We start from the raw sequence: 55,127 nt of genomic DNA, 5'->3' as shown, positions 1-55,127 counted from the left end.
GCCTTCCTGGAGGCCGTCCGCGGCAAGGGCGACCGCGAGTCGCTGCGGCTGAAGACGGTGAACTGGAACCGGGCCGTCGAGGTGATCACGCTGAAACTGGACAAGCAGTACTGGCCGGCCTACGAGATCCGGCGCACGGGTGATGGCTGGGAGCGCCGCCCGCTGGGCTGAGCGCGCGGGGCTGGCGGCTCTCGCGGCGCTCGCTCTCGCGTTGCCGCCGGCGGCCGCCGCCTCCGACACCCTGTACAAGTATCGCGGCGAGGACGGCGAGTGGGTGTATACCGACCGCCGGCCCGCCGCCGCCGACGAAGTGGAGGTGCGACCCCTCGCGTCGGCGGCCGACGAGGGCGTGGTGATCCATCGCCGGGAGACGGAAACCGGCTTCGAGGTGGTCGCCGAGAACCGCCGCTGGGTGGCGGTGGAGCTCGTGCTGGCGGCGATGGACCTCGAGAATCTCGCGGCCGCAGACGAGCGCGGTGTGCGCACCGTGGTCCCGGCGCGCACCGGCGCCGTGGTGCTCGGCCTCGAGCGGCTCGACCCGACGCTGCCGGGCCGCTTCCGCTTCCGCTACCAGACCCTGCCGGGCGACCCCGGCGCCAGCCACGACCCGGCCTTCGTCTACCGGTTCCCGTTCGCGCCGGCGACGCGTCACCGGGTCACCCAGGCCTGGCCGGACGTCAGCACCCACGACTCGCTGGCCAGCCGCCACGCGGTCGACGTCGCGGTACCGGTGGGCACCGGCGTGTACGCGGCCCGCGCCGGCACCGTGTTCGAGGTGGCGGCGCGTCACTTCCGCGGCGGCACCGACCGCGAGCGCGACCTGCCCCGGGCCAACCTCGTGCGCATCGTGCACGACGACGGCACCATGGCGGTGTACGCGCACCTCAACTGGGACTCGATCCGGGTACGGCCGGGCGAGACCGTCGCCCGCGGCCAGTACATCGCCGACTCCGGCAATACCGGTTACACCACCGGCCCGCACCTGCACTTCGCCGTGCAGCGCAACGCCGGGCTGCGCCTCGAGTCCGTGCCCGTGCGCTTCGCCGCGCCCGACGGCGCCGTGACGCCCCGGACGGGCATGGAGATCACCGCTTTTTGACCCGGTTCCTGTTGCCGCCGGCCGGCGTCGCCGTATGATGGCCGGATGAAGAAGCGGCAGATCAGGATCGTCTCCGGCGGGCAGACCGGCGTGGACCGGGGCGCGCTCGTCGCGGCGCTCGACCGCGGCGTGCCCTGCGGCGGCTGGTGTCCCGCCGGCCGCAAGGCCGAGGACGGCGCGATCCCGCCCTGCTTCCCGATGCGCGAACTGCCGGACGAAGACTATCCCGCACGCACCCTCAAGAACGTGCAGGACAGCGACGGCACCGCGGTGATCTTCTTCTCCGACCTGGAGGGCGGCACCGAGCTCACCGTGGCCTACTGCCGCCGGGAGCGGAAGCCCTACCTGCTGCTCGACGCGCACGAAATGGACACGGCCGAAGCCGCCCGCCGCCTCGGCGAGTTCGTGGCCGAGCACGGCATCGGCACGCTGAACGTGGCGGGCCCCCGCGCCAGCCGCCACCCGGCCGGGCAGGCCTGGGCCCGCGCCGCAGTGCGCGAGTTCCTGGAAAGCCTGCCGCGCTGACCCTGACCCTCCTTCTTTTGTGGCCGCCCTGCGGGGGGTATCCGTCTTGCTCCTGCGACCAAAGTCGCGGCGACGGATACCCCCCACATGACGGCCACGCTTTCAGCGGCATCAAGGTAGCGCCAGTCAGCAGCGCTTGCTGACGGGTGCCAGACCAATCGGCTACGGGCCCGTCAGCGGGTGGGCATGGGTTGCGGGGTCGTCCGGGCCGACTGGAGCCATGACGGCGGGAAGGAGGCCTGGCCGAAGCGAAGGAGGACAGGACGTCCGACTGAGCGTCCCCGTGACCCATGCCCACCCGATGGCGGGCCTACGCCAACAGAAAGCCGGGTCGGGCCTGAAGGCCCTCCTGCCTGTTGGTTAGCCGCTGCGTCTGTGGCCGAGGAGGGCCGCCAGCGCCGGCCAGGTGGTGACCGGCAGGGAGCAGCGGGTGCCCTCGCAGACGTAGGCCACGGGTCCTTCCTCCGCCGGTTTGCGCAGCGCCAGGTGTCCGGGCAGGCCGTCGTCCGTCGCGGGGATGGCGAACACCAGTCGCCGGGGTGCGTAGATGGCGGCGGCGTTGCGCGCCCAGTGGCCGATCTCGTCCGGCTCGCCGCGCAGGATCACGAGTTCGGGCGGCTGCAGGTATTCTTCGAGTGCGGTGATGAGGCTGACATGGCCGTGGGGATATTCGATCATGGCCTGCCAGGCGGCGCGCAGGGTGCGTTCGGCGGCCGCGACGTAGCGCTCCTCGCCCAGCAGGAAGCCGAGCCTGAGTAGCGCACGCGCGGCGATGCCGTTGCCGGAGGGCATCGCCTCGTCGGCGAAGGTCTTCGAGCGGTGCAGCAGCGCCTCGTGGTCGTCGGCGGTGAAGAAAAAGCCGCCGTTCTCCGCGTCCTCGAAGTGCTCCAGCAGCAGGTCGGCGAGGGCGATGGCGAAGCGCAGGTGTGCGGCGTCCCAGCGCGCCTGCGCGAGCTCCAGCAGGGCGTCGATCAGGAGCGCGTGGTCGTCGAGATAGGCCGGAAACCGGGCCCGGCCGTCCTTGTACGTGGCCAGCAGCCGGCCGTCCCGCCAGAGCTCCCGGCGCAGGAAGGCGGCGGCATCGGCAGCCGCATCGATCAGGTCCTCGCGGCCGAGGGCCCGGCCCGCGACGGCAAGGCCGCGGATGGCCAGCGCGTTCCAGCTCGTCAGAATCTTCTCGTCCCGCCCCGGGGGCACGCGGCGTTCACGCGCGCGCAGCAGGGCCGTGCGTGCCCGGTCGATGCGCCGGCGCAGCGCCTCCGGGTCTTCGCCGCGCTCCTCGGCCAGGCGCTCGACCGGCCGCCGCACGTACAGGTGCCAGCGGCCCTCGAAGTTGGGTTCGTCGTCCAGGCCGAAGTGCGCGGCGACCAGCGGGTAGTCCTCCTCGCCCACTGCCTCGCGCACCGCCTCCGGCGTCCAGACGTAGTAGCGGCCTTCCTCGCCCTCGGAGTCGGCATCCAGCGACGAGAAGAAGGCGCCGCCGGGAGCGCGCATCTCGCGCAGCATCCATTCCGCCGTCTCTCCCGCCACGCGGCTCATCTCCGCGTCGCCGCCGGCGAGGCCCAGTTCGGCGTACAGGGCGAGCAGCGGGCCGTTGTCGTAGAGCATCTTCTCGAAGTGGGGGATCAGCCACTGCGCATCCACGGAGTAGCGGCAGAAGCCGCCGCCGACCTGGTCGAACAGGCCGCCTTCGGCCATGCGCGCGAGCGTGAGCGCCGCCATGTACAGCGCCTGGACGTCGGGCTCGTCGTCGCCGGCGCTCGCGCGCCAGTGGCGCAGCAGGCGCTCGATGGTGGCGGGATGCGGGAACTTCGGCGCGTCGCCGAAGCCGCCGTGGCGTTCGTCGAAACGCCCGGCTAGGCTCTCCCGTGCCTTCGCGATCGGCGTGTCGTCCAGCACGATCCCGTCCGCCGCGGGTTCCGGGTCCAGCCGCGGGAATACGTCGGCGAGCTGACGGCCCTGGCGCCGCACCTCGTCCGGGTTCTGGCGGAAGTACTCCGCCACCCGCCGCAGGATGTCGCGGAACGCCGGCATACCGAAGCGCGCCTCCTTCGGGAAGTAGGTGCCGCCAAAGAACGGCAGCTGCTCTTCCGGCGTGAGGAACATGGTCAGCGGCCAGCCGCCCGGGCGCTGGGCGATGAGCTGATGGGCGATCTGGTAGATGCGGTCGATGTCCGGCCGCTCCTCCCGGTCGACCTTCACGTTGACGAACAGCTCGTTCATCAGCGCCGCGGTCTCCTCGTCCTCGAACGACTCGTGCGCCATGACATGGCACCAGTGGCACGCGGAATAGCCCACCGAAAGGAGTATCGGCTTGCCCGCCTTCCGGGCCGTCTCCAGGGCCTCGGGGCCCCACGGGTACCACTGCACGGGGTTGTCCGCGTGCTGCTGCAGGTAGGGGCTGGTCTCGTCGGCCAGGCGGTTGGTCTCCCGGCGGCCTTCGGGCGTGGCCATGGCATGCACCTCGCTTCGCGTGGCCGGCCACTATAACGCACGCACCCGCAGGGTGAGGATGCCCCGGGCCGGTGCTAGACTACGCCGCCATGCTCGACTACCCGCGCATCGACCCCGTCATCTTCTCCGTCGGCCCCCTCGGGGTGCGCTGGTACGGGCTGATGTACCTGGTGGGTTTCGTCGCCGCCTGGCTGCTGGCGCGGCGGCTGGCGCAGCGCGCCGACGCCCCCATCAGCCCGCAGCAGGTGGACGACCTGATCTTCTACGGCGCGCTGGGCGTGATGATCGGCGGGCGCATCGGTTACGTCCTGTTCTACGGCCTCGGCGAGTGGGCGCGCGACCCGCTGTATCCGGTCAAGATCTGGGAGGGCGGCATGTCCTTCCACGGCGGGCTCCTCGGCGTGCTGGTGGCCATGTGGCTGCTCGGCCGGCGGGTGGGACGCGGCTTCTGGCAGATGACGGATTTCGTGGCGCCGCTGGTGCCCATCGGCCTCGGCGCCGGGCGCATCGGCAACTTCATCAACGGCGAGCTGTGGGGCAAGCCCACGGACCTGCCCTGGGGTTTCCGGGTGCCGGACGACGTCTTCCAGGGCTTCCGGCCGGGGCCCGAGGTGCTGCATCCCTCCCAGCTGTACGAGGCGCTGCTGGAGGGGCTGGTGCTGTTCGTCATCCTGTGGGTGTATTCGGCACGACCGCGCCCGACCATGGCGGTCTCCGGCCTGTTCCTGCTGGGCTACGGCGTCTTCCGCACGGCGGTGGAGTTCGTACGCCTGCCGGACGACGGCGAGTACGTGGCCTTCGGCTGGCTCACCCGGGGCCAGGTGCTGAGCGTGCCGATGATCGTCGCCGGCATCGTCCTGCTGGCGCTGGCGTATCGCAATGCAGAAAGCAGCGGTGCATCCGGCGGACGCAGGAAGGAGACCTGACGCATGCGGCAGTACCTCGAGATGATGCGGCGGGTGCGCGAGGAGGGCGTGCGCAAGGACGACCGCACGGGCACCGGCACGCTGAGCGTGTTCGGCCACCAGATGCGTTTCGACCTCGCCGAAGGCTTCCCGATGGTGACCACCAAGAAGCTGCACACGCGTTCCATCATCCACGAGCTGCTGTGGTTCCTGCAGGGCGACACCAACACCGCCTACCTGCGCGAGAACGGCGTGACCATCTGGGACGAGTGGGCGGACGAGAACGGCGAACTCGGGCCCATCTACGGCGCGCAGTGGCGCTCCTGGCCGATGCCGGACGGCGGCCACATCGACCAGCTGTCCCGCGTCCTGGAGCAGCTCGCGAGCGACCCCGACTCGCGCCGCATCATCGTCAGCGCCTGGAACGTGAGCGAGCTCGACCGCATGGCGCTCGCCCCCTGCCACGCCTTCTTCCAGTTCTACGTGGCGGAGGGGCGGCTGTCGTGCCAGCTGTACCAGAGGAGCGCCGACATCTTTCTGGGTGTGCCGTTCAATATCGCCTCCTACGCGCTGCTGACGCACATGGTGGCCCAGCAGGCGGATCTCGGCGTGGGCGACTTCATCTGGACCGGCGGCGATTGCCACCTGTATCTCAATCACCTGGACCAGGCGGACGAGCAGCTCACGCGCGAGCCGCTGCCGCTGCCGACGCTGGCGCTGAAGCGCCGGCCGCCGACGCTGTTCGATTACCGCTACGAGGATTTCGAGATCCGCGGCTACCGCCACCATCCGCACATCAAGGCGCCGGTGGCCGTCTGACGTGCCCGGGGTGTCCGCTACGCCCGTCGTCTCTCTCGTCGTGGCCGCTGCCGCCAACGACGTGATCGGCGTCGACAACCGCCTGCCCTGGCACCTGCCGGAGGACCTGCGCCGCTTCCGCGACGTCACCATGGGCAAGCCGATCGTGATGGGCCGCCGCACCCACGAGTCCATCGGCCGGGCGTTGCCCGGCAGGCGCAACATCGTGCTGAGCGGAAGGCCCGGCTATTCCGCCGAGGGCTGCGAGGTAGCGGACGGGCTGGACGCCGCGCTCGCGCTGGCGCGGGACGCTGACGAGGTAATGGTGATCGGCGGCGCGGCGCTCTATCGCGAGGCGCTGCCGCTGGCACGGCGCATCTACCTCACCCGCCTGCACCGCCGGTTCGAGGGCGACACCCGTTTCCCGTCCCTCGACAATGCGGACTGGCGCGCGGTGGAGCGGCAGGACTTCCCCGCCGGCGAGGAACGCGAACTCGGCTACAGCTATCTCACGCTGGAGCGGACGGCAGCGGCGCCAGCCGCTCGCTGACGAGGCGTTCGGCCAGCGCCAGGTCCACGTCGGCCAGCGAATCCGCCTCGGCCGTCAGCTCCTCGAGCAGCCGGGCCTGCACTTCGCCACGGGCCAGCGCTTCGGCGTAGGGGATCTCCGCGTGGAACATCACCATGGAGTAGCGGGGCACGAAACGGTCCGGGCAGCGACGCTCGAGCTCGAAGGCGAGGGCCTTCTTCAGATGGAAGCGGGGGTCGCGCACCGTGTCGCGCATCTCCACGTAATTCTCCAGCGCCATGTCGGCGATGGCCTCCGCGTTCGGGCGGCGCAGCCGGCTGAACTCGCCGAACAGCCGTTCGCGGCCGTCGCAGCCGCCGTCCAGCAGCCGGCAGAACTCGGCGCAGTCCTCGAAGCCCGCGTTCATGCCCTGGCCGTGGAACGGCACGATCGCGTGGGCCGCGTCGCCGACCAGCAGTACGTCGCCGCCCAGGTTCCACGGTTCGCATCGCACCGTGCCGAGGATGCCGACCGGGTTGGCGGCGAACTGGTCCGCGAGATCGGGGATGAGCGCCGGCGTGTCCGGGAAGTGGCGCTCGAAGAACTCCTGCACGGACGCCTCGTCGTCGAGCGAGGGGAAACTCTCCGGGCCCTCGTTGGGCAGGAACAGGGTCACGGTGAAGTCGCCGCCCGGGTTCGGTAGCGCGATGAGCATGAAGCCGCCCCGGGGCCAGATGTGCAGCGCGCCGGGGTCGATGCGGAAGCCGCCATCGTCCGCCGGCGGGATGGTGAGTTCTTTATAGCCGTGGGCCAGCAGGGACTCGGTGGCGCTGATGTGGCCGGCCTCGGCCAGCGCGCGCCGCACGACCGAGCCGGCCCCGTCGGCGGCGATCAGCGGTGCCATGGCGATCTGCCGCTCGGCACTGCTCTGCTCATGGCGGAGCGTGGCCCGCCGCGCATCGAGATCTATGCCGCTGCAGGCTTCGCCGAAGTGCAGCCGGGCGCCGGCTGCCTCGGCGGCGTCCAGCAGCACCCGGTTGAGGTCGGCGCGGGAGACCGAATAGTTCTCCTCGCCTTCGTGCTGACCGTAGGGCTGGAAGTCGAGGCCGCCGTCCTCCTGGTGCAGCAGGCGCCCGGACATGGGCATCAGCAGCGGCTCCACCGCCTCGGTCAGGCCGGCCAGGGCCAGCCCCCGCAGACCGCGGGCAGCCAGGGCGAGGTTGATCGAACGGCCGCCCTGGGCACTGTGGGTGCGCAGGTCCGGCTGGCGTTCGTACAGGTCCACGGCATGGCCGCGGCGGGCGAGCAGGACGGCCAGCAACGAGCCGGTCAGTCCCGCGCCCAGGATGGCGACGGGGTTGTCGTCGGTGCCGTGCAGGGCCGAATCGCTCATGCCAGTCCGCTCATGCCAGTCCGCTCATGCCAGCGTCTGGGTCATGGCGGCCGCCTCGGCGAGGCGCTCGAGGAAGGCCTCGACGTCCGCGTAGGAGTTGTACAGCGGCACGGGAGCCACGCGGATGACGTCCGGCTCGCGCCAGTCGGCGATCACGTTCAGACGCTCCAGGTTCTCGAACAGGTCCCGGCCCGTGAGACCCATGCCACGCACCACCAGCGAGAGCTGGGCGCCGTGATCGGGCGGATCCTCCGGTGTGAGGACGCCGAAGCCGCCCGGGAAACGCTCCCCGATCCTGCGGCGCAGATAACCAGTCAACGCCAGGGACTTCTCGCGCAGCGCGCCGATGCCGGCGGCGGCGAACAGGTCCAGCGAGGCGATCACGGGAGCCAGCGCGAACACGGGCGGGTTGCTGAGCTGCCAGATGTCCGCCCCCGGCGCAGGCGTGAAATCCTTCGTCATGCGGAAACGGGTGCTCTCCTCGTGGCCCCACCAGCCCAGCAGCCGCGGCAGGCTGCGGTCGCGGCAGTGCCGTTCGTGGACCCAGGCGCCGGCGATCGCGCCCGGGCCGCCGTTCAGGTATTTGTAGCTGCACCACACGGCGAAGTCCGCGCCCCAGTCGTGCAGGGACAGCGGCACGTTGCCGATGGCATGCGCGAGGTCGAGCCCGACCGTGACGCCGTAGCGCCTTGCCAGGCGGCAGATCTCCGCCATGTCCAGGCACTGGCCGGTGTAATACTGCACGCCCGGCAGCAGCAGCAGCGCAATCTCGTGTCCGCGGCGTTCCAGCAGCGCGGCCAGGTCATCCGTGCGCAGGCTGTGCTCTCCGTCCGGCGGTTGCCATTCCAGCAGGTCCCGCTCCGGATCGTGGCCGTGCCAGGCGATCTGGGAGACGGCCGCATAGCGGTCGGAAGGGAAGGCGTCCGACTCGATCACGATGCAGCGGCGCTCGCCCTCGGGGCGGTAGAAGCTCGCCATCAGCAGGTGCAGGTTGACCGTGAGCGTGTTCATCGCCACGGTCTCGGCGGCTGTGCCGCCCACCAGCGCGGCCAGCGGTTCGGCCGCCCGCCGGTGCGCCGGCAGCCAGGGGTGCTCGCCCTCGACGTGGCCGCGCACGGCGAGGCGGCCCCAGGCATCCAGCTCCGCGCGCACCGCGTCGGCCGCGCGGCGCGGCATCAGGCCGAGGGAGTTGCCGCAGAGATAGACGGGCGAGCGGCCGTCGATGCGTTCCGGGAAGACGAACTCCTCCCGGAAGCCGGCCAGCGCATCGGCCGCGTCCAGCCGCCGGGCCTCTTCGGAGGCCGCGCTCACAGGAAACGGCTCCGATCCACGTCGAGCCATTCCAGCGCCGTGCCGGCGAGGAGCCGCTCCTGCACTTCGGCGCCGAGGCCCATGGATTCGATCAGGGCGCCCGGATGGTGTTCGCCGAGCGGGAAGGGGTAGTCGCTGCCGAGGGCGATGGCGTCGGCGCCGAACAGCTCGATCATGTACTCGAGCATGCGCCGGTCGTGCACCAGCGAGTCCACGTAGAAGCGGCCTAGATACTCCGAGGGCGGCACCGTGTTCTTGACCGCGACGATGTCGGGCCGCACGGCGAAGCCGTGCTCCAGACGCCCGATCAGCCCCGGGAAGGCGCCGCCGCCGTGGGCGAAGGCCACGCGCAGGTCGGGCAGCTTCTCGAACACGCCGCCGAAGATGAGCGAGCAGACCGACAGCGCCGTCTCGGCCGGCATGCCCACCAGCCAGGGCAGCCAGTACAGGTTCATGCGCTCGCGGCCGAGCATCTCCCAGGGATGCACGAACACGGCCGCGCCGAGCTCGGCGGCGGCCTCGAGCACCGGGAACACCCGTTCGTCGTCCAGGTTCCAGCCGTTCACGTGGGTGCCGATCTCCACGCCGTGGAGGCCGAGCGCGAGACAGCGTTCCAGTTCGCGGACGGACAGGTCCGCGTCCTGCATCGGCAGCGTGCCGAGGCCGAGGAAACGCCGGGGGTACTCTTCCACCAGCGCGGCGATGTGGTCGTTCAGCAGCGCGGCCAGGTCGGCGGTATCCCGGGGTTTGGCCCAGTAGCTGAACATGACGGGCACGGTGGAGAGCACCTGCACGTCCACGCCCGTGGCGTCGCAGTCGTCGATGCGTACACCGGGGTCCCAGCAGTTGGACTGCACCTCGCGGAAGTTCTTGCCGTCCAGCAGCATGCGCGCGCAGCCGGGCCCGTGATGCTCGAGCTGCACGAAGCCGCCGTAGCCGTAGCGTTCCTTCAGGTCCGGCCAGTCCGGTGGCAACACGTGGGTGTGAATATCGATCTTCACGGGCTCAGCGCGGCGGCATCACGGCTCCGCAGTTCGGGCAGCTGCGGTTCTCCTCGCTGCCGTAGAAGCGCTCGAAGACCGGCGGCAGCTGTTTCACGATGTCGTCGACGTGCAGGAATTCCTCGTACAGTTTGGTATCGCACTCGTTGCAGAACCACATGAAGCCGTCCAGTTCCTCGGGCGTGCGTTTGCGCTCGACCACCAGGCCCACCGTGTCGGCATAGCGCTGGGGCGAGTGGGGCACCCGTGGCGGCAGCAGCAGGATATCGCCCTCGCGGATGGGGATGTCCACCCGCTCGCCGTCCTGCATGGTACGGAGCAGCATGTCGCCCTCGAGCTGATAGAAGAACTCCTCGCCTTCGTCCCAGTGGTAGTCGTCCCGAGAGTTCGGGCCGCCCACCACCATGATGATGAACTCGCCGTCCTCGAAGACCTGCTTGTTGCACACCGGCGGTCGCAGCGCCTCCCGGTTGGCGTCTATCCAATCGCGGAAATTGAAGGCGGTGAGGGGTTTCATGTCTCTCTCCCGGTGCGGCTTCTCGCCCGTCGCCTCGGGCGCTTCACAGAGTCGCGATGCATTTCAGCTCGATGGCGATGGGCGTCGGCAGCCGATTCACCTCGACGGTGGTCCGGCAGGGTCCCTCGCCCGGAAAATAGTCCCGGTAGATCCGGTTGAAGGTCTCGAAGTCCCGCTCGATGTCGGTAAGGAAGACGGTGACGTCCACGAGCCGGTCCCAGCCGGAGCCGGCCGCCTCGAGCACGCTCCTCACGTTGCGGAATACGGCGTGGCACTGCGCCTCGATGTCGTAGTCCACCACGCGCCCTTCGTCGTCCCGGCGGACGCCGGGTATGTCGCTGCCGGCCGGATCCCGCGGGCCCAGTCCGGACAGGAACAACAGTCCGCCGGCGCGCCGGGCGTGAGGATAGGCACCGACCGGCGGCGGTGCCGCGCTGGTGCTGATGGGCTTCTCGTCGGATTCCACGTGGGGATTCTAGCGCGCCTGGTCCCGGCATTTTACCTTCACCGGCTTCGCGTCCCGGTCCAGGCGCAGCGCCGTGAGGGCGCGGCCCCACACGCAGCCCGTGTCCAGGCAGACCAGATCCGGCTCGTTCAGCAGTCCCAGCGCCGACCAGTGGCCGAACACGATGCGCCGGCCGGCCAGCGCCCGGTCGCGCGCCCGGTACCAGGGCGTGAGCTTCGGCGGTGCGTCTTCCGGCGGGCCCGTGTAGTCGAAGTCGAGCCTGCCCTTGCGCGTGAGCATGCGCATGCGGGTCAGGACATTGACGATGAAACGCCACCGCGGCACCCCGTGCAGGTCGTTGCGCCAGCGGTCGGGCTCGTCGCCGTACAGATGCGCCAGCAGCTTGGAGGGACGCGGACCTCTCAGTACCGCCTCCACCTCGCCGGCCAGGGCGAGGACGGTTTCCAGGTCCCAGCCAGGCAGCACGCCCGCGTGGACGAGCACCGTGTCCAGACCCTCGTCATAGTGCACCAGCGGGCGGTTCTGCAGCCAGTCGATGAGCTCGTCGCAGTCGTGGGCGCGGAGGATGGGCTTCATGGCGAGAGAGGCCGAGCGCTTGGCGGCCGTGCGCTCGTGGGCGATCACCAGCAGGTGCAGGTCGTGGTTGCCCAGCACGGTCACCACGGCGTCGCCCAGGGAACGGACGAAACGCAGGGTCTTCAGCGACTTCGGGCCGCGGTTGACCAGATCGCCGGCGAGCCAGAGCGTGTCGCGGCCCGGGTCGAAGTCCAGCTTATCCAGCAGGCGCCGGAAGGGGTCATAGCAGCCCTGCAGGTCGCCGATGGCATAGACCGCCATGGTACCGGCCTCCGCTGTCGCGGCCGCGGGTCCGCCTAGTGCAGCAGACCCGGCACGGCCAGGGTGAATGGTGCGATGGGAGCGTCGAAGCGCACGCCGTCGTCGGCCAGCATCTGGTAGCTGCCCTCCATGCTGCCCACGGGCGTCTCGAGCACCGTGCCGCTGGAGTAGCGGAACTGCTCTCCCGGATTGAGATGAGGCTGCTCGCCCACGACACCGTCGCCGCGTACCTCCTGTACCTTGCCGTTGGCATCGGTGATGATCCAGTGCCGGCTGAGCAGGGCGGCGGCCACATCGCCCTGATTGGCGATGGTGATCGTGTAGGAGAAGACGTAGCGGTCCAGCTCCGGTTCCGATTGCTCGTCCAGGAAGTGGGTGCTGACGTCTACGCTGATGCGGTGATTCGGCTTGTCGCTCATGGCCTCTCGGCTGGCTTCTCGCTGCGGAAAGTCGGGGCGGCTTCGCGTTCCGGGCGTCATTCTAGCGCATCGTCCCGCTCGCGCAGCGCCCGGTTTGCGAGCCGGGCGAATTCCTCGGGCGCGAGCCGTTCCGGTCGCAGCGTCGGGTCGATGCCTTCACCGGCGATGGCCTCGGCGGTGAGCCATGCCGCCAGTGCGTTGCGCAGCGTCTTGCGCCGGCGCGAGAACGCGCCGGTCACGAGTGCGGCGAACAGACTCTCGTCGCCGATCTCGAGCCGCCGGGCGCGGGGCACGAGCCGGACCACGCTGGACTGTACGCGGGGCGGCGGACGGAAGGCCTCCGGCGGCACGTCGAACAGGCGCTCGACATCCATGGAGCAGGCGAGCATCACCGTGAGGCGTCCGTATTGCTTGCCGCCCGGGGAGGCCGCCATGCGGTCCACCACCTCCTTCTGCAGCATGAAGTGCATGTCGCGTATCGCCCGGCGCTGCTCGACGAGATGGAACAGCAGCGGGGTCGAGATGTTATAGGGCAGATTGCCGACGACGCGCAGACCGTCGCCCAGTGCGCAGAAGTCGAACTTCAGGGCGTCGGCTTCGTGCAGGGTGACGTTCGCGGCACCGGCGTAGCGCGAGCGCAGCGCCGCCGTCAGGTCGCGGTCGATCTCGACCGCATCCAGCCTGACCGGCAGTGCGGCCAGCGGGGCGGTGAGGATGCCTTCGCCGGGGCCGATTTCCACCAGGTGGTCGCCCGCGGCGGGTCCGATCGCGGCGACGATGCGCGATACCACGGACGGGTCGCGCAGGAAGTGCTGCCCGAAACGCTTGCGCGGCCGGTGGCTCAATGGACGCTCATCCGCCGCGCCCGGCCAGCTCCGCCGCGTAGCGCAGCGCGACGCCGAGGCTGGCCGGATCGGCGCGGCCGGTGCCGGCCAATGCGAGGGCGGTACCGTGGTCCACCGAAGTGCGCACGATGGGCAGGCCGAGCGTGATATTCACCGCCTTGCCGAAACCGGCGTACTTGATGACCGGCAGACCCTGGTCGTGGTACATCGCGAGCACCGCGTCCGCCTTGCCGGCGGTGTCCAGGAAAGCGGTGTCGGCGGAGACCGGACCCTCGATGGCGATTCCGCGCGCCCGCAGCTCGTCCAGCGCCGGGGCTATCACGTCGATCTCCTCGCGACCCAGGTGGCCCGCCTCGCCGGCATGCGGGTTCAGGCCGCAAACCCGGATCTTCGGCGCGGCGATGCCGAAGCGCCGGCGCAGGTCGCCGTGGAGCACGTCGATCACCTGTGTGAGCCGTTCAGCGGTGATCGCCGCGGGCACCTCGGCCAGCGGCAGGTGGGTGGTCGCCAGCGCGATGCGGAGCCCGTCCGTGGCGAGCATCATCACCGGCAGCGGCGCCCCGGTGGCCCCGGCCAGGAATTCCGTGTGGCCGCTGAAGGACAGCCCCGCCTCGTTGATGACACTCTTCTGCAGGGGTGCGGTCACCAGCGCGTCGAATTCACCATCGAGGCAGGCCCGTGCCGCCCACTCCAGTCCGGCCAGCAATGCGCTGGCATTGGCCGGGTCCGGCGTGCCGCAGCACTCGATGTTCGGCAGCGGGAACGACATCACCGGGATATCGCCGGGCGTGTGACCGCCCCGGCGCGGCTCGCCCCGCCGGTACTCGGGCAGCACCACGTCGATGCCAAGTGCTGCGGCCCGTTCGGCCAGCATGCGCCGGTCACCGACCAGCACCGTCTCCGCGGGCAGGGGACCCGCGGCGAGCATGAGGCAGATGTCGGGCCCGATGCCGGCCGGCTCGCCGGCCGTCAGCACCAGGCGTGGGGATGCGGCGGCCACGGCCGCCTCAGATGCGTTTGTCGACGAAGGCCTCGTCGCGCATGCGTCGGAGCCAGAGCTGGGTCTCCTCCTCCAGCTTGCCCGCCCGAATGCTGTTCACGCAGTTACGTTCGCGTACCTCGGCGGTGTTGTCGTAGACGCGGCGGTCGGTGACCTCCAGGATGTGCCAGCCGAAGCGGGAGCGGAACGGTTCGCTCACCTCGCCGATCTCGAGGGAGTCCGCCACCTCGGCGAATTCGGGCACGAAGGTACCGGGCGAGGTCCAGCCGAGGTCGCCGCCTTCCGCCGCGGAGCCCGGATCGTCCGAGTTGAGCTGGGCCAGATCGCCGAAGCTCTCGCCGGCCAGGATGCGCTCGCGCAGCTCCGCGAGCTGCTGGCGCGCGGTGGCGTCGTCGATGATCTCGTCGGGGCGGAGCAGGATGTGCCGGATGCGCGACTGGTCGACCTCGCTGCGGGCGATGGCGCCGCGCGCGTCGTTCAGCTTGATGATGTGGAAGCCGCTCGCGTTGCGGATGGGTTCGGCGATCTCGCCGGGGGAGAGGTTCTCGACGACGCCGGTGAACAGGGTGGGCAGCTGGGTGCCCTTGCGCCAGCCGAGGTTGCCGCCTTCCAGGGCGTTCTGGGCGTCGGAATAGCTCACCGCCGCCTTCGCGAAGTCGGCGCCGTCCTGCAGCTCGTCGTACAGCCGGCGGGCCTCCACCTCGGCCTCGCGGAACTGCTCCGCGGTGGCGTTGGCGGGCACGCTGATCAGGATGTGGGAGATGTCGAACTCGGAGTTCGCGCCCACGTTGGCCTCCAGGTTCTCGAGACAGCGGTTGATCTCGCGGTCGGAGACGTTGATGCGGCTCATCACGTCGACCTGGCGGAGCTGCTCGAGGGCCAGCTGGTCGCGCATCTCTTCCCGGTACATCGTGTAGTCGAGACCCTGCGCCGCCAGCGCCGCGGGCAGGTCGGTGAAGGCGATGTTGTTGCGCCGCGCGACGTCGGCCAGCGCGCTGTTCAGCATCTCGTCGGAGATGCGGATGCCGATGCGCTCGGCGCGCTGGAGCTGGATACGGTCGATGATCAGCCGCTCGAGGATCTGGTCGCGCAGCACCTCGGGAGGCGGCAGCTGGACGTTCTGTTCCTGCAGGCGCGAGAGCACCAGCTCGGTCTGGTTGTCGAGTTCGCTTTCCAGCACGACGCCCTCGTTGACGACGGCCACGATGCTGTCGAGGCGCTCGCTGTCCTGGGCGCCGGCCAGCGCCGGCAGCAGGAAGGCGAGGACCCCGAACGAGATTGTCAGGGATACGGTTCTGTACATAGGAATGAAGGGGGAGTGAGAGTGTTCAGTTACCTGAATAGCCCAGAATACCACGTTCCAGGAGCTCGTCTGCAGGGTCTCCGACACTGGTCAGGCCCTTCAGTTCCAGCTGGATCGCGATGGACGAGTCGGCCGTGCGGTCCCGGCGGCTGATGTAGCGGCGGGTGACGAGGCGGATGCTCCAGCAGCAGCTTTCGTACTCCACGCCGACGAAGCGTTCGAGCGTCGTGTCCTCGCGCAGGGAGTAGTTGTAGCGGCCGACGAGGTTCCAGCGCTCGCCGATCGGCCAGCTCCACGAGACGTCCGCCTGCTCGATGGAGCCGCGCCGGAATCGGTAGGAGAAATTCAGCACCCGGTCGTCCTCCGGGAGGTACTGCAGCCGGATCTCCGAGCGCGTGGTCGTGTCGGTATCCGAGTTCCACTGGTGGCCCAGGTCCAGGTTCCAGTTGCCGTACACGTCGAAGCCGAGTTCGGCGATGTAGTCCGACGAGTCGGCGGAGACGGGCGCGAGTCCCGGCAGTGTCACGCCCTGGTCGCTCAGGTAGCGGGTCTGGCCGATCGTGGCGCGCAGCAGCTGGCGGCCGGTGGCCGCGTCGAACAGGCGGGTGGTTACGCCCAGGGCAACCTGATCGGTATCGGCCAGCCGGTCCGGCCCGACGAAGCGGTTCTTGCGAAAGACCTGCACCAGGTTCAGGTCCGGCTCGATGGTGTCGAATACGGGCAGGTCCTGCTGCTCCGCGTAGGGTACGTGCACATAGAGCATCCGGGGCTCCAGCGTCTGTATCCAGCCCCGGTCGTCGATGCTGCGCTCGAAGATGGCCCCGGCATCCACGCTGAACAGCGGCACCGTGCGGCTCGGTGCGTCGGCCTCCCCGGGGGCCGTCTGGGTCAGGCCGTAGGCCGTGTGGTCCACCTCGATGCCGGGGCGCAGGTACAGTCCCGGCCGCTCGATCGAATATTCGAACCGGGGCCGGGCGTTCAGTCGCCAGCCGGTGACGCCGGCGTCCCGGTCGAAATAGGTCAGCTCCGAGTCGATGCCCCAGGACGGACCCGTTCCCGTCGACGGCCAGTCGCCGGACGCGATCAGCCGCGGCAGCTGCCGGTAGGGTTCCTCCTCGCCCGTGATGGTGGAATCGATGGTCTGGAAGATGCGGAAATCCGCGGCGAGGTACCAGTGGCGGCCGGGGTAGTCGAAGCGCAGGCTCTGGTTCAGGTGGGTGGTGCTGGCCTCGCTGAGACTGCCGCCCAGATCCTCGAAGTAGTTGTCGTCGGAGACGCTGCGCACATCGAGCAACGCCCGCCAGCGGTCGGCGATGATGGTGCGGTCCTGCAGCCGGAGATAGACGCGGTCCTCGCCGGTCTCGTCGTCGCCGGGCAGATACTCGAGTTCGGCCGTGCCGTCGCTCGACCCGGTGAGCATGCGCAGCTCGGTGTTGAGCTGCATGCCCCGGCGGGTGAGCAGTCGCGGCGTGACGGTGGCGTCGTAGTTCGGGGCGATGTTCCAGTAATAGGGGACGCTCACGTCCGTGCCGTTGCGCCCGCTGCTGCCGATGTCGGGAATCAGGAAGCCGGACTTGCGTGCCGGGCTGATCGGGAACGACAGCCACGGGGCGTACAGGATCGGCACGCCCTGGAATTCCAGCTTCACGTTGCGCGCGGTGCCGACGCCCTCGGCCGTATCCAGACGAATACGATTGCCGAGCAGCAGCCAGTCGTCCTTGCCCGGCGGGCAGGTGGTGTAGCTCACGTCTTCGAGCGTGAGAAGTCCGGAGCGCTCGATCTGCAGCAGCCCGGCCTCGCCGCGGGAGCTGCGGGCGGCCAGGCCGAAACGGGCGTCCTCGAAGCGGATCAGGCCCTCGTCGTAGCTGAAACGGGCGAGCTCGCTCTCGACGTCCGCGTCAGGCCCGCCGTAGCGCACGCCGCCGGCGAGGCTGAGCGCACGCAGGGCCGGGTCGTAATCGGCCTGCTCGGCCTCCAGCAGGAAGCCGGAGCGCTGCAGCCGCACGCCGCCGCTGAGCGAGGCACCGCCGCCCAGCGTGAGTTCGGCCTCGCCGGCCTCCAGCTGAATCTCCTCGTCGCCGGCCCCGGGCTCGTCACGCTCCGCCGATACATCGGGATCGGCCGTGTCCGCAACGGACGGTGCCACGACCGGGCTCGCCTGACAGTCCAGCCGATCCTGTGCGCGCGCAGGCAGAGAGGTCGCAACGAGCAGGCAGGCCATTGCGGCGAGGCGGAGCGTACTGGGCAGCAAGGTGGGATGAACTCGCTCGTGATTTTTTGCTACCTTCGCACAGTTTCCCGACCCCTTCAAACCGGCCGATCCGCCGGTTGGCGCGGCCTGCGGGCCCCGCCGCGGTCCTGTAACGGAGTACCCGGCATTGCGTGACGACAGGCTTCGCGAGCTCGAGGAATGGCTCGTCCGCGACTGCGGGGTGACCCTCGACGACCTGCGGCCGGCATCGGCGGATGCGAGTTTCCGTCGTTACTTCCGGGTGCTGAGCGGCGGCCACAGCTACATCGCGATGGATGCCCCGCCGGCGCAGGAGGACAGCGAGCCGTTCCTGCGGATCGCCGGCTGGCTGCAGGCCATCGGGCTCACGGCACCGCGGGTCCTCGAGGCCGACCTCGGCGCCGGATTCCTGCTGCTGACCGATCTCGGCGACGAGCTCTATCTGCAGCGCCTGCGGGCCGCGCCCGGCGAGGCCGACCGGCTGTACGGAGCCGCCATCCGCGCGCTGGTGCGGCTGCAGCGCGGCGGCGCCCGCCACGCGGCCGAGCTGCCGCCCTACGACCGCGCCTTCCTGCACACGGAGATGGCGCTGTTCCGGGAGTGGCTCTGCCAGCGGCATCTGGCCCTGGACTGGTCCGCGGACGACGCTGCCGCCTGGGATGCGGTCACGGAGCGGCTGGCCGCGAGCGCCGCGGCCCAGCCTGCGGTATTCGTGCACCGGGACTATCACTCCCGCAACCTGATGGTGACGGCCGAGCCGCCCGGCATCCTCGATTTTCAGGACGCCATGCACGGCCCCGTCACCTACGACCTGGTCTCGCTGCTGAAGGACTGCTATATCACGTGGCCGCGAGAGCGGGTGCTCGGCTGGGTGGACGAGTACCGGCAGGCGGCGCGTGCCGCGGGTCTCCGCACCGGTGACGGGGCCCACGAAGCCGGCGGGTTCCTGCGCGCCTTCGATCTGATGGGCGTGCAGCGGCATCTCAAGGCGGCCGGCATCTTCGCCCGGCTCTGGCACCGGGACGGCAAACCCGGCTACCTGGCCGACGTGCCCCGCACGCTCGCCTATGTGACCGCGCTCCGCGCCGACTACCCGGAGCTCGACTGGATCTGCCGCCTGATCACCGAGCGGGTGCTGCCCGCACTGCCGGCTCGCGCGCCGTGAGTGCGACGCGGGCAATGATCCTGGCTGCCGGCCGCGGCGAGCGGCTGCGCCCGCTGACGGACACCGTACCGAAACCGCTGGTGGAGGTGGGCGGCGAGACGCTGATCGAGCGGCACATCCGCGCGCTGGCCCGCGCCGGTGTCACGGAGATCGTGATCAACCTGGCCTGGCTCGGCGGACAGATCGTCGACAGGCTGGGTCAGGGCAGCCGCTACGGCGTCACCCTCATCTACAGCCCGGAGGGAGAGACGGCCCTCGACACCGGTGGCGGTATCCGGCGGGCGCTGCCGCTGCTGGGCGCCGAGCCGTTCTGGGTCGTGAATGCCGATATCCATACCGACTACGACTTCGCGCGCATGCCGCCGCCCGATGACGCCATGGCGTGGCTGGTGCTGGTGCCGAATCCGGAGCACAACCCGCGGGGCGACTTCTCCCTGCAGGACGGTCTGGTGGGCAGCGGCGGCGGCCGGCGCCACACCTACTCGGGCATCGGCCGCTATCGGCCCGAGTTTTTCGCCGGTGTGGAGGAGGGCATCTTCCCGCTCGCGCCCCTCATCCGCGAACACGCGGCCGCCGGCCGGATCCGCGGCGAGCTCTACACCGGCGCCTGGCATGATCCGGGCACGCCGGCCCGCCTTGCCGAGCTGCGCCGGCGGCTGACCCGCTAGCACGCGCAAGTCCTCGCAAGGACCATCGAGGTCCGGGAAGGACCTGCGGCGGGCGCTACTTCGCGGCGGGCCGCCCGAAGCCGAGTTCCTCGCAGAGCGGTCCGAGCAGCAGGTCCGCCACCCGGTCCAGGTCGGCGGGTCCGCCGAGGCGAGCGAGGTCGGTCATCTCGAGGCCCTGGTAGCCGCAGGGGTTGATGCGGGAGAAGGGCTCCAGGTCCATGTCCACGTTCAGGGCCATGCCGTGGTAGCTGGCGCCGCGGCGGATGCGCAGGCCGATGCTCGCCAGCTTGCGCCCGGCCACGTACACGCCGGGTGCGTCCCGTCGACCCGCCGCCTCGATGCCGAACGGTGCCACCATCCTGATCACTGCGGTCTCCAGCGCGCAGACCAGCCGCCGCACGCCGATACCGGCACGTCGGATATCGATCAGCGGGTAGATCATGAGCTGGCCCGGGCCGTGATAGGTGACCTGGCCGCCCCGGTCGATGTGCACCACCGGGATGTCTCCCGGCGCGACGACGTGCTCGCGGCTGCCGGCGAGACCCAGCGTGAATACCGGCGGGTGCTCGGTGAACCAGATCTCGTCGCCCGTATCGGTATCGCGCTCGTCGGTGTGCCGCTGCATCGCCTGCCAGAGAGGCTCGTAGTCGCGCCGGCCCAGCCGGCGTACCGTAAGCGTGCGGCCGCCGTCGCGGGCGATGACCGGTACGCCCGTCACAGGACCACCAGCACCCGCTCGTGATCGCTCAGCCGCCGGTACAGCGAATCGAGCTGCTCGCGGCTCTCCGCCCGCACGGTGACCGTGACCGAGAGGAAACGGCCGTTGCGGCTCGGCTGGGTGGTGACGGCACCGGCGGGCAGTGGCCCGATCTCCGCCTCGACGATGGCCACGGCCTCGCTGCGGAAGTCGTCTTTCTCGTCCCTGCCCATGATCTTGATGGGGAAATCGCAGGGGAACTCGAGGGGGCTGTCCTCATGCATGGCTTTCGGCTCTTTGCCCGTGATGTGCCTGCTGGTAGCCGCGGAACAGGCGTTGCCACAGCGGCCCCGGCGCGCCCGTGCCGATGGTGGTGTCGTCGACCCGGCCCACGGGCACGAGTTCCCGGCTGCTGGCGAGCATGATGACCTCGTCGGCTTCCAGCAGCTCATCCACTTTGAAGCGGCGGCGTGCACGCGGGATGCCCTCGTCCTCCGCGACGGTCCAGGCGAGCTGCAGCGTCACGCTGGGCAGCACCGAGGGGTCCGGCGGCGGCGCCAGAAGGGTGCCGCCGGTGACGATGGCAATGGTGCTGGCGGCACCTTCGGTGACCCAGCCGTCGCGGTGCAGGATGGCCTCCGCCGCGCCGCGTTCCGCGGCGTCCTGGCGTGCGAGCACGTTGGCCAGCAGCGAGGTGGATTTGATGTCGCAGCGCGCCCAGCGCTGATCCGGCACGAGCGCGGCGTTCACCCCCGTCGGATAATCGGCCTCCCGTGGCGGACGCCAGTGCATCGCCATGGCCAGTACCGTCGTTTCGGTATCCGCCGGGAAGCGGTGATCCCGCCCCGCATCGGCGCCGCGGCTCACCTGCAGATACAGGAACATGTCGCCGCCGCCGTTGGCTTCCACCAGGCGGGCGAACAGGCGTCGCCAGCCGGTGTCGTCGGCCGGGTTGCGGATGCCGATGGCGCCCAGGCTGCGGTCCAGGCGCGCCAGATGCTCGGACTCGCCGACCACGCGCCCGCCGCACACCGGCATGGCCTCGTAGACCGCGTCGCCGAACAGAAAGCCCCGGTCCAGCGGCGAGATCCGCGCCTGCCCGGCCGGGACGATATCCCCGTCGAGCCAGACATTGGGCAGTATTTCAGCCATCGTCCATATCCGCGCCCGCCGGGCGCGTCCTCATTCGAACCAGAGCATGACCTCGTCGCTGAGGCGCTGCCAGAACGTGCCTTCGGCGACGGGGGCGAGGGCGGCGAGCGGCATCGCGGCCAGCAGCTGATCGTCCAGCTCGATGCGAAGTTCGCCGAGCGTCTGGCCCTCGGCAACCGGGGCGATCACCGTCGCCGGCATCTCCACCAGCGGCTGCAGCCGGTCGTAGGTGCCCCGCGGGATGGTGACGAACAGGTCGCGGGGGACGCCCAGCTGTGCCGCCTCGACGGCGCCCTTCCACACCTTCGCCGTCTCCACGACGTCGCCCGCGGCGAACAGCCGGTGCGTCTCGAAGAAGCGGAAGCCGTAATTGAGCAGGGCCTGGCTCGCATCGGTGCGCACCCGGGAGCTCGGCGAGCCCATCACCACCGAGATCAGCCGCATGTCGTCCCGCACGGCGGAGGCCACCAGGCAGTAGCCGGCGGCATCGGTGTGGCCGGTCTTGAAGCCGTCCACGGTCGGGTCGCGCCAGAGCAGCCGGTTGCGGTTGCGCTGGGTGATCTCGTTGTAGGTGAACTCGCGCACGGAGTACCAGCGGTAGTACTCCGGGAAGTCGTTGATGAGGGCCCGGGCCAGCGTGGCCATGTCACGTGCCGTCGTGTAGTGGTTTTCGCCGGGCAGGCCGGTGGCATTCTGGAAATGGCTGCCGCTCATGCCGAGCTCCTGGGCGTAGCGGTTCATCATCTCGGCGAATACCTCCTCGGAGCCGGCGATGTGCTCGGCGAGGGCCACGCTCGCGTCATTGCCGGACTGCACGATCATGCCCATCAGCAGGTCCTGGACGCTCACCCGGGAGTTGATCTCGATGAACATGCGGGAGCCGGGCGTACGGTACGCCTTGCGGCTCACCGTGGCCTCCTCCTCGAGGGTGATGAGGTCGTCGCGCAGCGCGTGGAATACCACGTAGGCGGTCATCAGCTTGGTCAGGCTCGCCGGCGCCACCCGCTTGCCCGCCTCCCGGTCCGCCAGCACCGTGCCGCTGTCGGCGTCGACGAGGACGTAGCTCGCCGCATTCAGCTGAGGCGGGGCCGGTATGGGGATGTCCGGCAGCGCCGCCGCGGCCGGCAGCGGCGCGACGAGACACAGGACCGGGACGAGGATCGACAAGAGGAATTTGGCGCACAGGCGTCCGCGCGCCGTCGGGGGCTGAATGAAGCTCATGGCACAGTCTATTCGATAATCATATGGACGCTGTCGATGCCGAGGGAAGCGAGCCTGGCGACGGTGGCGTCATAGGCTTCCACCGAAGGGATCGGTCCCACCCGCACCCGGTACAGCCGGCGCTCTTCGGTCGTGTCCTCGAAGATGAATGCATCGGGAAAGTCGTTGGCCAGCAACCTGCCGTGCATGCGCTCGGCGTTCTCCCGCTGGCTGAAGGCGCCAACCTGCGCATATAGTACCGGCGCATCGCCCGTCTGTCCCGCGGCGGGCGCCGTGGCGGCGACATCGTCGGGCGGCAGGCTCTCGGCCGGTGCCGCAGCCGGGGCGGCCGCAGTCATGATGTCGCCGGTGGCGGCACCTTCGAAGGTGATCGCGCGGATCTCCACCAGCCCCGTCCCGTCGCGCACGATGTCGAGTTCCTGTGCCGCCGCGTAAGAGAGATCGATGATGCGGTTGGCGACGAACGGACCCCTGTCGTTGACCCGCACCAGGATGCTCCGGCGGTTGCGCAGGTTGGTCACCTCCACCCAGGTGGGCAGCGGCAGCGTCTTGTGGGCGGCCGTGAACGCGTGCATGTCGTAGGGTTCGCCGGAGGAGGTGCGCCGGCCGTGGAACTTGGTGCCGTACCAGGAGGCGACGCCGCGCTCCCGGTAGCCGTCCGCGGTGGGCAGCACATGGTAGCGCTTGCCGAACACCTCGTAGGAATCCGGATTGCCGTAGCGGCTCTTCGGTTCGGGTGCCGGTATGGTCGGCGGCACGCGGACATCGGCCCGCGCGGCGGGCGGCGGTCCGTCCTGCGGAGGACCGTCGTGGCGGGGGCCGGTGCCGGCGCAGGCGGCCAGCGCCAGGGCCGCCGCCGCCGCCACGGCAGCCGTTCTGAGATCAGGTCTCGGCATCGCCGGCTCCTTCCGCGACGGCCAGCGCGATCTCGCGCCCGAGCTGCCACACCGCCAGCGCGTACATGGCGCTGCGGTTGTAGCGCGTGATCACGTGGAAGTTGTGGAAGCCCACCCAGAGCTGGTCGCCGTCCTCGCCTTCCATGCGCAGCAGCCGCGCGGCCGCCTCGCCGGGCAGCTCCGTCGAGAAGACGATGCCGCCGGCGCTCAGCCCGGCAACCGTGGCGTCCGTGTCCAGCCCCTTGTCGCCGGCGGGCTCGCCGGTCCAGGCCGAACCGGTGGTGGCGCGGGCGAAGACCGGTTCGCCGGCACGCCAGCCGTGGGCCTCGAGATAGTTGGCGACGCTGCCGAACACATCGCTCCAGTCCGTCCAGAGATCGCGCAGCCCGTCCGCGCTCGCGTCCACGGCATAGGCCCGGTAGCTGGACGGCATGAACTGGGGCGCGCCCATGGCGCCGGCGTAGGAGCCCAGCGCGGTGTCGACGTCGACGCGCTCCTCGCGGGCCAGCAGCAGGAACTGCTCGAGTTCCCTGCGGAAGAACGGGCTGCGCGGCGGATAGTCGAAGGCCAGTGTCGCCAGCGCGTCCAGCACCCGGTAGCGCCCGGTGATGCGGCCGAAGTAGGTCTCGACGCCGATGATGGCGACGATGACCTCCGGGTCCACGCCGGTCTCGCGGCCGATGCGCTCGATCTCGTCGGCATGCTCGCGCCAGAATGCGGCGCCGGCCTCGATGCGCTCCGGGGTCAGGAAAATCGCGCGGTACTCGTGCCAGGGCTTCACCTTCTCCGCCGGCCGGCTGATGGCGTCCAGGATGGGCTGCTGTGTCTCGGCGGCGTCCAGGGTGCGCTCGACCTCGGCCCGGTCGAAGCCGTGGCGCTCGGCCACTTCGTCGATGAACGTGGCCACGTCGGCGCGGGAGGTGTCCAGCGCCCGCGCCGGCGACGCCGCGAGGCCGGTCAGTGCTGCGATCGCAGCTAGCAGGCAGAGAGAGCGGATCACTGGGCGCATGTCCTGTCCGGCGTTTCCTGGCAGTGTCTGTACATCTGTCGTGGACCTACCGAGGCAGGAGTTTGCGGTGGGTGTGGATGGACATGAGGATACCGAAACCCGCCATGAGCGTCACCATGGAGGTGCCGCCGAAGCTGACCAGCGGCAACGGCACGCCGACAACCGGGATGAGGCCGCAGACCATGGCGGTATTCACGAAGACGTAGACGAAGAAGGTCAGGCTTATGCTGCCGGCCAGCAGCCGGGAGTAGGTGTCCTGCGCGTTGGCGGCGATATACAGGCCGCGGGCCACGACGAACAGGTACATCGTGAGCAGCGCCAGCACCCCGAGCAGCCCGAACTCCTCGGACAGCACCGCGAAGATGAAATCGGTGTCCTTTTCAGGCAGAAACTCGAGCTGGGCCTGGCTGCCGTTGGTCCAGCCCTTGCCGAACAGCCCGCCGGAGCCGATCGCGATCTTGGACTGGATGATGTTGTAACCCGCGCCGAGGGGGTCGCTCTGGGGGTCGAGCAGGGTCAGCACCCGCTGGCGCTGGTAGTCGTGCATGAAGTGCCACAGCACCGGCAGGGTGGCGACGGCGAGCGCGCCCAGCGCGAGGATGTGGCCGAACGACATGCCGGCGAGCAGCACCACCAGCACGCCGGCCGCGACGATCAGCAGCGCGGTACCGAGATCGGGCTGCACCGCGATCATCAGGGCGGGCAGGACGATCATGGCGCCGATCACGACCAGATGGCCGAGGCGCGGCGGCAGCGGCCGGTCGTGCAGGAAGGCCGCGACCATCATCGGCACCGCCAGCTTCATGATCTCCGACGGCTGGAAGCGCACGCCGACGTCCAGCCAGCGCTGTGCCCCCTGGCCCACCTCGCCGAGGATCAGCACCAGGGCCAGCAGGGTGAGCCCGGCCAGATAACCCCAGGGCGTCCAGCGCCGCAGCAGCGCCGGCGAGAGCTGGGCCACGATCACGAGCGCGAGCAGGGCGAGGCCGAGACGGATCGTCTGGCGCAGCAGCAGGTCCGGGTTCTGTCCCACGGCGCTGTACAGCACGAACAGCCCGAACCCGCAGATGACGCCCAGCCCGGCGAGCAGGGGACCGTCCAGGTGCAGGTTGGCGAGAATCTGCCCGATGCCGCCGAGCGGCCGGCGTTCCGCGAACCGGGCGTTTTCACGGAATAACGTACCCATCGGTCAGTCCTCCCGCTGCGCGTTGCTTGCCACCGGCGCCTCGCCCGTCAGGGCGGGTTGCCCGCCCGGAGCCGCGACCTCGTCGCGCTCCTCGAGCAGCCACTTGTCCATCATTGCGCGGGCGATTGGCGCGGCCGCGCGGCTGCCGCTGGAGCCGTTCTCCACGATGACCGATACCGCAATGCGCGGATCCTCGAGCGGCGCGAACGCGATGAACAGGGCATGGTCGCGCAGCCGCTCGTCGATCTCGTCCTCGTCGTATTCCTCGTCCTGACCTACGCTGAACACCTGGGCGGTGCCGCTCTTGCCGGCCATGGAGTAGGGCGCATCCATCCCCACCGCCCGTGCGGTGCCGTTCTCACCCTGGAGCACGTCGCGCATGGCGTTGATCACCACCTCCCAGTGCAGGGGGTCGTGCACCCCCACCGGCGGGAGTGGCTCGGGTTCGAACCGATGGAACTCGCCGTCCAGCGGGTGTTCCCAGCCCAGCGCCAGGTGCGGCCGGTGGCGCTCGCCGCGGGTGGCCACGACGGCGGTGGCCACGGCGAGCTGCAGCGGCGTCGTGAGCATGTAGCCCTGGCCGATGGAGGCGATGACAGTCTCGCCCGGGAACCAGACCTGGTTGGCGCGGCTGGAGAACTTCTCCCGTTTCCAGGCCCGGGACGGCACGACGCCGGCGGTCTCGCCGGCGATGTCGATGCCGGTGCGGCTGCCCAGGCCGAAGCGGGTGAGATAGTCGTGCATGGTATCGATGCCGAGCTCGGTCGACATCTGGTAGAAGTACACGTCGCAGGACTCGGTGATGGCGTCATGCAGGTTGACCAGTCCATGTGTCTTCCAGTCCCGGTAGCGGTGCGTGCTGCCTGGCAACGAGAAATGCCCGGAGCAGCGCAGGCTGTGGTCCAGGTCGGAGACGCTCTCCTCCAGGGCCGCGAAGCCGAGCATCGGCTTGATGGTGGAGCCCGGCGGGTAGCGGCCGCGGATCGCGCGATTGAACAGCGGCTGGTCCGGATGGGTGCTCAGCGCACGGTACTCGGCCGGCTTCAGGCCCGCGGCGAATGCATTGGGATCGAAGCCCGGCGTGCTCACCAGTGCCAGCACCTCGCCGTTGCGGGGGTCCAGCGCCACCACCGCGCCGCGCCGGCCTGCCATGGCTTCCTCGGCCAGCAGCTGCAGCTCGACATCCAGGCTGACGTAGACGTTGGCACCCGGCCGGGGCTGCTCGCCGGGCACCTGGCCGAGCGTGCGGCCGCGGGCGTTGGCGATGACCTGACGGTGGCCGACGTCGCCGTGCAGCAGCTCCTCGAAGCGCTGCTCGATGCCCGTCTTGCCGTACTGGGTGGTGCCTGCGTAGGCCGCCGGGTCTTCCAGCCGCTCGAGCTCCTCCTTGCTCAGTCCGCCGACGTAACCGACGGCATGGACCGCGGCGCTGTCGAAGGGGTAGTGCCGCATCAGTCGGGCGCGGATGTCGACGCCCGGGAAGCGCGGGCGCGCGATGGCGAAATGCGCGAGCTCCTCCTCCTCCAGCCGGTAGCGCAGCGGGATGGGCGTGAAGCGCTGGTTCGTGCCCAGCAGCGCGTGGATACGGGGCAGGTCCTCCTCGGTCAGCAGTCCCTCGTCGATCAGGGCGGCCAGGGTGGCATCCACGTCCTCCACCTGCTCGGGCACGAGCTCCAGCTGGTAGGTGGGCACGTTCTCGGCCAGGATGACGCCCCGTCGGTCGTAGATCAGGCCGCGGGTGGGCGGCACGGGTTCGATGCGGATGCGATTGCCCTGGGAGAGGTCCGCGAAATGCTCGTGCTCGAGCACCTGGAGCTGGACCAGGCGGCCGACCACGAGCCCCATCAGGCCGAGCGCGACCAGCACCGCGAGGATCACGCGGTTCAGGAACATCCGCTGCTCGGCACCCGAGTCCTTGATGGGAGCGCGTCTGCGCATCGTCTACCTCGTCACCGTCATCTGCTGGCGCACGCCGTTGAAGAACAGCATCAGCGGCGGCCACAGCAGTGCGCCGGTGATGACGGAACCCCAATAGTCCATGAGATCGGATGCGACGCCCGCGGTTCCGTTGATCCAGAACAGGATGAACTGGTACAGCGCGAGCAGGGCCATGACCGTGGCCGAGAGCTGCCATATGGGGAATACCCGCAGGCGCAGGTGGAAGCGCAGCGGGAAGTAGATCATGACGGTCAGCGCCAGCGCGTGCTGACCGAGCAGCGTGCCCTGGGCCACGTCGAGCAGCAGGCCGCTTACCCAGGCGGTCAGCAGGCCGAACACACGCGGGAACGCGAGCGCCCAGTAGATCAGCGTCAGCGCCACCCAGTCCGGGCGGAACGGTTCGATGAGTTCCGGCAGCGGCATGATGGAGAGCAGCAGCGCCGCCAGCAGGCAGAACCACACCGGCCAGCGCTCCACGGCCACGGCATCACTCATGGGCCGTCCCCGTTCCGCTCGCCGTTTCATCCGCAGGCTCAGTGATGCCTGCCGCGTCCTCCCCGGACTCGTCCGCCGCCTGCGCCTCCGGCTCGCTCGGCCAGATCAGCAGCACCTCGCGCACCTGGTTCAGCGCGGTGGCCGGCCGCGCGCGGATGGTGGCGAAGGACTCCGCCGGGTTCGGCGTGACCTCGCTGACCTCGCCCACCGGGTAGCCCGCCGGGAAGGCGCCGCCGAGCCCGGAGGTGACCAGCAGGTCGCCGGGCCGGATGTCGGCATTGTTCGGCAGAAAGGGCAGATCGAGACGGTCGTACTCGCCGGTGCCGACGGCGATGGTGCGCAGCCCGTTCCGGTTCACTTCCACCGGCAGCGCGTGATCCGGGTCGCTGATCAGCATGGCCTCGGAGGTGAACGGTCCGGTGTGCATGATCTGGCCTACGACGCCGGTGGCGTCGATGATGGCCTGGCCCTCGTAGGCGCCGTGGCGGCGGCCCTTGTCGATGACGATGTCGTGGCGGTAGGGGTTGGCGTCGACGGCCATGATCTCGGCCACCCGCACCCGGTCGCCCACCCGGGTCGTGGTCTGCAGCATCAGGCGCAGCCGGGCGTTCTCGGATTCGAGCGCCGCCATCTGCTGCAGCTTGGCGCGGATGGCCAGGCGTTCGGCCTTCAGCCGGTTGTTCTCCCGCTGCAGGTCGCTGCGGCTGGTGCCGCTCTCGCGGGCCCAGCCGAGCGCCTCGGCGGGCAGCGCGACGATGACCTGCAGCGGATAGATGGCCGTGGCGATCGCCCGGCGCACGGCATCCAGGTGGTTCTCGCGGTGGTCGACCACGAGCGCGATGACGCTCAGCAGCACGAGCGCCAGCGTACGGGCGCCGAGCGAGCGCATCGGCGCCGTTCTTCGCTGGGTGTCAGACTGAGCTGTCGCCATGCCCCTGAATGATAAGCACGATTAGGATGCTACGGATGATGAAAGGGTCAGAAACCGGCCGCCGGCCTGCCGAGCCGCCGGGCTCCGGCGTCCCCGTTGCCGGCCGTGCAGGGCTGTTCACTGGGCGGCGACGGTGGATGCGGCCGCCGCGCTCACGGACGGCTCAGTCCAGGCCGAAGACGGCCGGTCCGTGCTCGTCCATGAGTTCGAGCACCCGGCCGCCGCCGCGTGCCACGCACGTCAGCGGGTCGTCTGCGATGACCACGGGCAGCCCGGTCTCTTCCATGAGGAGCTTGTCCAGGTCCTTCAGCATGGCGCCGCCGCCGGTGAGGACGATGCCCCGCTCGGCCACGTCGGCCCCGAGTTCCGGCGGAGTCTGCTCCAGCGCCTCTTTCACGGCCCCCACGATGCCCTGCAGGGGCTCCTGCAGCGCCTCCAGAATCTCGTTGCTGTTCAGTGTGAAGCTCCGCGGCACACCCTCGGACAGGTTGCGGCCCTTCACCGAGATCTCCTTGACCTCCTGGCCGGGATAGGCGGAGCCGATCTCGTGCTTGATCCGCTCGGCCGTGGCCTCGCCGATCAGGATGCCGTAATTGCGGCGCACGTAATTGGTGATGGCCTCGTCGAAGCGGTCGCCGCCCACGCGTACGGAGGAGGCGTAGACGATGCCGTTCAGGGAGATCACGGCCACCTCGGACGTGCCGCCGCCGATGTCGAGCACCATGGAGCCGCGCGCCTCGTGCACCGGCATGCCGGCGCCGATGGCCGCCGCCATGGGTTCCTCGATGAGATAGACCTTGCGGGCGCCGGCGCCCTCTGCGGACTCGCGGATGGCGCGACGCTCGACCTGGGTGGAGCCGTAAGGCACGCACACCAGCACCCGGGGGCTCGGGGCGAAGAAGCGATTGCCGTGCGCCTTCTTGATGAAGTGCTGCAACATCTTCTCGGTCACGGTGAAATCGGCGATGACGCCGTCTTTCAGCGGACGGATTGCGGTGATGTTGCCGGGCGTGCGCCCCAGCATACTCTTGGCTTCGGTACCGACGGCCTCCACGCTCCGACCGCCGCGGCCGGACTCTTCCCGTATGGCTACTACCGACGGCTCGTTGAGCACGATGCCATGCCCGCGGAGGTAGATCAGTGTGTTCGCTGTCCCGAGATCGATGGAAAGGTCGTTGGAGAAATAACCCAGAAGACTCTTCAGCATTGTCGGGCAAAATCCCGCGGATCAAGGCAAAAAGCTACTCTAGCAACGGGGACGACATTGGGCAAGACGGCGTGTATCATTTCGCGTTTGGCACTGCGGTGGCATGTGCCGACCCTGTCGATAACGATACACGCATCACAGACCGGAGCCTTGCGGTGTCCCTGACTCGAGAGCAAGTGGAACATATCGCGACTCTCGCGCGACTGGAGTTCGACGAGGCGGAAATCCCCGATTTCGTCGACAAGCTGGGCAGCATCGTCGATTTCGTGGACCAATTGCAACAGGCAGACACGGATTCGGTGGAACCGATGGCCCACCCCCTGGATCAGGTCCAGCGGCTGCGCCCGGACGAAGTGACGGAGCGGGTGGACCGGAAGGAGTATCAGAAGAACGCGTCGGCGGTGGCGGACGGCATGTATCTGGTGCCCAGGGTCATCGAATAAGGGTCACGGGAAGGGTCATCGAACGGGTGTCGCCTTAAGGGTCGGCGGCTGCGGGCCCGGGCCGGCACACGCCGCCCGGCCGTGCGATTCGACCGACCCGGTCGGTCTTTCCGGAAGCATCATCGTCCAACCATTGTTGAGTCACGACCATGCATGAGCTGTCACTCGCCGCGATACGGCGCGCGCTCAAGGCGGGCGAGTTCACCGCCGCGGAACTCGTCGAGGCGCTGCTCGAGCGCATCGGCGCCCACGACGAGACGCTGAACAGTTTCATTACCGTGACCGGGGATCAGGCGCGGGCCGCCGCCGCCGAGTCCGACCGCCGCCGCGCGGCCGGCGAGGCACGTCCGCTCGAGGGTCTGCCCCTCGCCCACAAGGACATCTTCTGCACCGCCGGGGTGCGCACCAGTTGCGGCTCGCGCATGCTCGACAACTTCGTCTCGCCTTATGACGCCACGGTGGTGGAGCGGCTGAAGGCCGCCGGCGCCGTCATGCTCGGCAAGACCAATATGGACGAGTTCGCCATGGGCTCGTCCAACGAGACAAGCTGGTACGGCCCGGTCGCCAACCCCTGGGATACGGCCCGCTCGCCCGGCGGCTCCTCCGGCGGCTCGGCGGCGGCGGTGGCCGCGCGGCTGGTACCGGCGGCCACCGGCACGGACACCGGCGGCTCCATACGCCAGCCGGCGGCACTGACCGGTATCACGGGGCTGAAACCGACGTACGGCCGGGTCTCCCGCTGGGGCATGATCGCCTTCGCCTCCAGCCTGGACCAGGCGGGCACGCTGACCCGCAGCGCGGAGGACGCGGCGCTGCTGCTCGGTGCCATGGCCGGCTTCGATCCGCGGGATTCCACCTCCGTGGACGAGCCGGTGCCGGACTACGTGGCCGGGCTGGATCAGCCGCTGGAAGGTCTCACCATCGGCCTTGCGCGCCAGTTCTTCGACGAGGGCCTGGATGCCGACAACGAGGCGGCGCTGCGTGCGGCCATCGGCGAACTGGAAGGTCTGGGGGCGAGCGTGCGGGAGATCGACCTGCCGAATATCGGCCTGTCGGTGCCCACCTATTACGTGGTGGCGCCGGCCGAGTGCTCCTCCAACCTGTCGCGCTTCGACGGCGTGCGCTTCGGCTATCGCGCCGAAGACCCGGAGAACCTCATGGACCTGTATTGCCGCAGCCGGGCCGAGGGCTTCGGCGCGGAGGTGAAACGCCGCATCATGACCGGCACCTACGTCCTCTCCGCCGGCTACTACGATGCCTATTACCTGAAAGCCCAGAAGGTGCGGCAACTCATCAGCGAGGACTTTCGCCGCGCGTTCGCCGACGTGGACCTCATCGCCGGGCCGACCACGCCGACGCCGGCTTTCGAGCTGGGCGCCAAGACCGACGACCCGATCACCATGTACCTGAACGACATCTACACCATCGGCGCGAACCTGGCGGGGCTGCCCTGCCTGTCGGTTCCCTGCGGCTTCTCGGCCGGGTTGCCGGTGGGCCTGCAGCTGATCGGGCCGGCGTTCGGCGAGGAGCGCCTGCTCGCCTGCGCCCACCAGTACCAGGGCGCCACCGACTGGCACCGGCGCGCGCCGGCGGACTACGAGTGAGGAGACGGCCATGAGCTGGGAGACGGTCATCGGCCTGGAGATCCATGCGCAGCTCGCGACGCAGAGCAAGATCTTTTCCGGCGCGCCCACCCGCTACGGCGCGGAGCCGAACACGCAGGCCTGCCTGGTGGATCTGGGCTACCCGGGCGTGCTGCCGGTGCTGAATCGGGGTGCGGTCGTGATGGCCGTGAAGTTCGGTCTGGCCGTCGGCGCCACCATCGCGCCGCGCAGCGTCTTCGCCCGCAAGAACTACTTCTATCCGGACCTGCCGAAGGGCTACCAGATCAGCCAGTACGAACTGCCCATCGTCACCGGCGGCTCGCTGGAGATCGTCACCGACGACGGCGAGGTGCGCCGCATCGGCCTCACCCGGGCGCACCTGGAGGAGGACGCCGGCAAGTCCGTGCACGAGGGTTTCGAGCGCCTCACCGGCATCGACCTGAACCGGGCGGGCACGCCGCTGCTCGAGATCGTCTCCGAGCCCGAGCTGCGCTCGGCGAAGGAAGCCGCGGCCTACATGAAGGCCATGCACACCCTGGTCCGCTATCTCGACATCTGCGACGGCAACATGCAGGAGGGGTCGTTCCGCTGCGATGCCAACGTCTCGGTGCGGCGAACCGGGGACGAGAAACTCGGCACCCGCACCGAGCTGAAGAACCTGAACTCGTTCCGTTTCCTCGAACGCGCCATCAACTTCGAGGTGGAGCGCCAGATCGAGGTGCTGGAGGACGGCGGCTCCGTGGTGCAGGAAACCCGCCTGTACGATGCGGAGCGGGACGAGACCCGGCCGATGCGCACCAAGGAAGAGGCCAACGACTACCGCTATTTCCCTGACCCGGACCTGCTGCCGGTCGAGATCGACCAGGCCCTCGTCGAGGCAGTGCGGGAGACCCTGCCGGAGCTGCCTGACGCCAAGCGCCGGCGGCTGGGCGAGCAATACGGCGTCAAGGCGGACGATGCGGTGGTGCTGGCCGGCTCCCCGGCGCTCGCCGATTATTTCGAGGCGGTGGCGGCGGCCGGCGGCAGCGACGGCCAGGCCGTGGCCAACTGGGTGCTCGGCGAGCTCTCCGCGGCGCTGAACCGGGACGGCCTCGATATCACGGCGAGCCGCATCGAGCCGGCCGGTCTGGCGCAACTGCTCGATCGCATCGCCGACGGCACCCTGTCCGGCAAGCTCGCCAAGCAGGTCTTCGAGGCCATGTGGGCGGGCGAGGGCGATGCTGATGCCGTCATCGAGGCGAAAGGCCTGACGCAGATCACCGACAGCGGCGAGATACAGCGCATCGTGGAAGACGTGCTGGCCGCCAACCCGGAGCAGGTGGAGCAATACCGGGGCGGCAAGACCAAGGTGATCGGCTTCTTCGTCGGCCAGGTAATGAAGGCGACGAAGGGCAAGGCCAACCCCGGCGAGGTCAACCGCCTGCTGAAAGCCGCCCTGGATGCGGAGTGAAGCGCGTTGAGCCGGGACGTCCTGCAACCGTTCCTGTTCGAGCACCTGCCCGTGCGCGGTGCGCTCGTGCAGCTCGCCGACACCTGGCGGGAGCTGTCCGGTACCCATGATTATCAGCCACCGGTAGGCCGGGTGCTCGGCGAGGCCACGGCGGCCGCCGCACTCATCGCCAACTCGCTGAAGTTCGACGGCCAGCTCACGCTGCAGCTCTCCGGCGACGGGCCGCTGGAACTCCTCGTCGTCCAGTCCACCAACGAACTGCACCTGCGCGGGATGGCGCTGGCCCGGGACGTGGCGCCGGAGGCCGGATTCGCGGAATTCTCACGGGATGCCCGCTGTGCGATGACCGTGGAGTCGAGCGTGCTGGCCGACCGTTACCAGGGCATCGTGGATGCGAGCGGCGAGTCGCTCGCCGGCTGTCTGGAGGGCTATTTCGAGCGCTCGGTGCAGCTGCCGACCCGCCTCTGGCTGATGGCCGACGGAGACTGCGCGGCCGGGCTGCTGCTGCAGCGGGTGCCCGACGCAGCCGCGCCCCTGCCGGAGGATGACTGGCGGCGACTGGGCTTCATGGCCGATACCCTGACACTGGACGAGATGCGGGACGGCATCGGCACGGAGCTGCTCGGCAAGTTGTTCGCCGAAGACGACGTGCGGGCCTTCCGGCCGCGCACCACGCGCTTCGAGTGCCGCTGTTCCATCGAACGGGTCGAGCGTGCCCTGCGCCTGCTGGGCGAGGACGAAGTGCGCGAGACCCTGGAGGAGCAGGGCGAGATCCGGGCCACCTGCGAGTTCTGCAACCGGGAGCGCCGGCTCGACGCGATCGACGTCGAGCGTCTGTTCTCCGCCGGCGGCCAGCCGGCATCCTCCCGCGTCCACTGACGCGCCGCACTGCTCCCTCGCGCCCCCTTGTATTCCCGTTATTTCAAATGAGCCGGGACAGAGCCCGGGACGTGCGATACACTATCGGGCAGTAAAGATAAAGATATCTTTATATATTTAAGCAAATGGAGCCGACGGTGGCGGAACCCTTCGAGGAAACCCTGCGAGCGCTGAAGGCGGTGGCCGAGCCCACCCGCCTGCGCCTGCTGGCGCTGTGCCACCGGGGTGAGAGCACGGTCTCCGAGCTGGTGCGCGTGCTCGGTCAGAGCCAGCCGCGCATCTCCCGCCACCTGAAGCTCCTTTGCGACGCGGGTCTGCTGGAACGTTTCCGGGACGGCCACTGGATCTACTACCGTACCGCCTCCGCCGGCCCGGGGGCCGTGCGTGTGCGCAAGCTGCTGGAACTGGTGCCGGCCGAGGCGCCGGAGCTCGCCCGGGACGCGGAACTCGCGGAAGCCGAGCGTCGGGCGGCCGTCGAGCCGGAGGCCGCGCCGCTGACCGAGGCGGAGCGGGGGCTGCATCGGGCAGTACTGGATACGGTGCTCACGGCGCCGGTCGGCCGTCTGCTGGATATCGGTACCGGCAGCGCGCGCATGCTGAAGCTGCTGGGCCGCCGGGCAAGCCGGGCGGTGGGGGTCGATATCGACGGCGATCAGCGCCGTCAGGCCCGCGCCGAACTCGCCGTGGCCGGCCTCGGCAATTGCACTATCCGTGCCGGCGACGCGCACCGGCTGGATTTCGCCGACGACGCATTCGACACCGTCATCCTCGACGAGGTGCTCGGGCATTCGAGTACGCCGGAACAGGCCGTGGCCGAGGCCGCACGGGTGCTGGCTCCCGGCGGGCGGCTACTCCTGATCGAGCCGCTCGCAGGGGGGGCGGCCGAAGCGAATGTTCGCGCCTCCGCCGAGGCCCGGGCGCGCTGGATCGCCGGGCTGGCCGGTGATGCCGGACTCGCCCTCGGCCGGCCGCGTCCGGTGCCGGCGCGACAGCCGGTCTGGCTGGTCTCCGTGGCAACGCCGGCACGACGGCAGGCCGCCTGAAGGATCGGGACCTCGAGGATCAAGAGAAACATGGCCATGACACAGACACCCATCACACCCGTGCCCGCTGCCGACCGGAGCGCCCCGGACGTCGCGGTCTCGTTCGAGTTCTTCCCGCCCGGCAGCGAGAAGATGGAACAGACGCTGTGGCGCTCCATCGAGCGGCTGGCGCCGCTGCGCCCGCGCTTCGTCTCCGTTACCTACGGCGCCGACGGCTCCACCCGGGAGCGCACCCATGGCATCGTCAACCGCATCCTGCGCGAGACCGACCTGACGGCGGCGCCCCACCTGACCTGCGTCGGCGCCGGCCGGGGCGAGATCGACGACATTGCCCGCCGGTACTGGGACATCGGGGTGCGCCACATCGTGGCGCTCAGAGGCGACCCGCCGAAGGACAGTGACGGCTACACGCCCCACCCGGAGGGCTATGCCTACGCGGCTGACCTGGTGGCGGGCCTGAAGCGGGTGGCCGACTTCGACGTCTCCGTGGCAGCCTATCCCGAGGTGCATCCGGAGGCGCCGTCCGCCGCCTTCGACCTGGACAATCTGAAGCGAAAACTGGACGCCGGCGCGAGCCGGGCCATCACCCAGTTCTTCTTCGACATCGAGGACTTCCTGCGCTTCCGCGACCGCTGCGCGGCTGCACGCATCGCCGCGCCGATCGTTCCCGGCATCCTGCCGATCACCCGCTTCCCCCAGCTGCAACGCTTCGCCGAGGGCTGCGGGGCGACGGTGCCCGACTGGCTGGTGCACCGCTTCGACGGTCTGGACGACGACGCCGAGACGCGCCAGCTCATCGCCGCCAGCGTGGCCATCGAGCAGGCCCGCGAACTCGAGCGCTACGGCGTGCGCGAATTCCACTTCTACACCCTGAACCGCTCCGAGCTGACCTACGCCATCTGCCATGCGCTGGGCGTGCGTCCGCAGCGCGCGACGGCGGCCTGACCATGAGCAGCACCCGATTCGAACGCCTGGAGGCATTGCTCGCCGAGCGCATCGTATTCCTGGACGGTGCCATGGGCACCATGATCCAGGGTCATGCCCCGTCCGAGGAAGAGTATCGGGGCGAGCGCTATGCCGACTGGCCGAGTGACCTCAAGGGCAACAACGATCTGCTGACGCTGACCCGGCCCGGGCTGATCCGGCAGATCCACCGGGACTTCCTGGAGGCCGGCGCGGACGTCATCGAGACGAACACGTTCAACTCCAACACCCCCTCCCAGGCCGACTACGGCATGGAGTCCCTGGTGCGCGAGCTGAACCTGGCGGCGGCGCGGCTCGCACGCGACGTCGCCGGCGAGTTCGAGGCCGCCGACGGCCGGCCCCGCTTCGTCGCCGGCGTACTCGGGCCGACCAACCGCACGGCGTCCCTGTCGCCGGACGTGAACGACCCCGGCAAGCGCAACATCCGCTACGGCGAACTGGTGGAGACCTATGCCGAGGCGGCCCGCGCCCTCATGGAAGGCGGCGCGGACTTCCTGATGGTGGAGACCATCTTCGATACGCTGAATGCGAAGGCCGCGCTGTACGCCATTCGCGAGATCGAGCGCGAACGTGGCGGCCGCATCCCGGTGATGATCTCCGGTACGATCACCGATGCTTCGGGCCGCACCCTGTCCGGCCAGACCACCGAGGCGTTCTGGAACTCGGTGCGCCACGCCGAGCCGTTTCTCATCGGGCTGAACTGCGCACTGGGCGCCGCCGACCTGCGGCCCTACGTCGCCGAGCTGTCGCGGGTAGCCGATACCCGCGTGAGTGCCCACCCGAACGCCGGGCTGCCGAACGAGTTCGGAGAGTACGACGAGACGCCCGAGGAGATGGCCGCGGTCGTGCGCGAGTTCGCGGAGTCCGGGCTGGTGAACCTGGTCGGCGGCTGCTGCGGCACCACCCCGGAGCATATCCGCCGCCTGCGCGAGGCCATCGAGCCGCTCGCGCCGCGCGTCGTGCCGGACCGCCCCCGCGAGTGCCGGCTGTCCGGGCTGGAACCGCTGAACATCGGTCCGGACGACCTGTTCGTGAACGTGGGCGAGCGCACCAACGTCACCGGCTCTGCGAAGTTCCGCAAGCTGATCGAGGCCGGCGACTACGCCACCGCCGTCGAGGTGGCCCGCCAGCAGGTGGAGAACGGCGCCCAGATCATCGACGTCAACATGGACGAGGGCATGCTGGACTCCGAGGCGGCCATGGTGACGTTCCTCGACCTGATCGCGTCCGAGCCCGACGTGGCCCGGGTGCCGATCATGGTGGACTCGTCGAAGTTCAGCGTCATAGAGGCGGGACTGCGCTGCATCCAGGGTAAGCCCGTCGTGAACTCCATCAGCATGAAGGAGGGCGAGGCGCAGTTCGTCGAGCAGGCCCGGCGGGTGCGCGACTACGGTGCGGCGGTGATTGTGATGGCCTTCGACGAGGACGGCCAGGCGGACACGGTGGAGCGCAAGCTCGAGATCTGCCGCCGCTCGTACCGGATACTGACGGAACGGGTCGGCTTCCCGGCCGAGGACATCATCTTCGATCCCAACATCTTCGCCGTGGCCACGGGCATCGAAGAGCACAACGGCTACGGCATCGCCTTCATCGAGGCGACCCGCCGCATCAAGGAAGAGCTGCCTCACGCGCTCGTGAGCGGCGGGGTCTCGAACGTCTCGTTCTCGTTCCGCGGCAACAACCCGGTGCGCGAGGCCATCCACTCCGTGTTCCTGTATCACGCCATCCGCGCCGGCATGGACATGGGCATCGTCAACGCGGGCCAGCTCGCCATCTACGAAGACCTGCCGGGCGAACTGCGCGAGGCGGTCGAGGACGTGGTGCTGAACCGCCGCGACGACGCCACCGACCGGCTGCTGGCGATCGCGGAGAAATACCGCGGCGACGGCAGCAGCGGGCAGAAGCGCACGACCGATCTCGGCTGGCGCGAGTGGCCGGTGGAGAAGCGGCTCGAGCACTCGCTGGTCAAGGGCATCGACGAGTACGTCATCGAAGACACGGAGGCCGCGCGGCTCGCCGCCAGTCGCCCGCTGGACGTGATCGAGGGCCCGCTCATGGACGGCATGAACGTGGTCGGCGACCTGTTCGGCGAAGGCAAGATGTTTCTGCCCCAGGTGGTGAAGTCGGCCCGGGTCATGAAAAAGGCGGTGGGGCATCTCATCCCCTACATTGAGGAGGAGCAGGACGGCGAGTCGCGCTCCAACGGCACGGTAATCATGGCCACGGTGAAAGGCGACGTCCACGATATCGGCAAGAACATCGTGGGCGTCGTGCTCCAGTGCAACAACTTCGAGGTGATCGATCTTGGCGTCATGGTGCCGGCCGAGAAGATCCTGGAGACGGCACGGCGGGAAGGCGCAGACATCATCGGCCTGTCCGGCCTCATCACCCCTTCGCTGGACGAGATGGTGAACGTCGCCTCCGAGATGCAGCGCCTGGGCTTCACCGTGCCGCTGCTGATCGGCGGTGCCACCACGTCGCCCGCGCACACCTCGGTGAAGATCGATCCCCGCTACGAGGGCCCGGTCATCTACGTGAAGGACGCCTCGCGCTCGGTGGGCGTGGCCCAGTCGCTGGTGGGGGAGGGGCGCGACGCCTTCGTGCATAAGATCAAGGACGATTGCGCGCGGCGGCGGGAGTTGCACGCGGGCAAGACCCGGCAGGCGCCGGAACTGGCCCTGGAGGACGCGCGCCGGCGCCGCCACGCGATCGACTGGCAAGCTTACCGACCGCCCGCTCCCGATGCGCTCGGGGTGCGCACCTTCGAGCGCATACCGCTGGCGGCGCTGGTCGACTACATCGACTGGATGCCGTTCTTCAACGCGTGGGAATTCCGCGGCCGCTTCCCGGCCATCCTCGACGACCCGGAGGTGGGCGAGACGGCCAGTTCGCTGTACGCCGACGCCCGGGCGATGCTCCGGCGCATCATCGACGAGGAGTGGCTTGAGTGCCGCGCGGTCATCGGCCTCTTCCCGGCGGCCTCGGCGGGTGACGATATCGCCATCTATCCGGAAGAGGGCGGCGCGGAGCCGCTGGCGACGTTCCACCACCTGCGTCAGCAGAAGAAGAAGCGCGACGACCTGCCCCAGGAGTGCCTGGCGGATTTCGTCGCCCCGGCGGACAGCGGCAGGCGCGACTACCTGGGCGCCTTCGCCGTGAGCGCCGGCTTCGGCATCGACGAACACGTGCAGCGTTTCGAAGCCGACCACGACGACTATTCCTCAATCATGCTGAAGGCGCTCGCAGACCGGCTGGCGGAGGCGGGTGCCGAGTATCTGCACGAGCGCGTACGCAGGGAGTACTGGGGCTACGCGCCGGAGGAATCACTGGACAACGACGCGCTCATCGCCGAGGAATACCGCGGCATCCGTCCGGCGCCGGGGTATCCCGCCTGCCCGGACCACACCGAGAAGCGGACCCTGTGGCGGGTACTGCAAGTCGAGCAGCGCATCGGCATGCAGCTCACCGAGTCGATGGCCATGCTGCCGACCGCCTCGGTGAGCGGTCTCTACTTCGCCCACCCCGAGGCCCACTACTTCACGGTGGGCAAGATCGGCCGCGACCAGGTGGCGGACTATGCGAAGCGCAAGGGCATGAGCCTCGCCGAGGCCGAGCGCTGGCTCGCACCCTCGCTCGGTTACGAGCCGGAGACGGAGGACGAGGCCGCCTGATACCCTCTGGCAATCCGGGCGTCCTCCGGCGTGCCGGAGCACTTCAGCCATGGAGGCCGGATATGGGTTATGGAGCGATCAGGGAGAGACTTCAGGCCGGTGACATCGTCCTTCTGGACGGCGGCACCGGCACGGAACTGCAACGCCGCGGGGTGCGGATGGACCCGGGCGCCTGGTGCGGGCCGGCGTCGCTCGAGAGCGGCGACGTCCTCGAGCGCGTGCACCGGGATTACATCGCCGCGGGCGCCGACGTCATTACCGCCAACACCTATGCCTCCTCCCGTCTCATGCTCGAGCCGGCGGGCTACGGCGAGCGCTTCGCGGAGATCAACCGGGCCGCCGTCGACGCGGCGCATCGGGCGCGCGAGGCGAGCGGCCGCAGCGACGTACTCGTCGGCGGCTCCCTCTCGCACATGGCGCCGTTCGTCGCCGGCAGCGCGCAGCCGGACACCGCCCGGTCACCGTCCGCGGCAGCCATGGCCGGGGCTTACACGGAACTCGCCGGGTTTCTGTGCGACAGCGGATGCGATCTCATCCTGCTGGAGATGATGTACTACCCGGAGCGCATCGGTCCGGCGTTCGAGGCCGCGCTGGCGACGGGGCTCCCCGTCTGGGCCGGCTTCTCCGCCAGGAGAGCGGAGGACGGGCAGCTGCTCAGTTACGCGCCGGAGCGGGACATCCCCTTCGAGGAACTCATCGGGGTCCTCGACCAATATGACGTGGCCGCAGCGGGCGTCATGCACACGCCGTCTCACCTGGTGGCCGACGCACTCGCCATCCTGCGCAATCACTATGAAGGTCCGCTGCTGGCTTACCCGGACTCCGGCTTTTTCCGCATGCCGGAATGGCAGTTCGAGGAGGTGATCCCGCCCGGCGAATTCCTGCGCCATGCGTCGGAGTGGGTCGCGGACGGGGTGCAGATCGTGGGCGGCTGCTGCGGCCTGTCGCCGGAGCATATCGATGCCCTGCGGCCGCTGCGCTACGCACGGCCGTGACCGTTGCTGCGGGACCGGCGCGAAGTGTGAAACAGTGCAGCGCATCGGCCGCGCCGTTCGCGGTATACAGGACCCATGCGTCACGAACGTCGACATCGCTCTCCCGGTTTCCGACATCGCCATGGCGATTGACGGACCCGCTCAACGCCACTCTTCCTACGGCGACGAGCCGTCGCGCGCCCCTCTGTCCGTTCTGCTGACCGATTTCCTCCGCACCTGCTTCGGCGTGGGGCTCGGCCTCGCTGCCATTCTGCTGCCCGCCATGGTCTGGCGCGATATGGAGGCGCTGTACGCGCAGTTCGGCGCACCGGTGATCCTCGTCATGTTTGCGCCGCTGGCCGTCCTCGTTCGCACCTACGGACCCAGAGACGGCGACGACTGACGAAGCGGCTCCGCCGTGTCTGCCGCATGCCGCTCAGCCGGACCCGGCCTGCCGCCCCCTCCGGGTGGCGAGATAGAGCAGGGGGCCGAAAGACCCCAGGAATAGTGTCATGGCCACCCACGGCCAGGGACTGCGGCCCTCCTGTCGCGCCGTCGGTATCAGCCAGGCGAGAACCAGCACCAGTGCGACGACGAGGTCCGCGGCGAGCTGCCAGCCTGCCGGGCCGTCCAGCGCGTGGGTGAGAATGCCGGTATAGCCCACCCGGTACACGGCGTAAGCCGAGATCAGGCCGAACGGGATCAGCAGGACGATGGCGAGTAGCCGGCCGTGTCTTAACGGATGGTTCATTGCGCGCTCCTCGGTCGGGTTTCGCGCTATGCTCTTCGGGGGAGTGAATCCCCGCAATTACCTCGCGGGTCATTGAACCGGCCGGGCACGGCGGGGATAGTCGCTCCCGGGGAGGGAGTCCTTATGCCGCCTGTTCAAGCCCGGAACTTTCCGTCGCTCTGCCGCCAGTGGCGCCGTTTCAGGAACCTCTCGCAGCTGGATCTGGCGCTGGCCGCAGACGTCTCGCAACGCCACGTCAGCTGGCTCGAGACCGGCCGCAGCACACCGAGCCGCGAGATGGTCCTGCGGCTGTCCGATGCCATGGAGATTCCGCTGCGCGAACGGAATGTCCTGCTGCGCGCCGCCGGCTACGCGCCCGTGTACGGCGAGAGCGGACTCGAAGAGCCCGTGATGCAGCCGGTGCTGCAGGCGCTCAAGCGCATCCTCGACCATCACGAACCACTGCCGGCCGTGGTCGTGGACCGCCTCTGGAACGTGCGGATGCAGAACCGGGCGGCCGGGAGGCTGCTGGGCGCGGGGGGCGACCCCGGAGCCATGCTCGAGGAGGTCGCCGTGGACGACGCGCTGAATCTTGCGCTCCTGACCGTCCACCCGCGCGGACTCAGGCGCTTCATCGTCAACTGGGACGAGATCATGCCGTCCTTCGTGCGCCGGCTGCGCAGCGAGGCGTTGGCGACCGACGACCCGAAAGTGCAGAATTGGTTCTCGCGCCTGCTCGAGCTGGCGGGGCCGGTGGCGGACGGGGGTCCGGTCATGGAGAGCCTGCTGCCCGTCCTGCCCCTCGAGCTGAACATCGACGGCCTGGAGTTGAGCCTGTTCTCCGTGATGTCGACCTTCGGCACGCCCCAGGATGTGACGACCGACGAACTCCGCATCGAAGCCTTCTATCCCACGGATGCGAAAACGGCGGACTTCTTCACGAGGGTAGCCTCATGAATCGTGCAGCCATCCATGCGATCGCCTGTCTCTCGCTCGCGTCCGCCCTGACCGCCTGCGGAGGCGGCGGTGGCGGCGGAGGCACCGCATCGGCCCCGGCGCCTCCGGACCCGCCGCCGACGCTGTCCACGGGGCCCGACGACTGCGTGGCCGGGGCAGCCGGCGGTTTCGCCTGCGCGGGTGTCTCCCTCGCCTCGCGCGTGCCGATCGCCGAGATGGGCGGCAATGCCGGCAACGACGTGTGGGCCTGGGCGGACCCGCAGACCGGCGCCGAGTACGCGCTGATGGGCCTGACCAACGGCACCGCCTTCGTCGACGTGACCGACCCCGAGGCGCCGGTCTTCCTCGGCCGGTTGCCGACCGCGACCGTCAACAGCACGTGGCGGGACATTAAGGTGCACGAAGGCCACGCCTTCATCGTGGCCGATGCCGCCGGCGCCCACGGCATGCAGGTGTTCGACCTCAGCCGCCTGCGCGGCGTCACGGCGCCGCAGACCTTCGCGGCCGACAACGTCTATGTCGACATCGGCTCCGCGCACAATCTCGCTATCGACGAGGAGAGCGGATTCGCCTACGCCGTCGGTGCCGAGGGTCCCGGCGGCTGCGACCACGGCCTGCACATGATAGACGTGCGCACGCCGATCAACCCGATGTTCGCGGGCTGCCACACCGCCGTCGACACCCATGACACCCAGTGCGTGGTCTACCGCGGCCCGGATGTCGAGCACGCCGGCAGCCAGATCTGCTTCGGTTCGGCGAATCTGGAGAGCCCGGATCCGGCGGCGCCCGCGGACGGCGTCGCCCGGCTGGAGATCGTCGACGTGGCGCTGAAGTCTTCTCCGCTGCAGTTGTCGCTCACCCCCTATCCGGAATCGGGCTATGCCCATCAGGGCTGGCTCACCGAGGATCATCGCTTCTTCCTGCTCGGCGACGAGACCGACGAGTCGCGCCGCGGCGTTCCCACGCGGACCCACGTATTCGACGTATCGGATCTCGACGCGCCCCGCTTCCTGTTCGCGTACGAGGGGCCGACCCCTTCCATCGACCACAACCTCTACGTGCGTGGCAGCCGGGTCTACCAGGCGAACTACACCTCCGGGCTGCGGATACTGGAATTCGGCGACCTGGCCGCGGGAGGGCTGCAGGAGATCGCGTACTTCGATACCTACCCGGACGACGACTCGGTGGAGTTCTCCGGCGCCTGGAGCGTCTATCCCTGGCTGCCGTCCGGCAACGTCCTGGTCAGTGACAAGCGGTACGGGCTGTTCGTCCTGACGCCGGACTAGGCGTTTCCGGGCGCGGGCGCCTCCCGCCGGTGCCACCATTCCTGCAGCGAGGTGCACAGCACCGTGCCGTCGTCGCCGCGGCGGAATTTCAGGCGGAACGTGCCGTCCAGCCGAATCCGGCTGCCATCCCGCACGCGGGTGAACCACGCCTGCCAGTGGGCGAAACACTGATCGCCGGCCACGGCCAAGACCGCGTGGCGGAAAGACACCTCTGCCTGGGCGTCGGCGGCCCCTTCCTGCCAGTAGCGTCGGATGGCATCGCGGCCCTGCATAGGCGGTTCGAAGGGGTCCTCGTGGTAAATCGCGTCCCCGCTGAAAAGCGCGGTAACCGCGTCCGCGTCACCGGCTTGCCACACCTCGCCGTAGCGGCTCAGCCAGGCATCTGCCTGCTCCTCGGATATGTCGGAGGTGTTGGTCATGATTACTCCGGAAGAACATGATGCGACCATGACAGCGATTGTGCGGATACCTGTCAATCGGCCTTCTCGCGTGCCGACCACTACTCGCGTCACGGAGCGGTTAGAATGCCGCGGTCCACGCTTTTGTGGTTGCCCGGGAGAGTTCCATGAAACTCCGCTACAAGATCCTGACGGGAACCGTCGCCGTTCTCGTCGTCGCGGTGGCGGCCATCGCTTTCGTGCTCAGTCACGAGGCGCCTTGCCCGGAGACGCCGCCGGATGCGGAGTCCGGCGACGCGATGCGGGCATGGGTCTATCGATGTTACGGCACCACCGAGGTGCTCAGCCTGGAGCGGCGCGACCGGCCGGTGCCGGCCGACGACGAGTTGCTGGTCAGGGTCGCCGCCGCAGCCATCAACCCCTACGATTGGCACTTCATGACCGGCTCGCCGTATTTCATGCGGCTCATGACCGGGCTGGGCAGGCCGAATGAAATCCGGCTCGGCGCGGATTTCTCCGGGACCGTGGTCGCGGTCGGGGCGGATGTGACGCGATTCTCCCCAGGAGACGAGGTCTTCGGCGGCGCAACCGGCTCGTTCGCAGAGTATCTCACCGTCGCCGAAGGCGGACCCGTAGCGGCGAAGCCCGCGAACGTCTCCTTCGAGCAGGCAGCCGCCGTCGGCATCGCGGGCTTCACCGCTATCCAGGCGTTGCGGGATCACGGTGCGCTGGAGGCCGGCGAGACGGTCCTGATCAACGGCGCGTCCGGTGGCGTCGGTACCTTCGCCGTCCAGATCGCCCACGCCATGGGCGCCGAGGTCACCGGCGTCTGCAGCGCAGCCAAAATGGACGTGGTGCGGTCCATCGGCGCCGATCAGGTCATCGATTACCGGCAGCAAGACTACACTGACAGCGAGCGCCGTTACGACGTGATCATCGACCTGGTCGGCAACCGTTCCGTGCGGGAGAATACGCAGGTCCTCGAGCCCGATGGCCGGCTGGTGATCGTGGGCGGTCCCAAGGGCGACTGGCTGGCGCCGCTGAAGCCGATGATCGACTCCGCGCTGATGTCGCCGTTCGTCGACCAGCAGGTCGGGACGATGCTCGCGTACATGACACGGGACGATGCAATCCGCCTCGGCGAACTGATGCGCGACGGAGCGCTGGCGCCCGTGGTCGATCGAACGTTCACTCTGGACGAGCTCCCGGCCGCCATCGAGTACTGGAAGTCCGGAAAGGCGACGGGCAAGGTCGCGGTCACCATGCGGTGATCGCGCACTGTCGCCCCGGGCATTCGTTCACGGCGTCTTGAACACCTTGCCGCCCTTCATCACGAAGTCCACGTCCAGCAGTTCGGCGATGTCGTCCAGCGGCGAGCCGTCGACGGCTATGACGTCCGCGTATTTGCCCTTCTCAAGCGTGCCGAGGTCGTCCGTCATGTCGATCAGGTCCGCGGCGTTGACGGTCGCGGCCACGATCACGTCTTCCGCGCTCATCCCGGCTTCCACCATGAGTACGGCTTCCTGCGCGTTGTGGCCGTGCTTCGATACGCCGCTGTCGGTGCCGAAGGCCACCTTCACGCCCGCCCGGTGCGCCTTGCCGAAGTTGTTCTTCATCTCTCGGCCCACGCGGATGGCCTTCTCACGGATGGCCGGCCGCATGAAATCCGACTCCTCGGCCATCTGCTTCACCGTAGCGCCGGCCAGCAGGGTGGGCACCAGGTAGGCGCCGGTCTCCCGGAACAGGGCGATGGCCTCGTCGTTGACGTAGGTGCCGTGCTCGATACTGTCGACGCCTGCCTCGAGAGCCGCGATGATGCCCTCCGCGGCGTGGGCATGCGAGGCCACCTTGCGGCCCATGCGGTTCGCGGCCCGCACCACCTCGCGGAGTTCGTCCATCTCCATCTGCTGGCCGGTACCGGTGGCGCGGTCGGTCAGTACGCCGCCCGTCGAGGTGATCTTGATCAGGTCCGCGCCGTATTTGATGGCGTCGCGGGTGGCGCGGCGGCAATCGTAGGGGCCGTCGCAGATCGAGGCATCCGTATAGAACGCCATCAGTTCCGGTTTCATGCCGCTCACGTCGGCGTGGCCGCCGGTGATGCCGACGCCGCCGGCGGCGATGATGCGCGGCCCCTCGATCCAGCCGCTCTCGATGCCGTCGCGCAACGCATACATCTCCTGCTCGGAGCTGCCGACGTCGCGCAGCGTCGTGAAGCCGGCCTCGAGCGTGCGCATGGCATACATGACGCTGCGCATCTGCAGCTGCTGGGGCGAGAGGCGGAGCGCCTCGCTGTCGTTCTCGGGGCCGAGCTCGCCCTGCAGATGTACGTGCATATCCATCAGCCCGGGCAGCACGAAGAAGTCCTTCAGGTCCACGACCTCGACTTCGCCTTCGAAGTCGGCAGGGTCCGCGTAGCCCTTCCTCACCTCGCTGATGCGCTCGTCGACGATGACGAGGGTCCGCTCCCGCTCCGGCGGCTGGCCGGGCACCGCCAGCAGCGTGCCGGCGTGGACGAGTTTGGTGGTGGCGGCGGAGGCGGCGGGCAGACCAGCCGCGGCGGTTGCAACGAGGATTGGCGTAAGGACGGACAGAAGGCGACGAAGAAGCATGAACTCTCCTGGTGCTCGGCTATTCGGAGGGACGGGAGTATACCGCGCCGATCGGGCGGCTAGTCAGTATCCCCTATTGACCGTCATCGCGCCCGCGGCCTTACAGTGGAGAAGAGGGGCAGGAACCAACCCCAAGGAGGGAAAGATGAGGATTCACCGGTATCTGACACTGAGCGCGCTACTGCCGGCAGCGGCAGTCCTGGCGACGGGCGCCGCCGTGACACCGGCATACGCCCAGGACGACGAAGCCGACGTGATCGAGGAGATCGTAGTGGTGCGTGCGCCCATCGAGCGTCGCACCGTCGAGCCCGCCGGACCGGGCCAGCCCGAGACCGAAGTCATAGAGCTGAGCCGGCAGGTAAGCTTCGCGGATCTGGATCTCGCCCGGCACAAGGACGTCGAGCAGCTGCGCAGCCGCATCCAGGAGACCGCGGAACGGGCCTGCGAGCGGCTGAACCAGATGTTCCCGGTCACGCGGGAGGGCGTGCAGGGCACCGCCCGCTGCGTGAAACGGGCCGTGGCGGACGCCGAGAAACAGCTCGAGGCCGCGATCGAAGCCACCGAATAGGTGTCGACGAAATCGGCGTCGCAGTCGGTCAGCGGCCGCCGCAGACCGGGCAATCGGGGCGCTTGCGCAGGCGGATGCGCCGCCATTCCTCGGTGATGGCGTCGTACAGTGCCAGCTCGCCGGCGTGCACGGGCAGGCCGGCCACGAGCTTCATGACGGCGCTGGCCATGGCCAGGCCGATGAGGCCGGGCACCGGGGCGAACACGCCGTTGCCCTGGCAGTCCTCCAGGGACTCGTCCGCCTCTTCGTAGATGCAGCGGTAGCAGGGCTGGTTGTCATAGTCCGTGAAGACGGCCAGTTGGCCCTCGTAGCGGATGGCCGCCCCGCTTACCAGCGGTGTCCGCGCGGCCACGCAGGCCGCGTTGACGGCGAAGCGGGTGGCGAAGTTGTCGCTGGCGTCCACCACCACGTCCGCGTCACGGACGGCCGCGGCCAGGGCCTCGCCCTCCAGCCGCCGGTCGATCATCTCGTGGCGCACGGCCCCGTTGATGATGTGCAGCCGGGCGGCGGCGATCTCCACCTTCCGCTTGCCGAGGTCGTCGGCGGTGTAGAGAAACTGGCGGGCGAGGTTGGTCTCGTCGACGGTGTCGAAGTCGTTCAGCACCAGCTGGCCCACGCCCGCGGCGGTGAGATAGGCGGCGACCGGGCAGCCGAGGCCGCCGATGCCGATCACGAGCACGCGGGTGGTGGCGAGCCGTCGCTGCCCCTCGGCGCCGAACCCGGTCAGCGGCAGGTGCCGTGCGTAACGCAGTGGTGTGCTCAAGGCCCGGTCTTCGCTCAGTCTTCGAGGCGCGCCGAGACGATCTTCACGGGCTCCATGGGCACGTCACTGTGTCCGCCCCGGTTGCCCGTCTCCACGGCCGCGATCTTGTCGACCACCTCCATGCCGTCGGCCACCTTCGCGAATACGGCGTAGCCGAAGTCGCGGGAGCCGTGGTCCAGGAACGCGTTGTCCTTGAGGTTGATGAAGAACTGGGATGTCGCGCTGTCCTTGTCCTGCGTTCGGGCCATCGACAGCGTGCCGCGCAGATTCTTCACGCCGTTGTCGGCCTCGTTCGTGATCGGGTCGCGGGTGGGCTTGCGGCTCATGTCCTCGGTATGGCCGCCGCCCTGGATGACGAAGCCGGGGATGACCCGGTGGAAGATGGTCTCGTCGTAGAAGCCTTCTTCCACGTAACGGCGGAAGTTGTCCGTCGTGACGGGGGCTTCCTCCGTCATCAGCTCTATCCTGATGTCGCCCAGGCTCGTCTCGAAAATGACCACTCGCTCTCTCCTGTTGCTGGCTGTCAGGCGTCCGGGAGCCGTGCTTCCGTGACGCGGTCGGCGCCCGCGAGGTCCCGCCGGCAGGCGACGACCTCCAGACCCACGGCCCGGAGGATACCCGCAACGCCCGCAGCCTGCATCGCGCCGTGCTCGATCAATGCTCGCCCGCCGGGGGCCAGGTGCGCAGGCAGGCCTGCCGCGATGCGCCGGATGTCGTCCAGGCCGTCCGCGCCGGCGGCGAGCGCGCGCCGGGGTTCGAAGCCGATCGCCGCGTCGGCCAGGGCCGGGTCGTCCCGGGCGACGTAGGGAGGATTCGAGACGATCAGGTCGTAGCGCTCGTCGCCGAGGCCTCCGAACCAATCGCTCTCGACGAAGCGGATTCGCCCCGGCACGAGGCGAGCGGCATTGCGTCGGGCGACAGCCAGGGCCTGCGCGCTCGCGTCCGTCGCCGTCACCACGGCCGCGGGCCGACCGCTGGCAGTAGCGATGGCTATTGCGCCGCTGCCGGTACCGAGGTCCAGCACCCGGCAGCGCTCGCCGTGGGGGATCAGTTCGAGCGCCCGCTCCACCAGAATCTCGGTGTCCGGACGGGGGATCAGCACGGCGGGTGTCACCTCGAACTCCAGCGACCAGAACTCCCGCGTTCCGGTGATGTAGGCCAGCGGCTCGCCGGTGACGCGACGCGCCAGCCACGCATCCGCCTTCGCCTTCGCCCCCGCGTCGGGCGTGTCGTCACGGTGTGCGATCAGCCAGCTGCGGTCGCGGCCGAGCGCGCGCGCGAGCAGCAACTCCGCGTCCAGCGCCGGGCTGTCCGAGACATCCGCCAGCGCCGCCCGGGCGCGCCGCAGCCAGCCGCCGATGTCTTCCGCCGCATCGTTCATGATGTGCTCACGGTCCCGATGCCCCGCGTGGTTGTCCCTGGCGGGGCATGCTACCGGCAGGGCGCCCGGCCGGCTAGCCGCGGCGCACTCATGGCGTAGAATGGCGCCCATTCCGAAATGGGAAGCCCTGATGAACATCTATTCGAACGTGCTGGAGATGGTGGGCCGCACGCCGATGCTCGAGGTAAGCCGCTTCGATACCGGCCCCTGCCGCCTGTTCCTGAAGCTCGAACTCGCTAACCCCGGCGGCTCCATCAAGGATCGAATCGGCATCTCAATGATCGAGGAGGCCGAGAAGCGCGGTGACCTGAAGCCGGGCGACACCATCGTGGAGGCGACAGCGGGCAACACGGGCATTGCGCTGGCGCTGGTCGCCGGGCAGAAGGGTTATCACCTGGTGCTGGTGCTGCCCGACAAGATGAGCCAGGAGAAGATCTTCAACCTGCGCGCCATGGGCGCCGAGGTCGTGCTCACGCGCTCGGACGTCGGCAAGGGACACCCGGAGTACTACCAGGACCTCGGCAAGCGGATCGCGGACGAGCGGGGTGCCTACTTCATCAACCAGTTCGGCAACCCCGACAACCCGCTGGCCCACGAGCGGACGACGGCACCGGAGATCTGGGAGCAGATGGAGCGCGATCTCGACGCCGTGGTGGTGGGCGTCGGCTCCAGCGGCACGATCTCGGGGATGTCGAAGTACTTCCGCGAGCACGAGACCGGCGTGAAGATGATTCTGGCCGATCCCGAAGGCTCCGTGCTGGCCGATTACGTTGAAACCGGCGAGCTGGGCGAGAAGGGCAGCTGGCTGGTCGAGGGCATCGGCGAGGACTTCATCCCCTCGATCTGCGACCTCTCCGACGTGGATGCGGCCTACACCATCCCGGACGCCGAGTCCTTCGCCATGGCTCGCGAGCTGCTGCTGCAGGAGGGCATCCTCGCGGGCTCCTCCTCCGGCACGCTGCTGGCGGCCGCGCTCCGCTATTGCCGCGAGCAGACCGAGCCGAAGCGCGTCGTCGCCTTCGCCTGCGACACCGGCAACAAGTACCTCTCCAAGCTCTACAACGACTTCTGGATGGAGGACAACGGCTTCATCAGCCGGCCGCATTACGGCGACCTGCGCGATCTCATCGGCCGTCTGCACGGCGAGCAGGCCACCATCACGGTGGGCCCGTCCGACGTGGTGACCACCGCCCACAACCGGCTGCGCAACGCGGGTATCTCCCAGCTGCCGGTGATGGAGGAGGGCAGGCTGGTGGGCGTCCTCACCGAAGACGACATCATCCGCTTCGTCTTCGGCCACCCCGAGCTGATGCACGCGGCGGTGGCAGACGCCATGCAGACCGCTTTCATCCGGCTCGACAAGGACACCAGCGTCGATAACCTGGTGGCGATGCTGCAGGTGCAGCCCTATGCCGCCATTACCGACGGCGACGAATTCCTGGGCCTGATCACACGATCGGATGTACTCAATTACCTGCGCAAGCAGAGCGGACAGGTGGCGACGACATGAGCAGCGACAGGAAATATGGCTTCGCGACGCGGACCATCCATGCCGGGCAGTCGCCGGATCCGTCCACCGGCGCCATCATGCCGCCGATCTACGCCACCTCCACCTACGTGCAGTCGAGCCCCGGCCGGCACCAGGGCTACGAATACTCGCGCACGCAGAACCCCACCCGGGCGGCATGGGAGCGCTGCATGGCGGATCTCGAGGGCGGTGCCGGCGCGTTCGCGTTCGCCTCGGGGATGGCGGCAATTGCTACCGTGCTGGAGCTGCTGGACGCCGGCTCCCACGTGGTGGCGATGGACGACCTCTATGGCGGCACGTTCCGGCTGTTCGACGGCGTGCGCAAACGCTCCGCGAATCTCGACTTCGATTTCGTCGACTTCACGGACCGCGATGCCATCCGCGCCGCCATCCGGCCGGAGACGCGCATGCTGTGGCTGGAGAGCCCCAGCAATCCTCTGCTGAAACTGGTGGACATCGAGGCGGCGGCAGCGATCGCCCGGGAGCACGACTGTCTGCTGGTGGCCGACAACACCTTCGCCACGCCCTGGAGTCAGCAGCCGCTCGCGCGCGGGTGTGACATCGTCGTGCACTCCGTCACCAAGTACCTGAGCGGCCACTCGGACATGGTGGGCGGCATCGCCGTGGCCGCGACCGACGAGCTGTCGGAGCGCCTCGCCTACCTGCAGAACTCGGTGGGCGCGATTGCAGGGCCGTTCGACAGCTTCCTCGCGCTCCGCGGCGTGAAGACGCTCGCACTCAGAATGCAGCGCCACAACGACAACGCGAGTGCGATCGCCGAATGGCTGGTGGGCCGCGATGAAGTGGAAGAGGTGGTCTACCCGGGGCTCGCGAGCCATCCCCAGCACGAACTGGCGTCACGGCAGATGCGCGGTGGCGGCGGTATCGTCACGTTTTTCATGAAGGGCGGTCTGGAGGAATCCCGCCGCTTCCTCGAGCGCTGCGAGGTGTTCGCACTGGCCGAGAGTCTGGGCGGCGTGGAAAGCCTGATCGAGCACCCGGCCATCATGACCCACGCCTCCATACCGAAGGACAAGCGCGAGGCGCTCGGCATCAGCGACACTCTCATCCGCCTCTCGGTGGGCGTGGAGGACGTCGACGACCTGATCGCAGACCTGGAACACGCGCTGACGATGTAGGAGGGCCTTCAGGCCCGAAAGCGTATCGCGCCTGAAGCCCCTCCCACAGGGTGCCTGTAGGAGGGGCTTTAGCCCCGATTCATTAATCAATCGGGCCTGAAGGCCCTCCTACGTTAGTTATTGCGGATTCTGCGGCAGACCGTCGGCGATCTCGTAGTAGTCGCCCTTGTCCGCCACGAAAATGTGCAGGCCGAGTTTCACGCCGGTAGGGCCGTCGAAGGCGCCCATGGCGATGCCGAATTCCTCTCCACCGATCGCCTCCCAGAACAGGAACGACCCGCAGGTGGAGCAGAAGCCCCGCCGCGCCTTGTCCGAGGCCTGGTACCAGGTCAGGTTGTCCTCGCCGTGGAGGGTGACGCGGCTCTTCGGAACGTCGGTCGCCGCCCAGTAGTGGCCCGACTGCTTGCGGCACTGGGAACAGTGGCAGGCATCCGGCGTGGCGAGCTCGCCGCTCACCTCGAACGTGACGGCGCCGCAGAGGCAAGATCCCTTGTGCATGATCGTATTCTCCCTTGCTGGTTCAGTGATCATGGCCGGGTCACGACCATGAGGTGATAGCCGCGGCGGATCTCGACCTTCTCGAAGCCGCAGCGCTCGTAGAGCGGGATGGCCGGATTTTCGGGATGCACAGTCAGGGATACCTTGTCATGCCGGGCCCGCCAAGCGCGGCCGAGGGCTTCGCGCATCAGCGGCTCGCCGAGACCTCGGCGCTGATAGGGTGGTTCGAGCGCGATACCGAGCTGTGGTGTCGTGTCGTCGATGGAAGCGAGGCCGACTCCCCGGGGCAGCACGCGCATCCAGCAGGCGCCGGCGTCTTTACCGTCCACTACCGCGACGGCACCGATATCGGTCGGCCGCCCCCAGTCTTCGGCGTAGATGCGCACGCCCGGATCGTCGAGCACCTCGCGGGGCCGCAGGCCGGCCGGTGGCGGGTCCCACAAAGCGATGTGCAGCCAGTCCCAGAGGACCGACTGGTCGGATGCGCGCAGGTCTCTGAATTCGATCATCGGTCCCCCGGCCTGTGTGTCGGGAGCATCGCACAAGCGCTAATATGCCGCCATTATCCCGGGACATTCCATGAACAGCGAATTGCGCAACCTCGGCCTGACTCCGTTCTTCGTCGCCCAGCTGACGGTGGAAGAACTGGAGGACGGTCGCATCGCGCGGGTCTCTCAGGTACAGCGGTCGGTGCTGCGAGTCCTGGACGGTGCCGGCGAGAAGACGCTGCCGCTGCCCTCCGACTATCCGTCGGCTCCACCGGAGGACCGGCCGACCGTCGGTGACTGGGTCGTGCTCTCCGGCGGCGGATCGAGGATCGAGCGCGTGCTGGGGCGCAAGAGCATCTTCCGGCGCGTCGCCGCCGGCGAGAAGACCGAGCTCCAGCTGATCGCCGCGAACGTCGACATCCTGTTCGTCGTGAGTTCCTGTAACGAGGAGTTCAGGGAGTCACGCCTCGAGCGCTACCTGGCGCTCGCCGGGGAGGCCGGCGTGCTGCCCGTCGTCGTGCTGACCAAGATGGACCTCGCGGAGGATGCGGACTCCTACGTCGCCCGGGCCCGGAGCGTGCAGGCGGGCATTTCCGTCGTCATGCTGAACGCGCTGGACGCAGAATCCTTCGGCGACCTCCGTGCCTGGATGGAGCCGGGGACGACGGTGGCACTGGTGGGATCGTCCGGTGTCGGTAAGACGACGATACTGAACACGCTCATGGGCGGGAGCGTGGCGGCGACGGCAGCCATCCGTGAAGACGACAAGAAGGGGCGTCATACGACGACCTCCCGGTCGCTGTATCGGCTGCCGGGCGGAGGCGTCGTGATCGACGTGCCGGGCATGAGAGAGCTGAAGGTCGCCGACGTCGGTGATGCACTGGGCGCCGTTTTCGAGGATATCGAATCGCTGGCCCGGCAATGCCGGTTCGCCGACTGCGGCCACGAGTCGGAGCCGGGCTGCGCAGTGCGTGAGGCGATCGACGCCGGGCAGCTGGATGGGCGCCGGCTGGAGAACTACCGGAAACTGCAGCGGGAGAGCACACGCCACACGGCCAGTCTCGCAGAAACTCGGCGCAGTGCCCGGGAATTCGCCAAACAGGTCAGGCAGGTCACGGAGCTGAAGCGGAGACGGAGCGAGCCCGACTGAACCGCTGCTCAGTCGCCGGCCTTGCGGAGCTGCCGCAGGACATCCGCCTCGCTCGCCCCCTCGATCTCGACGACCTTGTTCGGCGAGCCGCCACCCGAGACGATCCTGACGGCGGCCGGGGGCAGCCCGAGATCAGCGGCGAGCAGTGCGGTCACGGCGGCATTCGCCTTGCCCTTCTCGGGCGGTGCCGTCACGCGGACCTTGAGAGCGGAGCCGAGCCAGCCGACGATGCCCGCGCTGCTGGCGCCGGGTACCACCTTCAGCCTGAGTCGCACTCGGTTCGCGCTATCCCCGGTCATCTTGTTCCCCGAGCCGGTCCGGATTCGCACTCGGGGAAGGATTCGATCAGGCTCATGCGCTCCTGCATGAGGCCGCGCGCGGCGGCCCGCTTCTCCTCGGTGTCTAGCG

General features: G+C 69.0%; 57 protein-coding genes (2 of these 57 only partly in view). 24 read left to right on the top strand and 33 right to left on the bottom strand.

Features of this window, described 5'->3' with window-relative positions:
- The 3 genes in view from ACJMKZ_RS15245 to ACJMKZ_RS15235 are tightly spaced (at most 45 nt apart) and all read left to right on the top strand, a layout consistent with a single transcriptional unit that may run on beyond the window.
- Nucleotides 1-171 carry the 3' end of a trypsin-like peptidase domain-containing protein gene (locus tag ACJMKZ_RS15245; RefSeq protein WP_405234058.1) on the top strand. The gene continues 2,634 nt to the left of window position 1, outside the view, so only the last 171 of its 2,805 coding nucleotides appear in the window; the start codon falls outside the window, past its left edge; the stop codon is at nt 169-171.
- Complete coding sequence (locus ACJMKZ_RS15240) at nt 143-1,099, top strand: M23 family metallopeptidase (RefSeq protein ID WP_405234057.1); 957 nt, start codon at nt 143-145, stop codon at nt 1,097-1,099. The genes ACJMKZ_RS15245 and ACJMKZ_RS15240 overlap by 29 nt, the downstream gene beginning before the upstream one ends.
- A gap of 45 nt (nt 1,100-1,144) precedes the next feature.
- The gene (locus ACJMKZ_RS15235; RefSeq protein ID WP_405234056.1) at nt 1,145-1,624 is read left to right on the top strand and encodes a putative molybdenum carrier protein; all 480 of its coding nucleotides are present in this window, start codon (nt 1,145-1,147) and stop codon (nt 1,622-1,624) included.
- Between the two features lie 360 nt (nt 1,625-1,984).
- On the opposite strand, the gene ACJMKZ_RS15230 is transcribed toward ACJMKZ_RS15235, so the two are convergent.
- Nucleotides 1,985-4,078, bottom strand: coding sequence for a thioredoxin domain-containing protein (locus ACJMKZ_RS15230; RefSeq protein WP_405234055.1), 2,094 nt, complete (start codon nt 4,076-4,078; stop codon nt 1,985-1,987).
- 89 nt (nt 4,079-4,167) lie between these two features.
- Here ACJMKZ_RS15230 and lgt point away from each other — a divergent pair, with 89 nt between their 5' ends.
- Genes lgt through ACJMKZ_RS15215 form a run of 3 tightly spaced genes read left to right on the top strand, consistent with a single transcriptional unit; the run spans nt 4,168 to nt 6,331 of the window.
- Nucleotides 4,168-5,004 carry a prolipoprotein diacylglyceryl transferase gene (gene lgt, locus ACJMKZ_RS15225; protein ID WP_405234177.1) on the top strand — a complete coding sequence of 279 codons (837 nt, stop codon included), beginning with the start codon at nt 4,168-4,170 and terminating at the stop codon, nt 5,002-5,004.
- A 3-nt stretch (nt 5,005-5,007) separates the two neighbouring features.
- Nucleotides 5,008-5,802 (top strand): thymidylate synthase, encoded by a 795-nt coding sequence (thyA, locus tag ACJMKZ_RS15220; protein WP_405234054.1) that lies wholly within the window; start codon nt 5,008-5,010, stop codon nt 5,800-5,802.
- A 10-nt stretch (nt 5,803-5,812) separates the two neighbouring features.
- A complete protein-coding gene (locus ACJMKZ_RS15215; RefSeq protein ID WP_405234053.1) occupies nt 5,813-6,331 on the top strand; it encodes a dihydrofolate reductase in 519 nt (172 codons plus the stop codon).
- On the opposite strand, the gene ACJMKZ_RS15210 is transcribed toward ACJMKZ_RS15215, so the two are convergent.
- Genes ACJMKZ_RS15210 through ACJMKZ_RS15160 form a run of 11 tightly spaced genes read right to left on the bottom strand, consistent with a single transcriptional unit; the run spans nt 6,291 to nt 17,527 of the window.
- Nucleotides 6,291-7,682: an FAD-dependent oxidoreductase gene (locus ACJMKZ_RS15210; RefSeq protein WP_405234052.1), complete on the bottom strand. Its 1,392-nt coding sequence runs from the start codon at nt 7,680-7,682 to the stop codon at nt 6,291-6,293. The genes ACJMKZ_RS15215 and ACJMKZ_RS15210 overlap by 41 nt on opposite strands.
- Before the next feature lie 24 nt (nt 7,683-7,706).
- Nucleotides 7,707-9,023 carry a kynureninase gene (gene kynU, locus ACJMKZ_RS15205; protein WP_405234051.1) on the bottom strand — a complete coding sequence of 439 codons (1,317 nt, stop codon included), beginning with the start codon at nt 9,021-9,023 and terminating at the stop codon, nt 7,707-7,709.
- The gene (locus tag ACJMKZ_RS15200; protein WP_405234050.1) at nt 8,990-9,994 is read right to left on the bottom strand and encodes an amidohydrolase family protein; all 1,005 of its coding nucleotides are present in this window, start codon (nt 9,992-9,994) and stop codon (nt 8,990-8,992) included. The genes kynU and ACJMKZ_RS15200 overlap by 34 nt, the downstream gene beginning before the upstream one ends.
- Before the next feature lie 4 nt (nt 9,995-9,998).
- Nucleotides 9,999-10,511, bottom strand: a complete 513-nt coding sequence (locus ACJMKZ_RS15195) for a 3-hydroxyanthranilate 3,4-dioxygenase (RefSeq protein ID WP_405234049.1) — start codon at nt 10,509-10,511, stop codon at nt 9,999-10,001.
- A gap of 43 nt (nt 10,512-10,554) precedes the next feature.
- A complete protein-coding gene (locus ACJMKZ_RS15190; protein WP_405234048.1) occupies nt 10,555-10,977 on the bottom strand; it encodes a RidA family protein in 423 nt (140 codons plus the stop codon).
- A gap of 9 nt (nt 10,978-10,986) precedes the next feature.
- Nucleotides 10,987-11,814 (bottom strand): symmetrical bis(5'-nucleosyl)-tetraphosphatase, encoded by an 828-nt coding sequence (locus ACJMKZ_RS15185; RefSeq protein ID WP_405234047.1) that lies wholly within the window; start codon nt 11,812-11,814, stop codon nt 10,987-10,989.
- 35 nt (nt 11,815-11,849) lie between these two features.
- Nucleotides 11,850-12,233: a Co2+/Mg2+ efflux protein ApaG gene (gene apaG, locus ACJMKZ_RS15180; protein WP_405234046.1), complete on the bottom strand. Its 384-nt coding sequence runs from the start codon at nt 12,231-12,233 to the stop codon at nt 11,850-11,852.
- A gap of 56 nt (nt 12,234-12,289) precedes the next feature.
- Nucleotides 12,290-13,078: a 16S rRNA (adenine(1518)-N(6)/adenine(1519)-N(6))-dimethyltransferase RsmA gene (gene rsmA / locus ACJMKZ_RS15175; protein ID WP_405234045.1), complete on the bottom strand. Its 789-nt coding sequence runs from the start codon at nt 13,076-13,078 to the stop codon at nt 12,290-12,292.
- 7 nt (nt 13,079-13,085) lie between these two features.
- Nucleotides 13,086-14,078 (bottom strand): 4-hydroxythreonine-4-phosphate dehydrogenase PdxA, encoded by a 993-nt coding sequence (pdxA, locus tag ACJMKZ_RS15170; RefSeq protein WP_405234044.1) that lies wholly within the window; start codon nt 14,076-14,078, stop codon nt 13,086-13,088.
- A gap of 7 nt (nt 14,079-14,085) precedes the next feature.
- Nucleotides 14,086-15,381, bottom strand: coding sequence for a peptidylprolyl isomerase (locus tag ACJMKZ_RS15165; protein ID WP_405234043.1), 1,296 nt, complete (start codon nt 15,379-15,381; stop codon nt 14,086-14,088).
- Nucleotides 15,382-15,406: 25 nt separating this feature from the next.
- Nucleotides 15,407-17,527: an LPS-assembly protein LptD gene (locus ACJMKZ_RS15160; protein ID WP_405234042.1), complete on the bottom strand. Its 2,121-nt coding sequence runs from the start codon at nt 17,525-17,527 to the stop codon at nt 15,407-15,409.
- Nucleotides 17,528-17,759: 232 nt separating this feature from the next.
- On the opposite strand from ACJMKZ_RS15160, the gene ACJMKZ_RS15155 reads away from it, so the two are divergent.
- Both ACJMKZ_RS15155 and murU read left to right on the top strand, forming a co-directional pair.
- Nucleotides 17,760-18,776: an aminoglycoside phosphotransferase family protein gene (locus tag ACJMKZ_RS15155; RefSeq protein ID WP_405234041.1), complete on the top strand. Its 1,017-nt coding sequence runs from the start codon at nt 17,760-17,762 to the stop codon at nt 18,774-18,776.
- Nucleotides 18,773-19,444, top strand: coding sequence for an N-acetylmuramate alpha-1-phosphate uridylyltransferase MurU (gene murU / locus ACJMKZ_RS15150; RefSeq protein WP_405234040.1), 672 nt, complete (start codon nt 18,773-18,775; stop codon nt 19,442-19,444). The genes ACJMKZ_RS15155 and murU overlap by 4 nt, the downstream gene beginning before the upstream one ends.
- Before the next feature lie 55 nt (nt 19,445-19,499).
- Here the strand turns inward: murU and lipB are convergent, their stop codons facing one another.
- From lipB to ACJMKZ_RS15095, 11 genes are all read right to left on the bottom strand, one after another.
- Nucleotides 19,500-20,162: a lipoyl(octanoyl) transferase LipB gene (gene lipB, locus ACJMKZ_RS15145; RefSeq protein ID WP_405234039.1), complete on the bottom strand. Its 663-nt coding sequence runs from the start codon at nt 20,160-20,162 to the stop codon at nt 19,500-19,502.
- On the bottom strand, nt 20,159-20,425 hold the full coding sequence (locus ACJMKZ_RS15140) for a YbeD family protein (RefSeq protein WP_405234038.1): 267 nt from the start codon (nt 20,423-20,425) through the stop codon (nt 20,159-20,161). The genes lipB and ACJMKZ_RS15140 overlap by 4 nt, the downstream gene beginning before the upstream one ends.
- Entirely contained in the window at nt 20,418-21,293 is an 876-nt protein-coding gene (locus ACJMKZ_RS15135) for an aminotransferase class IV (RefSeq protein WP_405234037.1), read from the bottom strand. The genes ACJMKZ_RS15140 and ACJMKZ_RS15135 overlap by 8 nt, the downstream gene beginning before the upstream one ends.
- 30 nt (nt 21,294-21,323) lie before the next feature.
- Nucleotides 21,324-22,514: a D-alanyl-D-alanine carboxypeptidase family protein gene (locus tag ACJMKZ_RS15130; protein ID WP_405234036.1), complete on the bottom strand. Its 1,191-nt coding sequence runs from the start codon at nt 22,512-22,514 to the stop codon at nt 21,324-21,326.
- A gap of 8 nt (nt 22,515-22,522) precedes the next feature.
- Nucleotides 22,523-23,410 carry a septal ring lytic transglycosylase RlpA family protein gene (locus ACJMKZ_RS15125; protein ID WP_405234035.1) on the bottom strand — a complete coding sequence of 296 codons (888 nt, stop codon included), beginning with the start codon at nt 23,408-23,410 and terminating at the stop codon, nt 22,523-22,525.
- Nucleotides 23,397-24,419: a lytic murein transglycosylase B gene (gene mltB, locus ACJMKZ_RS15120; protein ID WP_405234034.1), complete on the bottom strand. Its 1,023-nt coding sequence runs from the start codon at nt 24,417-24,419 to the stop codon at nt 23,397-23,399. Before mltB ends, ACJMKZ_RS15125 begins: the two co-directional genes overlap by 14 nt.
- A 46-nt stretch (nt 24,420-24,465) precedes the next feature.
- A complete protein-coding gene (gene rodA, locus ACJMKZ_RS15115) occupies nt 24,466-25,605 on the bottom strand; it encodes a rod shape-determining protein RodA (RefSeq protein WP_405234033.1) in 1,140 nt (379 codons plus the stop codon).
- Nucleotides 25,606-25,608: 3 nt separating this feature from the next.
- Nucleotides 25,609-27,543: a penicillin-binding protein 2 gene (gene mrdA / locus ACJMKZ_RS15110; RefSeq protein WP_405234032.1), complete on the bottom strand. Its 1,935-nt coding sequence runs from the start codon at nt 27,541-27,543 to the stop codon at nt 25,609-25,611.
- A gap of 3 nt (nt 27,544-27,546) precedes the next feature.
- A complete protein-coding gene (gene mreD, locus ACJMKZ_RS15105; protein ID WP_405234031.1) occupies nt 27,547-28,038 on the bottom strand; it encodes a rod shape-determining protein MreD in 492 nt (163 codons plus the stop codon).
- Complete coding sequence (gene mreC / locus ACJMKZ_RS15100) at nt 28,031-28,927, bottom strand: rod shape-determining protein MreC (RefSeq protein WP_405234030.1); 897 nt, start codon at nt 28,925-28,927, stop codon at nt 28,031-28,033. Before mreC ends, mreD begins: the two co-directional genes overlap by 8 nt.
- Before the next feature lie 205 nt (nt 28,928-29,132).
- Nucleotides 29,133-30,176 (bottom strand): rod shape-determining protein, encoded by a 1,044-nt coding sequence (locus tag ACJMKZ_RS15095; RefSeq protein ID WP_405223519.1) that lies wholly within the window; start codon nt 30,174-30,176, stop codon nt 29,133-29,135.
- 155 nt (nt 30,177-30,331) lie between these two features.
- Here ACJMKZ_RS15095 and gatC point away from each other — a divergent pair, with 155 nt between their 5' ends.
- The 9 genes from gatC (at nt 30,332) to ACJMKZ_RS15050 (ending at nt 41,627) form a co-directional block, all read left to right on the top strand.
- Complete coding sequence (gene gatC / locus ACJMKZ_RS15090; protein WP_405234029.1) at nt 30,332-30,619, top strand: Asp-tRNA(Asn)/Glu-tRNA(Gln) amidotransferase subunit GatC; 288 nt, start codon at nt 30,332-30,334, stop codon at nt 30,617-30,619.
- A 149-nt stretch (nt 30,620-30,768) separates the two neighbouring features.
- On the top strand, nt 30,769-32,223 hold the full coding sequence (gatA, locus tag ACJMKZ_RS15085; protein WP_405234028.1) for an Asp-tRNA(Asn)/Glu-tRNA(Gln) amidotransferase subunit GatA: 1,455 nt from the start codon (nt 30,769-30,771) through the stop codon (nt 32,221-32,223).
- Nucleotides 32,224-32,233: 10 nt separating this feature from the next.
- Nucleotides 32,234-33,673 (top strand): Asp-tRNA(Asn)/Glu-tRNA(Gln) amidotransferase subunit GatB, encoded by a 1,440-nt coding sequence (gatB, locus tag ACJMKZ_RS15080; protein WP_405234027.1) that lies wholly within the window; start codon nt 32,234-32,236, stop codon nt 33,671-33,673.
- Between the two features lie 6 nt (nt 33,674-33,679).
- The gene (hslO, locus tag ACJMKZ_RS15075) at nt 33,680-34,552 is read left to right on the top strand and encodes an Hsp33 family molecular chaperone HslO (protein ID WP_405234026.1); all 873 of its coding nucleotides are present in this window, start codon (nt 33,680-33,682) and stop codon (nt 34,550-34,552) included.
- 137 nt (nt 34,553-34,689) lie between these two features.
- Nucleotides 34,690-35,595, top strand: a complete 906-nt coding sequence (locus tag ACJMKZ_RS15070; protein ID WP_405234025.1) for an ArsR/SmtB family transcription factor — start codon at nt 34,690-34,692, stop codon at nt 35,593-35,595.
- A gap of 36 nt (nt 35,596-35,631) precedes the next feature.
- Nucleotides 35,632-36,540, top strand: coding sequence for a methylenetetrahydrofolate reductase (metF, locus tag ACJMKZ_RS15065; RefSeq protein WP_405234024.1), 909 nt, complete (start codon nt 35,632-35,634; stop codon nt 36,538-36,540).
- A 2-nt stretch (nt 36,541-36,542) separates the two neighbouring features.
- Nucleotides 36,543-40,250, top strand: coding sequence for a methionine synthase (gene metH, locus ACJMKZ_RS15060; RefSeq protein ID WP_405234023.1), 3,708 nt, complete (start codon nt 36,543-36,545; stop codon nt 40,248-40,250).
- A gap of 62 nt (nt 40,251-40,312) precedes the next feature.
- Entirely contained in the window at nt 40,313-41,245 is a 933-nt protein-coding gene (locus tag ACJMKZ_RS15055) for a homocysteine S-methyltransferase family protein (RefSeq protein ID WP_405234022.1), read from the top strand.
- Between the two features lie 34 nt (nt 41,246-41,279).
- Nucleotides 41,280-41,627, top strand: coding sequence for a hypothetical protein (locus ACJMKZ_RS15050; protein ID WP_405234021.1), 348 nt, complete (start codon nt 41,280-41,282; stop codon nt 41,625-41,627).
- 33 nt (nt 41,628-41,660) lie between these two features.
- Here the strand turns inward: ACJMKZ_RS15050 and ACJMKZ_RS15045 are convergent, their stop codons facing one another.
- A complete protein-coding gene (locus ACJMKZ_RS15045; protein WP_405234020.1) occupies nt 41,661-41,975 on the bottom strand; it encodes a hypothetical protein in 315 nt (104 codons plus the stop codon).
- A 123-nt stretch (nt 41,976-42,098) separates the two neighbouring features.
- Here ACJMKZ_RS15045 and ACJMKZ_RS15040 point away from each other — a divergent pair, with 123 nt between their 5' ends.
- Both ACJMKZ_RS15040 and ACJMKZ_RS15035 read left to right on the top strand, forming a co-directional pair.
- Nucleotides 42,099-42,911, top strand: a complete 813-nt coding sequence (locus ACJMKZ_RS15040; RefSeq protein WP_405234019.1) for a helix-turn-helix domain-containing protein — start codon at nt 42,099-42,101, stop codon at nt 42,909-42,911.
- A complete protein-coding gene (locus ACJMKZ_RS15035) occupies nt 42,908-44,197 on the top strand; it encodes a choice-of-anchor B family protein (protein ID WP_405234018.1) in 1,290 nt (429 codons plus the stop codon). The genes ACJMKZ_RS15040 and ACJMKZ_RS15035 overlap by 4 nt, the downstream gene beginning before the upstream one ends.
- On the opposite strand, the gene ACJMKZ_RS15030 is transcribed toward ACJMKZ_RS15035, so the two are convergent.
- Nucleotides 44,194-44,616, bottom strand: a complete 423-nt coding sequence (locus ACJMKZ_RS15030; RefSeq protein WP_405234017.1) for a YybH family protein — start codon at nt 44,614-44,616, stop codon at nt 44,194-44,196. The two genes, ACJMKZ_RS15035 and ACJMKZ_RS15030, sit on opposite strands and share 4 nt — an antisense overlap.
- 146 nt (nt 44,617-44,762) lie before the next feature.
- On the opposite strand from ACJMKZ_RS15030, the gene ACJMKZ_RS15025 reads away from it, so the two are divergent.
- Nucleotides 44,763-45,866, top strand: a complete 1,104-nt coding sequence (locus ACJMKZ_RS15025; RefSeq protein ID WP_405234016.1) for an NAD(P)-dependent alcohol dehydrogenase — start codon at nt 44,763-44,765, stop codon at nt 45,864-45,866.
- A 27-nt stretch (nt 45,867-45,893) separates the two neighbouring features.
- On the opposite strand, the gene ACJMKZ_RS15020 is transcribed toward ACJMKZ_RS15025, so the two are convergent.
- On the bottom strand, nt 45,894-47,204 hold the full coding sequence (locus ACJMKZ_RS15020) for a metal-dependent hydrolase family protein (protein ID WP_405234015.1): 1,311 nt from the start codon (nt 47,202-47,204) through the stop codon (nt 45,894-45,896).
- Between the two features lie 145 nt (nt 47,205-47,349).
- Here ACJMKZ_RS15020 and ACJMKZ_RS15015 point away from each other — a divergent pair, with 145 nt between their 5' ends.
- The gene (locus tag ACJMKZ_RS15015) at nt 47,350-47,772 is read left to right on the top strand and encodes a UrcA family protein (RefSeq protein ID WP_405234014.1); all 423 of its coding nucleotides are present in this window, start codon (nt 47,350-47,352) and stop codon (nt 47,770-47,772) included.
- 28 nt (nt 47,773-47,800) lie between these two features.
- Here the strand turns inward: ACJMKZ_RS15015 and ACJMKZ_RS15010 are convergent, their stop codons facing one another.
- From ACJMKZ_RS15010 to prmC, 3 genes are read right to left on the bottom strand one after another with little or no spacing between them, the layout of a single operon-like run.
- Nucleotides 47,801-48,535, bottom strand: a complete 735-nt coding sequence (locus ACJMKZ_RS15010) for a HesA/MoeB/ThiF family protein (protein ID WP_405234013.1) — start codon at nt 48,533-48,535, stop codon at nt 47,801-47,803.
- Nucleotides 48,536-48,549: 14 nt separating this feature from the next.
- Nucleotides 48,550-49,062 carry a peptidylprolyl isomerase gene (locus ACJMKZ_RS15005; RefSeq protein ID WP_405234176.1) on the bottom strand — a complete coding sequence of 171 codons (513 nt, stop codon included), beginning with the start codon at nt 49,060-49,062 and terminating at the stop codon, nt 48,550-48,552.
- Nucleotides 49,059-49,916, bottom strand: coding sequence for a peptide chain release factor N(5)-glutamine methyltransferase (gene prmC, locus ACJMKZ_RS15000; protein WP_405234012.1), 858 nt, complete (start codon nt 49,914-49,916; stop codon nt 49,059-49,061). The genes ACJMKZ_RS15005 and prmC overlap by 4 nt, the downstream gene beginning before the upstream one ends.
- Nucleotides 49,917-50,046: 130 nt before the next feature.
- On the opposite strand from prmC, the gene ACJMKZ_RS14995 reads away from it, so the two are divergent.
- Together ACJMKZ_RS14995 and ACJMKZ_RS14990 are read left to right on the top strand one after the other, a co-directional pair.
- Entirely contained in the window at nt 50,047-51,426 is a 1,380-nt protein-coding gene (locus tag ACJMKZ_RS14995; RefSeq protein ID WP_405234011.1) for a pyridoxal-phosphate dependent enzyme, read from the top strand.
- Entirely contained in the window at nt 51,423-52,583 is a 1,161-nt protein-coding gene (locus ACJMKZ_RS14990; RefSeq protein WP_405234010.1) for a trans-sulfuration enzyme family protein, read from the top strand. Before ACJMKZ_RS14995 ends, ACJMKZ_RS14990 begins: the two co-directional genes overlap by 4 nt.
- Before the next feature lie 117 nt (nt 52,584-52,700).
- Here the strand turns inward: ACJMKZ_RS14990 and ACJMKZ_RS14985 are convergent, their stop codons facing one another.
- Both ACJMKZ_RS14985 and ACJMKZ_RS14980 read right to left on the bottom strand, forming a co-directional pair.
- Complete coding sequence (locus ACJMKZ_RS14985) at nt 52,701-53,081, bottom strand: GFA family protein (RefSeq protein WP_405234009.1); 381 nt, start codon at nt 53,079-53,081, stop codon at nt 52,701-52,703.
- A 29-nt stretch (nt 53,082-53,110) separates the two neighbouring features.
- Complete coding sequence (locus ACJMKZ_RS14980; RefSeq protein ID WP_405234008.1) at nt 53,111-53,590, bottom strand: GNAT family N-acetyltransferase; 480 nt, start codon at nt 53,588-53,590, stop codon at nt 53,111-53,113.
- Between the two features lie 70 nt (nt 53,591-53,660).
- On the opposite strand from ACJMKZ_RS14980, the gene rsgA reads away from it, so the two are divergent.
- Nucleotides 53,661-54,719 (top strand): ribosome small subunit-dependent GTPase A, encoded by a 1,059-nt coding sequence (gene rsgA / locus ACJMKZ_RS14975; protein WP_405234007.1) that lies wholly within the window; start codon nt 53,661-53,663, stop codon nt 54,717-54,719.
- An 8-nt stretch (nt 54,720-54,727) separates the two neighbouring features.
- Here rsgA and ACJMKZ_RS14970 read toward each other — a convergent pair whose 3' ends face one another.
- Both ACJMKZ_RS14970 and ACJMKZ_RS14965 read right to left on the bottom strand, forming a co-directional pair.
- Nucleotides 54,728-55,018 (bottom strand): DUF167 domain-containing protein, encoded by a 291-nt coding sequence (locus ACJMKZ_RS14970; protein ID WP_405234006.1) that lies wholly within the window; start codon nt 55,016-55,018, stop codon nt 54,728-54,730.
- Nucleotides 55,015-55,127, bottom strand: the end of a protein-coding gene (locus ACJMKZ_RS14965) for a hypothetical protein (protein ID WP_405234005.1). Its footprint extends 460 nt past the window's final position; the window shows 113 of its 573 coding nt (coding positions 461-573); the start codon falls outside the window, past its right edge — the gene reads right to left on this strand; its stop codon occupies nt 55,015-55,017. The genes ACJMKZ_RS14970 and ACJMKZ_RS14965 overlap by 4 nt, the downstream gene beginning before the upstream one ends.

It is taken from the genome of Lentisalinibacter salinarum (genome assembly GCF_040706555.1).
Lineage (GTDB): Bacteria > Pseudomonadota > Gammaproteobacteria > Steroidobacterales > Woeseiaceae > Lentisalinibacter > Lentisalinibacter salinarum.
The sequence above is the reverse complement of the archived record's forward strand: the minus strand, read 5'-3'. Positions and strand labels throughout refer to the sequence as shown.

Bases quoted from the DNA above. Each gene is read 5' to 3' on its own strand.
- ACJMKZ_RS15240 (WP_405234057.1), top strand. From the start codon at position 143: ATGGCTGGGAGCGCCGCCCGCTGGGCTGAGCGCGCGGGGCTGGCGGCT.
- ACJMKZ_RS15235 (WP_405234056.1), top strand. From the start codon at position 1,145: ATGAAGAAGCGGCAGATCAGGATCGTCTCCGGCGGGCAGACCGGCGTG.
- ACJMKZ_RS15230 (WP_405234055.1), bottom strand. From the start codon at position 4,078: ATGGCCACGCCCGAAGGCCGCCGGGAGACCAACCGCCTGGCCGACGAG.
- lgt (WP_405234177.1), top strand. From the start codon at position 4,168: ATGCTCGACTACCCGCGCATCGACCCCGTCATCTTCTCCGTCGGCCCC.
- thyA (WP_405234054.1), top strand. From the start codon at position 5,008: ATGCGGCAGTACCTCGAGATGATGCGGCGGGTGCGCGAGGAGGGCGTG.
- ACJMKZ_RS15210 (WP_405234052.1), bottom strand. From the start codon at position 7,682: ATGAGCGATTCGGCCCTGCACGGCACCGACGACAACCCCGTCGCCATC.
- kynU (WP_405234051.1), bottom strand. From the start codon at position 9,023: ATGGCTCGACGTGGATCGGAGCCGTTTCCTGTGAGCGCGGCCTCCGAA.
- ACJMKZ_RS15195 (WP_405234049.1), bottom strand. From the start codon at position 10,511: ATGAAACCCCTCACCGCCTTCAATTTCCGCGATTGGATAGACGCCAAC.
- ACJMKZ_RS15185 (WP_405234047.1), bottom strand. From the start codon at position 11,814: ATGGCGGTCTATGCCATCGGCGACCTGCAGGGCTGCTATGACCCCTTC.
- apaG (WP_405234046.1), bottom strand. From the start codon at position 12,233: ATGAGCGACAAGCCGAATCACCGCATCAGCGTAGACGTCAGCACCCAC.
- ACJMKZ_RS15165 (WP_405234043.1), bottom strand. From the start codon at position 15,381: ATGTACAGAACCGTATCCCTGACAATCTCGTTCGGGGTCCTCGCCTTC.
- ACJMKZ_RS15140 (WP_405234038.1), bottom strand. From the start codon at position 20,425: ATGCATGAGGACAGCCCCCTCGAGTTCCCCTGCGATTTCCCCATCAAG.
- ACJMKZ_RS15135 (WP_405234037.1), bottom strand. From the start codon at position 21,293: ATGGCTGAAATACTGCCCAATGTCTGGCTCGACGGGGATATCGTCCCG.
- ACJMKZ_RS15130 (WP_405234036.1), bottom strand. From the start codon at position 22,514: ATGAGCTTCATTCAGCCCCCGACGGCGCGCGGACGCCTGTGCGCCAAA.
- ACJMKZ_RS15125 (WP_405234035.1), bottom strand. From the start codon at position 23,410: ATGCCGAGACCTGATCTCAGAACGGCTGCCGTGGCGGCGGCGGCGGCC.
- mltB (WP_405234034.1), bottom strand. From the start codon at position 24,419: ATGCGCCCAGTGATCCGCTCTCTCTGCCTGCTAGCTGCGATCGCAGCA.
- rodA (WP_405234033.1), bottom strand. From the start codon at position 25,605: ATGGGTACGTTATTCCGTGAAAACGCCCGGTTCGCGGAACGCCGGCCG.
- mrdA (WP_405234032.1), bottom strand. From the start codon at position 27,543: ATGCGCAGACGCGCTCCCATCAAGGACTCGGGTGCCGAGCAGCGGATG.
- mreD (WP_405234031.1), bottom strand. From the start codon at position 28,038: ATGAGTGATGCCGTGGCCGTGGAGCGCTGGCCGGTGTGGTTCTGCCTG.
- mreC (WP_405234030.1), bottom strand. From the start codon at position 28,927: ATGCGCTCGCTCGGCGCCCGTACGCTGGCGCTCGTGCTGCTGAGCGTC.
- ACJMKZ_RS15095 (WP_405223519.1), bottom strand. From the start codon at position 30,176: ATGCTGAAGAGTCTTCTGGGTTATTTCTCCAACGACCTTTCCATCGAT.
- gatA (WP_405234028.1), top strand. From the start codon at position 30,769: ATGCATGAGCTGTCACTCGCCGCGATACGGCGCGCGCTCAAGGCGGGC.
- gatB (WP_405234027.1), top strand. From the start codon at position 32,234: ATGAGCTGGGAGACGGTCATCGGCCTGGAGATCCATGCGCAGCTCGCG.
- metF (WP_405234024.1), top strand. From the start codon at position 35,632: ATGACACAGACACCCATCACACCCGTGCCCGCTGCCGACCGGAGCGCC.
- metH (WP_405234023.1), top strand. From the start codon at position 36,543: ATGAGCAGCACCCGATTCGAACGCCTGGAGGCATTGCTCGCCGAGCGC.
- ACJMKZ_RS15055 (WP_405234022.1), top strand. From the start codon at position 40,313: ATGGGTTATGGAGCGATCAGGGAGAGACTTCAGGCCGGTGACATCGTC.
- ACJMKZ_RS15045 (WP_405234020.1), bottom strand. From the start codon at position 41,975: ATGAACCATCCGTTAAGACACGGCCGGCTACTCGCCATCGTCCTGCTG.
- ACJMKZ_RS15040 (WP_405234019.1), top strand. From the start codon at position 42,099: ATGCCGCCTGTTCAAGCCCGGAACTTTCCGTCGCTCTGCCGCCAGTGG.
- ACJMKZ_RS15035 (WP_405234018.1), top strand. From the start codon at position 42,908: ATGAATCGTGCAGCCATCCATGCGATCGCCTGTCTCTCGCTCGCGTCC.
- ACJMKZ_RS15030 (WP_405234017.1), bottom strand. From the start codon at position 44,616: ATGACCAACACCTCCGACATATCCGAGGAGCAGGCAGATGCCTGGCTG.
- ACJMKZ_RS15025 (WP_405234016.1), top strand. From the start codon at position 44,763: ATGAAACTCCGCTACAAGATCCTGACGGGAACCGTCGCCGTTCTCGTC.
- ACJMKZ_RS15020 (WP_405234015.1), bottom strand. From the start codon at position 47,204: ATGCTTCTTCGTCGCCTTCTGTCCGTCCTTACGCCAATCCTCGTTGCA.
- ACJMKZ_RS15015 (WP_405234014.1), top strand. From the start codon at position 47,350: ATGAGGATTCACCGGTATCTGACACTGAGCGCGCTACTGCCGGCAGCG.
- prmC (WP_405234012.1), bottom strand. From the start codon at position 49,916: ATGAACGATGCGGCGGAAGACATCGGCGGCTGGCTGCGGCGCGCCCGG.
- ACJMKZ_RS14995 (WP_405234011.1), top strand. From the start codon at position 50,047: ATGAACATCTATTCGAACGTGCTGGAGATGGTGGGCCGCACGCCGATG.
- ACJMKZ_RS14990 (WP_405234010.1), top strand. From the start codon at position 51,423: ATGAGCAGCGACAGGAAATATGGCTTCGCGACGCGGACCATCCATGCC.
- ACJMKZ_RS14985 (WP_405234009.1), bottom strand. From the start codon at position 53,081: ATGCACAAGGGATCTTGCCTCTGCGGCGCCGTCACGTTCGAGGTGAGC.
- ACJMKZ_RS14980 (WP_405234008.1), bottom strand. From the start codon at position 53,590: ATGATCGAATTCAGAGACCTGCGCGCATCCGACCAGTCGGTCCTCTGG.
- rsgA (WP_405234007.1), top strand. From the start codon at position 53,661: ATGAACAGCGAATTGCGCAACCTCGGCCTGACTCCGTTCTTCGTCGCC.
- ACJMKZ_RS14970 (WP_405234006.1), bottom strand. From the start codon at position 55,018: ATGACCGGGGATAGCGCGAACCGAGTGCGACTCAGGCTGAAGGTGGTA.